This window comes from Sphingobium cupriresistens, assembly GCF_004152865.1.
Taxonomy (GTDB): domain Bacteria; phylum Pseudomonadota; class Alphaproteobacteria; order Sphingomonadales; family Sphingomonadaceae; genus Sphingobium; species Sphingobium cupriresistens.
In genome coordinates, this window is sequence record NZ_SEOO01000004.1 from 1 (window position 1) to 57,671 (window position 57,671).

At 65.0% G+C, this 57,671-nt stretch carries 46 protein-coding genes and 1 pseudogene (1 of these 47 running past the window's edge); 28 read left to right on the forward strand and 19 right to left on the reverse strand.

Features of this window, described 5'->3' with window-relative positions; all coding sequences use genetic code 11:
• A partial coding sequence (tnpC, locus tag EWH12_RS03545; protein WP_129925734.1) for an IS66 family transposase occupies positions 1 to 1,102 on the forward strand: 1,102 nt, incomplete at its 5' end.
• Positions 1,102 to 1,398, forward strand: a complete 297-nt coding sequence (locus tag EWH12_RS03550; RefSeq protein ID WP_129925735.1) for a hypothetical protein — start codon at positions 1,102 to 1,104, stop codon at positions 1,396 to 1,398. The genes tnpC and EWH12_RS03550, both read left to right, overlap by 1 nt.
• On the opposite strand, the gene EWH12_RS03555 is transcribed toward EWH12_RS03550, so the two are convergent.
• Positions 1,376 to 2,812 carry a TonB-dependent receptor gene (locus tag EWH12_RS03555; protein ID WP_242495940.1) on the reverse strand — a complete coding sequence of 479 codons (1,437 nt, stop codon included), beginning with the start codon at positions 2,810 to 2,812 and terminating at the stop codon, positions 1,376 to 1,378. The genes EWH12_RS03550 and EWH12_RS03555 overlap by 23 nt on opposite strands.
• Before the next feature lie 127 nt (positions 2,813 to 2,939).
• Here EWH12_RS03555 and EWH12_RS03560 point away from each other — a divergent pair, with 127 nt between their 5' ends.
• Both EWH12_RS03560 and EWH12_RS03565 read left to right on the forward strand, forming a co-directional pair.
• A complete protein-coding gene (locus tag EWH12_RS03560; RefSeq protein ID WP_129925737.1) occupies positions 2,940 to 4,169 on the forward strand; it encodes a TetR/AcrR family transcriptional regulator in 1,230 nt (409 codons plus the stop codon).
• Between the two features lie 52 nt (positions 4,170 to 4,221).
• On the forward strand, positions 4,222 to 5,541 hold the full coding sequence (locus tag EWH12_RS03565) for an MFS transporter (protein ID WP_129925738.1): 1,320 nt from the start codon (positions 4,222 to 4,224) through the stop codon (positions 5,539 to 5,541).
• Between the two features lie 49 nt (positions 5,542 to 5,590).
• Here EWH12_RS03565 and EWH12_RS03570 read toward each other — a convergent pair whose 3' ends face one another.
• Positions 5,591 to 5,764 carry a hypothetical protein gene (locus EWH12_RS03570; protein ID WP_242495941.1) on the reverse strand — a complete coding sequence of 58 codons (174 nt, stop codon included), beginning with the start codon at positions 5,762 to 5,764 and terminating at the stop codon, positions 5,591 to 5,593.
• Positions 5,765 to 5,792: 28 nt separating this feature from the next.
• Here EWH12_RS03570 and EWH12_RS22145 point away from each other — a divergent pair, with 28 nt between their 5' ends.
• The 11 genes from EWH12_RS22145 to EWH12_RS03620 all read left to right on the forward strand — a co-directional run bounded on the left by EWH12_RS22145 (position 5,793) and on the right by EWH12_RS03620 (position 19,778).
• Positions 5,793 to 5,966, forward strand: coding sequence for a hypothetical protein (locus EWH12_RS22145; protein WP_165363562.1), 174 nt, complete (start codon positions 5,793 to 5,795; stop codon positions 5,964 to 5,966).
• A 291-nt stretch (positions 5,967 to 6,257) separates the two neighbouring features.
• Complete coding sequence (locus EWH12_RS03575) at positions 6,258 to 7,139, forward strand: Rossmann-like and DUF2520 domain-containing protein (protein ID WP_129925739.1); 882 nt, start codon at positions 6,258 to 6,260, stop codon at positions 7,137 to 7,139.
• A gap of 79 nt (positions 7,140 to 7,218) precedes the next feature.
• Positions 7,219 to 7,875, forward strand: a complete 657-nt coding sequence (locus EWH12_RS03580; RefSeq protein ID WP_242495942.1) for a TetR/AcrR family transcriptional regulator — start codon at positions 7,219 to 7,221, stop codon at positions 7,873 to 7,875.
• Positions 7,876 to 8,178: 303 nt separating this feature from the next.
• Entirely contained in the window at positions 8,179 to 9,171 is a 993-nt protein-coding gene (locus EWH12_RS03585; RefSeq protein WP_129925740.1) for an alpha/beta hydrolase, read from the forward strand.
• Positions 9,171 to 10,763, forward strand: a complete 1,593-nt coding sequence (locus EWH12_RS03590; protein WP_129925741.1) for a carboxylesterase/lipase family protein — start codon at positions 9,171 to 9,173, stop codon at positions 10,761 to 10,763. Before EWH12_RS03585 ends, EWH12_RS03590 begins: the two co-directional genes overlap by 1 nt.
• The gene (locus tag EWH12_RS03595; RefSeq protein ID WP_242495943.1) at positions 10,763 to 11,290 is read left to right on the forward strand and encodes a DUF3237 domain-containing protein; all 528 of its coding nucleotides are present in this window, start codon (positions 10,763 to 10,765) and stop codon (positions 11,288 to 11,290) included. Before EWH12_RS03590 ends, EWH12_RS03595 begins: the two co-directional genes overlap by 1 nt.
• A complete protein-coding gene (locus EWH12_RS03600) occupies positions 11,287 to 12,381 on the forward strand; it encodes a hypothetical protein (RefSeq protein WP_129925742.1) in 1,095 nt (364 codons plus the stop codon). Before EWH12_RS03595 ends, EWH12_RS03600 begins: the two co-directional genes overlap by 4 nt.
• A 212-nt stretch (positions 12,382 to 12,593) precedes the next feature.
• Positions 12,594 to 13,895: an MFS transporter gene (locus EWH12_RS03605; RefSeq protein ID WP_129925743.1), complete on the forward strand. Its 1,302-nt coding sequence runs from the start codon at positions 12,594 to 12,596 to the stop codon at positions 13,893 to 13,895.
• A gap of 113 nt (positions 13,896 to 14,008) precedes the next feature.
• A complete protein-coding gene (locus EWH12_RS03610; RefSeq protein ID WP_129925744.1) occupies positions 14,009 to 16,945 on the forward strand; it encodes a TonB-dependent receptor domain-containing protein in 2,937 nt (978 codons plus the stop codon).
• Between the two features lie 75 nt (positions 16,946 to 17,020).
• Positions 17,021 to 17,890, forward strand: coding sequence for a shikimate dehydrogenase (locus tag EWH12_RS03615; RefSeq protein WP_129925745.1), 870 nt, complete (start codon positions 17,021 to 17,023; stop codon positions 17,888 to 17,890).
• Positions 17,891 to 17,912: 22 nt separating this feature from the next.
• Positions 17,913 to 19,778, forward strand: a complete 1,866-nt coding sequence (locus EWH12_RS03620; protein ID WP_242495944.1) for a bifunctional sugar phosphate isomerase/epimerase/4-hydroxyphenylpyruvate dioxygenase family protein — start codon at positions 17,913 to 17,915, stop codon at positions 19,776 to 19,778.
• A gap of 257 nt (positions 19,779 to 20,035) precedes the next feature.
• On the opposite strand, the gene EWH12_RS22870 is transcribed toward EWH12_RS03620, so the two are convergent.
• From EWH12_RS22870 to EWH12_RS03640, 4 genes are all read right to left on the reverse strand, one after another.
• Positions 20,036 to 20,794 (reverse strand): Ros/MucR family transcriptional regulator, encoded by a 759-nt coding sequence (locus tag EWH12_RS22870; RefSeq protein WP_129925746.1) that lies wholly within the window; start codon positions 20,792 to 20,794, stop codon positions 20,036 to 20,038.
• Positions 20,795 to 21,013: 219 nt separating this feature from the next.
• A complete protein-coding gene (locus EWH12_RS03630; protein ID WP_129925747.1) occupies positions 21,014 to 22,426 on the reverse strand; it encodes an efflux transporter outer membrane subunit in 1,413 nt (470 codons plus the stop codon).
• A complete protein-coding gene (locus EWH12_RS03635; protein ID WP_066607945.1) occupies positions 22,416 to 23,609 on the reverse strand; it encodes an efflux RND transporter periplasmic adaptor subunit in 1,194 nt (397 codons plus the stop codon). Before EWH12_RS03635 ends, EWH12_RS03630 begins: the two co-directional genes overlap by 11 nt.
• Positions 23,599 to 26,799 carry an efflux RND transporter permease subunit gene (locus EWH12_RS03640; protein WP_129925748.1) on the reverse strand — a complete coding sequence of 1,067 codons (3,201 nt, stop codon included), beginning with the start codon at positions 26,797 to 26,799 and terminating at the stop codon, positions 23,599 to 23,601. Before EWH12_RS03640 ends, EWH12_RS03635 begins: the two co-directional genes overlap by 11 nt.
• Positions 26,800 to 27,047: 248 nt before the next feature.
• Here EWH12_RS03640 and EWH12_RS03645 point away from each other — a divergent pair, with 248 nt between their 5' ends.
• Complete coding sequence (locus tag EWH12_RS03645; protein ID WP_129925749.1) at positions 27,048 to 27,992, forward strand: LysR substrate-binding domain-containing protein; 945 nt, start codon at positions 27,048 to 27,050, stop codon at positions 27,990 to 27,992.
• A gap of 114 nt (positions 27,993 to 28,106) precedes the next feature.
• Here EWH12_RS03645 and EWH12_RS03650 read toward each other — a convergent pair whose 3' ends face one another.
• Together EWH12_RS03650 and EWH12_RS03655 are read right to left on the reverse strand one after the other, a co-directional pair.
• The gene (locus tag EWH12_RS03650) at positions 28,107 to 29,042 is read right to left on the reverse strand and encodes an ROK family protein (protein WP_129925750.1); all 936 of its coding nucleotides are present in this window, start codon (positions 29,040 to 29,042) and stop codon (positions 28,107 to 28,109) included.
• A 145-nt stretch (positions 29,043 to 29,187) separates the two neighbouring features.
• The gene (locus EWH12_RS03655) at positions 29,188 to 30,048 is read right to left on the reverse strand and encodes a LysR family transcriptional regulator (RefSeq protein ID WP_129925824.1); all 861 of its coding nucleotides are present in this window, start codon (positions 30,046 to 30,048) and stop codon (positions 29,188 to 29,190) included.
• Between the two features lie 88 nt (positions 30,049 to 30,136).
• Between EWH12_RS03655 and EWH12_RS03660 the strand changes: the two genes are divergently transcribed.
• Genes EWH12_RS03660 through EWH12_RS03680 form a run of 5 tightly spaced genes read left to right on the forward strand, consistent with a single transcriptional unit; the run spans position 30,137 to position 36,036 of the window.
• Positions 30,137 to 31,282 (forward strand): isovaleryl-CoA dehydrogenase, encoded by a 1,146-nt coding sequence (locus EWH12_RS03660; RefSeq protein WP_129925751.1) that lies wholly within the window; start codon positions 30,137 to 30,139, stop codon positions 31,280 to 31,282.
• A complete protein-coding gene (locus EWH12_RS03665; RefSeq protein ID WP_129925752.1) occupies positions 31,279 to 32,880 on the forward strand; it encodes a carboxyl transferase domain-containing protein in 1,602 nt (533 codons plus the stop codon). The genes EWH12_RS03660 and EWH12_RS03665 overlap by 4 nt, the downstream gene beginning before the upstream one ends.
• A 6-nt stretch (positions 32,881 to 32,886) precedes the next feature.
• Entirely contained in the window at positions 32,887 to 34,749 is a 1,863-nt protein-coding gene (locus EWH12_RS03670) for an acetyl/propionyl/methylcrotonyl-CoA carboxylase subunit alpha (RefSeq protein ID WP_129925753.1), read from the forward strand.
• Position 34,750: 1 nt separating this feature from the next.
• Positions 34,751 to 35,203, forward strand: coding sequence for a MaoC family dehydratase (locus EWH12_RS03675; RefSeq protein WP_066607961.1), 453 nt, complete (start codon positions 34,751 to 34,753; stop codon positions 35,201 to 35,203).
• Positions 35,200 to 36,036, forward strand: coding sequence for an HpcH/HpaI aldolase/citrate lyase family protein (locus EWH12_RS03680; protein ID WP_129925754.1), 837 nt, complete (start codon positions 35,200 to 35,202; stop codon positions 36,034 to 36,036). The genes EWH12_RS03675 and EWH12_RS03680 overlap by 4 nt, the downstream gene beginning before the upstream one ends.
• On the opposite strand, the gene EWH12_RS03685 is transcribed toward EWH12_RS03680, so the two are convergent.
• From EWH12_RS03685 to EWH12_RS03700, 4 genes are read right to left on the reverse strand one after another with little or no spacing between them, the layout of a single operon-like run.
• Positions 36,017 to 36,367 (reverse strand): dihydroneopterin aldolase, encoded by a 351-nt coding sequence (locus EWH12_RS03685; RefSeq protein ID WP_066607966.1) that lies wholly within the window; start codon positions 36,365 to 36,367, stop codon positions 36,017 to 36,019. The genes EWH12_RS03680 and EWH12_RS03685 overlap by 20 nt on opposite strands.
• A 1-nt stretch (position 36,368) precedes the next feature.
• Complete coding sequence (locus tag EWH12_RS03690; protein WP_082679190.1) at positions 36,369 to 37,226, reverse strand: bifunctional 5,10-methylenetetrahydrofolate dehydrogenase/5,10-methenyltetrahydrofolate cyclohydrolase; 858 nt, start codon at positions 37,224 to 37,226, stop codon at positions 36,369 to 36,371.
• Positions 37,227 to 37,229: 3 nt separating this feature from the next.
• Complete coding sequence (gene purU, locus EWH12_RS03695) at positions 37,230 to 38,087, reverse strand: formyltetrahydrofolate deformylase (RefSeq protein WP_129925755.1); 858 nt, start codon at positions 38,085 to 38,087, stop codon at positions 37,230 to 37,232.
• A gap of 27 nt (positions 38,088 to 38,114) precedes the next feature.
• A complete protein-coding gene (locus EWH12_RS03700) occupies positions 38,115 to 38,978 on the reverse strand; it encodes a methylenetetrahydrofolate reductase (RefSeq protein ID WP_129925756.1) in 864 nt (287 codons plus the stop codon).
• A gap of 369 nt (positions 38,979 to 39,347) precedes the next feature.
• Here EWH12_RS03700 and EWH12_RS03705 point away from each other — a divergent pair, with 369 nt between their 5' ends.
• The 5 genes from EWH12_RS03705 to galB all read left to right on the forward strand — a co-directional run bounded on the left by EWH12_RS03705 (position 39,348) and on the right by galB (position 45,225).
• On the forward strand, positions 39,348 to 40,307 hold the full coding sequence (locus tag EWH12_RS03705) for a 2-hydroxyacid dehydrogenase (RefSeq protein ID WP_129925757.1): 960 nt from the start codon (positions 39,348 to 39,350) through the stop codon (positions 40,305 to 40,307).
• Positions 40,291 to 41,076 carry a kinase gene (locus EWH12_RS03710; RefSeq protein ID WP_066607981.1) on the forward strand — a complete coding sequence of 262 codons (786 nt, stop codon included), beginning with the start codon at positions 40,291 to 40,293 and terminating at the stop codon, positions 41,074 to 41,076. The genes EWH12_RS03705 and EWH12_RS03710 overlap by 17 nt, the downstream gene beginning before the upstream one ends.
• A gap of 126 nt (positions 41,077 to 41,202) precedes the next feature.
• The gene (locus tag EWH12_RS03715; RefSeq protein WP_129925758.1) at positions 41,203 to 42,042 is read left to right on the forward strand and encodes an amidohydrolase family protein; all 840 of its coding nucleotides are present in this window, start codon (positions 41,203 to 41,205) and stop codon (positions 42,040 to 42,042) included.
• A gap of 120 nt (positions 42,043 to 42,162) precedes the next feature.
• Positions 42,163 to 42,360 (forward strand): hypothetical protein, encoded by a 198-nt coding sequence (locus EWH12_RS03720; protein WP_066607988.1) that lies wholly within the window; start codon positions 42,163 to 42,165, stop codon positions 42,358 to 42,360.
• Positions 42,361 to 42,510: 150 nt separating this feature from the next.
• Entirely contained in the window at positions 42,511 to 45,225 is a 2,715-nt protein-coding gene (gene galB, locus EWH12_RS03725) for a beta-galactosidase GalB (RefSeq protein WP_242495945.1), read from the forward strand.
• Between the two features lie 34 nt (positions 45,226 to 45,259).
• Here the strand turns inward: galB and EWH12_RS03730 are convergent, their stop codons facing one another.
• The 6 genes from EWH12_RS03730 to EWH12_RS03755 are packed head-to-tail and all read right to left on the reverse strand — an operon-like array spanning position 45,260 to position 53,279.
• Positions 45,260 to 46,705 (reverse strand): GH1 family beta-glucosidase, encoded by a 1,446-nt coding sequence (locus EWH12_RS03730; RefSeq protein WP_129925759.1) that lies wholly within the window; start codon positions 46,703 to 46,705, stop codon positions 45,260 to 45,262.
• Positions 46,706 to 46,718: 13 nt separating this feature from the next.
• On the reverse strand, positions 46,719 to 49,037 hold the full coding sequence (locus EWH12_RS03735) for a glycoside hydrolase family 31 protein (protein WP_129925760.1): 2,319 nt from the start codon (positions 49,035 to 49,037) through the stop codon (positions 46,719 to 46,721).
• Between the two features lie 19 nt (positions 49,038 to 49,056).
• Entirely contained in the window at positions 49,057 to 50,682 is a 1,626-nt protein-coding gene (locus EWH12_RS03740) for an alpha-L-fucosidase (RefSeq protein WP_129925761.1), read from the reverse strand.
• Positions 50,679 to 51,476 carry an SGNH/GDSL hydrolase family protein gene (locus EWH12_RS03745; protein ID WP_165363563.1) on the reverse strand — a complete coding sequence of 266 codons (798 nt, stop codon included), beginning with the start codon at positions 51,474 to 51,476 and terminating at the stop codon, positions 50,679 to 50,681. The genes EWH12_RS03740 and EWH12_RS03745 overlap by 4 nt, the downstream gene beginning before the upstream one ends.
• 52 nt (positions 51,477 to 51,528) lie before the next feature.
• Positions 51,529 to 52,497, reverse strand: coding sequence for an alpha/beta hydrolase (locus EWH12_RS03750; protein WP_129925763.1), 969 nt, complete (start codon positions 52,495 to 52,497; stop codon positions 51,529 to 51,531).
• The gene (locus EWH12_RS03755; protein ID WP_066608004.1) at positions 52,494 to 53,279 is read right to left on the reverse strand and encodes an IclR family transcriptional regulator; all 786 of its coding nucleotides are present in this window, start codon (positions 53,277 to 53,279) and stop codon (positions 52,494 to 52,496) included. Before EWH12_RS03755 ends, EWH12_RS03750 begins: the two co-directional genes overlap by 4 nt.
• A gap of 252 nt (positions 53,280 to 53,531) precedes the next feature.
• Between EWH12_RS03755 and EWH12_RS03760 the strand changes: the two are divergent.
• A pseudogene (locus tag EWH12_RS03760) lies at positions 53,532 to 54,038 on the forward strand (TonB-dependent receptor plug domain-containing protein); the annotation flags it as partial.
• Positions 54,039 to 54,099: 61 nt separating this feature from the next.
• Here EWH12_RS03760 and EWH12_RS03765 read toward each other — a convergent pair.
• Positions 54,100 to 54,660 carry a recombinase family protein gene (locus EWH12_RS03765; protein WP_129925764.1) on the reverse strand — a complete coding sequence of 187 codons (561 nt, stop codon included), beginning with the start codon at positions 54,658 to 54,660 and terminating at the stop codon, positions 54,100 to 54,102.
• A gap of 173 nt (positions 54,661 to 54,833) precedes the next feature.
• On the opposite strand from EWH12_RS03765, the gene EWH12_RS03770 reads away from it, so the two are divergent.
• Positions 54,834 to 57,671: the 5' portion of a Tn3 family transposase gene (locus tag EWH12_RS03770; protein ID WP_129925765.1), read on the forward strand. It continues 132 nt past the right edge of the window; only the first 2,838 of its 2,970 coding nucleotides appear in the window; the start codon lies at positions 54,834 to 54,836; its stop codon lies beyond the right edge, outside the window.

The following is a 57,671-nucleotide window of genomic DNA, read 5'->3' on the forward strand; positions in this document are numbered from 1 at the left end:
GGTCCAGGTGCCAGCCCCGAGCCGACCGATCCCCGGCAGCATGGCTGGAGGAAGTCTCCTGGCTTACGTGCTGATCTCGAAGTTTGACGACCATTTGCCGCTGTACAGGCAGAACGAGATCATCGCGCGCATGGGTGCCGACATCCCACGCAGCACGCTGGCCGATTGGTGTGGTCGCTCGATGCGGATACTGCAGCCGGTGATCGACCGGATCGAGGCCTCGGTCCTGGGCAGCGACATCCTGCACGCCGACGACACACCGATCCGCGTGCTGGCTCCGGAACGACGCGCCAAGGGTATCGGCAAGGGTGTGATGCAAGGCCGGATCTGGGGCTATGTCTGTGATCAGCGGCCTTGGGCCGGCACCGCGCCGCCTGGGGTCGTCTACCGCTATGCGCCCAACTGGAAAGCCGAGCACGTGCTGGCTCACTTGGGCAGCGCAAGCGGTATCCTACAAGCCGATGCCTACAAAGGCTATGCAAAGCTCTACGAACCCGTCGCGGATGGTGAGCCTCGCTTCCGGGAAGCGGCCTGCTTTGCGCATTGGCGACGCGATTTTCATGACATCTGGACATCGCAAAAATCTGAGATCGCGCACGAGGCGCTCGAGCGTATCGGACAACTCTACGACATCGAGCGCAAGATCGCGGGCCAGCCTGCCGATATCCGCCGGGCAGTACGCCAGGAGCTGAGCCGACCCAAGCTCGACGCTCTGCATAGCTGGGCCGAGAAGCAACTCACCCGTATCTCGACCAAGGGAGACCTAGCGAAGGCCTTTCGCTACGCCCTGGGGCGCTGGCACGCCTTCAGCCTCTTTATCGACGATGGACGCGTCGCCATCGATAACAACGCTGCCGAGCGGGCCGTCAGGCCCATATGCCTGGGCAAGAAGAACTGGTTATTCGCCGGCTCCGAAACAGGCGCCGAAACCCTCGCCCGCGCCATGACGCTGATCGAAAGCGCCAAAATGAACGGTCTCGATCCACAAGCATACATCACCGACTTGCTCAATCGCATCCACGATCACAAGATCAACAGGATCGACGAGCTGTTACCCTGGAACTGGGTGCCGCTCACCATCCCGCTAGCACTGGCCGCCTGATGGCCGCCGTCACTTCCTTGCTCACCCTCGACTATGTCGCCAAGATACTCGACGAGAACGTGGAGTTGCTGGAAGCCATCGTTTCAAACGACGACAACCTCACCTACGGCGCCATCGTCAGCGTCCACACCGGTCTGGACGAGTCCATCACCGCGCTGACGGATCACGGCGTGGAAGAACTGACGGACATGCTTAGCCAAGCACGTCTCACGACCAAGGCCTGGCACCAATTCCTCGATGACTTTATCAACGATCCCGAGCTCGCCGCGCGCTTCAAGGCCCATAAGCCGCGGTAACAATCGGACGGTTACCGCCCATCGTCAGGTGGAAACGATTGTCCAGCGCGGCCGGGGACCAGGTGAACTGTCCGAAAGCGGACAGATTGTCGGTGGTCGCGGTGCTGGCGCGATCGGGGAAGATGGTCGAGGCGGTCGGCGACGGCAGCACGGTGTAGGCTGTGCCGTCGGCATTGAACTTCAGCGTATTGGGCGACCAGGCGTCGTCGCTGACATGTTCATGATAATAGAATAGGCCAGCGACATAAGTGATGTCGGCCAATTCGCCGATCGCCTGGAACTCCTGGCTATATTGATATTGATCGAAATTGGCCAGGCTGTAGCGGCTGAAATTGGCGTTGGGCGAGAAGACCGACAGCACGGTGGCGCCATTGTCATATTGGCTCTGCGTCAGGTCGCGATAGGAACTGATCGATCGCAGCGTCAGATTGTCGGCGACCTCCCAGTCCAGGTTGAGCTGATGGCCCCAGGTCTTGCCGACGCTTTCCTGCAACGGCACGCCGACATTGGCGGTCTTGGCGCGATCGGGCTGCAATTTTAGGATCGGCGCCAGCGCCAGCGATCCTTTGGACAGCAATTGCAGATAATAGGGCGTGGTCGCGTCATAGCTTGTGTCGAAACTGTAGAGCGCCGTGAAGGTGGACGTCGGCTCCCATTTGACCGCGACATGCAGGCCGCGCCGGTCATAGCTGTTGAAATCGGCCTCGCCCGACATGGGATTGTCCACCGTCCCGCCGCGGCGCTGCACCAGTCCGTCCAGTTTGACGCTGATATTGTGGAAACTGGGCAGATCGAGATGGACGACGCCTTCATAGCCGCCATAATTGCTGACGCCGGCGGTGGCGTTCATATGGAACGCGCCGCTCGGCTTGCGAGTGACGATGCTGACGGCGCCGCCTTCGGTATTGCGGCCGAACAACGTGCCTTGCGGTCCCTTCAGCACTTCGATCTGCTCGACGTCGAACAGCGCGGCGCCAAGGCCCTGGGCGCGGCCCATATAGACGCCGTCGACATAGACGCCCACGCCCTGGTCGCGCGCCGGTTGATTGGCGTCGCCCAGCGCGCCGACGCCGCGTATGCCCAGCGTCAACGCCGACTTGCGCGAAAAGAAGGGAGCGATGCGGAGCGAGGGGATCGACCCGTCGCCCAGATCCTCCAGCGACAGGATGTGGCGGTTGCGCAGATCGTCGGCGTTCATCACCGCAATGGCGATCGGCGTGTCCTGCAGATCGGTCTGCCGCTTTTCCGCCGTGACCACGATCGCGGCCAATCCTGCGTCCCCCATGGCGTCGGCCGCCGGGGCCGCCGCTATAGCGGATGTATCGGCCAAGGCCATGCCGGGAACCAGCGCTGCGGACAGCGCGCTTCCGGCCAATGCCGAGGCGTAAAATAGTTTTCCAACCGACTTTTTCATATGCTGTCCCCTCATAAGTCGGCGGCCAATTAGAACGGCTGTATGTCTTTCATGTTACATCTGTATCGGATATTTTTTACCTCCTCTCTTGGTCGGGGTCTTGCTATGCTGCGCCAGGGAGATCCTGATGCACGACCGGTTGGCGCCCTCCATGGAGGCGCAATATTCCTCGAAAGATCGAATTATAGACGCAGTTCTGGGACTGTGGGAGGATGTGGGAGGGACCGGCCTTTCGGTGCGCACCATCGCCCGCGCGGCGGATGTGCCGGTGTCGTCGCTCTACCACCACTTCGGCTCTCTGGAACAGTTGTTCGTCATCGCGCAGGATCATGCCCGCCTGTCCGCCGCCGCCTGGCGCGATCGCCATTTGCACGGTTTGCAGGGCGCGCGGCTGGACGCGATGGCCTTCGCCCCGGTTTTTGCGGCGCTGGTCGACGATTGGGCCTGCGCGCAGCGACGGCTGGCCTTTGCCTGGCGTGAAGGACAGCAACTGGCGGTGCGCGATCCCGGTTTTCAGGAGGGCGCCATGCGCTGGACCCATATGTGGGTCGATATGTGGCGCGAAATCGGCGCGCATTTCGAACTGGAGGACAGCGGCGCCCTGACGGCGCGGCTGTTCGACAGCGAAAGCTTTCTCCATATGATCAACTGGCGCCGGATGGTGGACCGCGCCGGGCTGGACGAGTTCGCCCGCGGCTGGACGGCCTGGCTGTGCGGGCGGGCGATCCCCGATGCGCCGTTCCGCGATTTCGCGCGGGCGCAGGCGCAGCGCGAATTCCCCGCCTTGCCGGAACGGGACGAAACCGCCGGCCGGATCGCCGCGGCCGCGGCCGCGATCGTGTCGCGCAAAGGGGCCGGCAGCATGACCCATCGCGCCGTCGCAGCCGAAGCGGGTCTGACCCTGGGCGTCGTATCGCATAAATTCCGCACCAGCGCCGACCTGATGCGGGCGGCGTTCGATTCGCTCTATCTGGGCAATGTGCCTGCAACCGGATCGGCCGTCGCGCCAGTCGTCGACGATCATTGGTCACTGGGCGATCTTGTCCAGCTGCTCCAGCGCAGCGCCGCCAGCGCCGGGCCTGAGGAACTGACGATCGTCGTGGCGCGCGATCCGTCCTATCGCCATTTCGCCGCGCAACTCCGCTATCTGCGCGGCCGCACGTCGGGCCGCTATCTCCAGGCTTTTCTGGGGCCGGATCACCCGATCGGCGAACTGGAAGCGGCGCTCTTCTCAGGATTTCTGGCAGGCCAGATTCGGGCGCAGCTCGCCGCGCCGGGATATCAATCCCCCGATCGCGTGCATCAGGAACTGGAACAGCTGCTGGCGCTGATCGCGCGCCGCGCCGTGTCACCATAACGTCATCAACGCGCACTAGCGGCAATGCCACCTCTTCAGGACGGCAGCTGCCATGGACCAATCCGATCGAATGGGCGCCGGACGCATCGCCCTTTTCTCGCTGCCGGTGGTGCTGTTCCAGGCCATCGAACTGGCCTGGCGCGCCTATCTGCCGCAACATCTGATCGCGACCGTGGGGCTTTCACTGGGCGTGACCGGGCTTTTGATGGTGGCCATGCGCGGCATGGACGCGATCGCCGACCCGATCATGGGGTGGATGAGCGACCATGTCGATACGCGCTATGGACGGCGGAAACCCTGGATCATGCTGGGTGTGCCGCTCGTCGCCATCGGCGCGCTCGGCCTGTTCCTGTCCGGTGCGGGTACGACCCTCATGACCATCATGCTGGCCAGCGTCCTGCTGCATCTTGGCTATTCGCTGATGGTTACGCCCCATGGCGGCTGGGGGCTGGAGATTGGACGGGACGCCGACGAGCGCACGCGGCTGATGAGCGCGAAAATCTGGTACGCCTCTGCTGGCGCCATCGCGCTGCTGCTGGTGATCGCCGGACTGGAGCGGGGGCTGGGCGTCGGCAAGGCGGGTGTCGCAGCGACGCTCGGCATGATGATTGCGCTGCTCGCGCCGCTGACGGTTTTTCCTGTCATCCGTTTCTTCAAGGAACGGCCGCAACCCTGCCCGCAACCCCAGCACGGCCATCAACCGATCACAGGGTCCGTCCGCGCCGTCTTCGCCAATCCGCTGCTGCGCAAGCCGTTGGCGCTCTATCTTTTGCTCGGCCTGGCCGATGCCGCCAGCGCCACCTGCTTCCTGTTTCTGAGCGACAATGTGCTGCAATTGCACGGTTGGGGCGCGACGCTGTTACTGATCCAGCCCGCGCTGGCGCTGGTCACGCTGCCACTATGGAGCAGGATGAGCCGACGGCATGGGCGCGAGCGGGTGCTCATCCTCGCTTATGGCTGGCAGCTGATCGTCACCCCGTTCGCGCTCCTGCTGCCTGTCGGCAATCTGCCGACCATGATCGGCTATATGATCGCCCGCAACCTGATCTGGGGCGTCGATTACGCCCTGTTGCGCGCCATGGTCGCCGATGCGGCGGATCGCGACATCGTGCAGGGCGCGAATCGGTCTGGCCTCTATTACGGCCTGTCCAGCATCGTCCTGAAACTGGCCATGGGATTGGGGGCGGGCGGCGCGATCTGGCTGATGTCGCTCGCCCGTTTCGACGCAAAGGCGACCCTGTTGTCGCAAGGCGCGGAACAGGCGGTCCGCCTCGCTTACGCCATGCCCGGTCTGCTGGGCGCGCTGGCGGCCCTCATCATCCTGACGCCACGTCCCACGCCCGGCCTGGGAACCCGCGCCGCATCGACCTGAAGCGAAAGGCGCGCCGTCATGGGGATTGCGACGGGCGTGGTCGCGCCGCTCAACTGCCGTCGGACATCAGCGTGCCGCCGTCCACCACCAGATTGTGGTCGGTGACAAAGGCGCCGGCGGGCGCGGCGAGGAACAGCGCCGCGTCCGCGATCAGCGGCGCCGACAATGCGGTGCGGATGAAGCCGGGGAGACGGCGTTGACCCGGACTTGGCGCGGCCCTCATTCGACCGCCAGCTTACGGGCGAAAATTCATGCTCGGCGCCAACATCAAGGACGCCAGGGGCTGGAAGAACCAGACGATGAACAGCAGCGGCGGCATTTCCCGCCATCGCATCTCATCGGCCATCTATCATTATTGCGACATGCCGGGGCAGGCTGGGGAGGCGGAATATCAAGCCGACACCGATTATTTGGCCGATCATTGAGTGCCGCGCATGGGATTTCCGTTTCGGCGCCTTGCTCTGGTCGAACAGCACCCCGCCGATCGTTCGCGGCGACAATATACCTTGGGACATGGCCTTCGACGCGGACCGCGCCAGTTTCGAACCTTTTCGCAAGACCAGCCCTGGTCGGTTGCCGGTCAGCGGCAAGCTCGCCGAATCAGCGCGGCGGGCGGACATGCGCTGTGAGGCTGGCGCGCGCGGCCCGATCTTGCTGTCGCATTCTGCCAGCCGTCGGCTGTTCCGGTCGACGGCGGAATGGTCTAGGCATCCGCCATGCGCAACGACCCACCCTATCGCCGGATCGGCATCATCGGCACGGGCCGCGTCGCTCAGGCCATGGCCCTCGCCCTGCACGCCCAGGCGGCCGATCCGCTGCTGGTGTGGGGCCGCGACCCGGCCCGGCGCGACGCCATGGTCGCTAGGATCGGCCACGCCCAGGCAGCGCATGACCTGACGGCGATCGCCTCCACCTGCGACCTGATCCTGATCGCCGTGTCGGACGACGCCATCCCCGATCTGGTCGCCGCACTGGCGCAGCAACTGCCCGCAAGCGCCACGCCCTTCATCCTCCATCTCAGCGGCCGCAGCGGCGCGGCGGTCCTCGCCCCATTGGCGCAGCACGGGGCCCTGACCGCGGCCGTGCATCCGGCCATGACCTTCACCGGCGATCCCTTGCAGGAGGTCGCCCGCATGGTCGGGGCCCGCTTCGTCGTCACCGCCGACACACAAGCGGCGATCGCGGCCGCGCAAGCGCTTGTCGCCCTGCTCGGTGGCGGCATGGAGCAGGTGGCGGAGGCGCAGCGCGCGCTCTATCACGCCGCCCTTTGCCACGCCGCCAATCATCTGGTGACATTGATCGCCGGCGCGCGCGATGCGTTGGCGGCCGCCGGCGTCGCCGAACCGGGCGCACTGCTGCGCCCACTCGTCCGCGCCGCGCTCGACAACAGCCTCGACCGGGGCATGGCGGCCCTGTCGGGACCGCTGCTGCGGGGCGATGGAGACACCATCGCCGACCATTTGGCTGCGCTCTCCACGACAAGCCCGCACCTGCTCCCCGCCTATCGCGCCATGGCGATCGCGACGCTCGACGCCCTGGAACGCTCCGGCCCACAACCGGCCGCGGGATTGCGGGAGGCGCTGGCGTCCATCGCATAACTATCCAGTTCCTTCATCCTCTCTTGTCGGACGCGCCGCTGCCAAGCTATGCCTGTCGCAGGCAGAAAAGGATGGATGCGTGGCCAAATCGCCGATGAATATGCAGGGCAAGGCGACCGGACGGGCTGGCGAAGCGGAAGAGACGCGGCTCAACATATTGGATGTCGCCACGCTGGAGTTCGCCGACAAGGGGCTGAGCGGCGCGCGCATCGACGAGATCGCCGATCGGACCGACGCATCCAAGCGGATGATCTATTATTATTTTGGCAGCAAGGAAGGCCTGTATCGCGCCGTGCTGGAACGCGCCTATACTGCGGTGCGAGAGATTGACGCGGACAATACGCGCAGCGACCTGGCGCCCGACGCCGCTCTGCGCGACGTGGTCGGCGCCACCTTCGATTATCATCACCAGCATCCCGAATTCGTCCGGCTGGTGATGAACGAGAATATCCTGCGTGGCGCGCATATCGGCGAAATTCCCGGCATCCGCGAACGCAATCGCAAAGTGGTGGAGCAACTGCGCGCCATCTTGGCGCGTGGCGTGGAAAGCGGCCATTTCCGCGAAGGCATCGACCCGCTGGAATTGCATATGACGATCAGCGCGCTCTGCTTCTACAATGTCTCGAACCGCTATACCGTCTCCTACGGTTTCGAACGCGACGTCACCGCGCCCAAAGTGCTGGCGCGCCGGCGCACCAATGTCATCGACATCGTCGAAAGCTGGTGCCGGGCCTGAACCTCGGCGTCTGATCTTCATCTAGCATCATCATGCTGAACATGGTTCGTGGCGCTGGCCTATGCCTCAGCATCCCTCGCGCCTGCATGTCCATTGGCCCGCGAGAAGAGACGGATGCTGAGCCGCAGCAGCGCCGTTGCGCAGTTCGGCGTCCTGTCTGATCAGCAGGCGATGTCCGGTCCTGGCGCTCCTTCGAAGAGAACAGCCTGGCTTCATCGTGCATTATCATCAGGCTTGCCTTCGCACCAGCCGATGATATTGATGTACGAAATAGTTAGCACAAGAATCGGAATGGAGAGGATCATGCAAAGGCGTATCGCGCTGTCATTGGGCTTGGCATCGGGTCTGGCGCTGCTGGCGGCGCACGGGCAGGTTCACGCACAGTCGCCATCTCCCGCTACCGCGCCCGAACCGGCGCTGGGCGATCCGATGCCCGACCGCATCCTGACCCTGGCCAATGGCGTCACCGTCAACGCGGACATCGCCTATTCCGTCATTCCCGGCTACCGCCCGATCATTCTGGATTTGTACCGCCCCGCGGCTCAGGCCGGTCCGCTGCCGCTCATCCTCTACATCCATGGCGGCGGCTGGGCGAACGGCCATACGCGCCAGTCCGGCGCGTTCAGCGATTTCCCCGCAGTCCTGGCCGACCTGTCGGCGCGCGGCTATGTCGTCGCCTCGCTCGAATATCGCCTGTCGAAGGAAGCGCCGTTCCCCGCCGCGATCGACGATGTCCGCACCGCCATTCGCTTTCTGCGCGCCAATGCCGCGCGCTTCGGGCTGGATGGGGGCAAGGTGGCCGTCTGGGGCGGATCGGCCGGCGGCCAGCTCGCGGCGCTTGCTGCGCTCCAGTGCGGCGGCGCGCCGACCGGCGAGGACAAGAGCAACCCCGGCCAGAGCGACTGCGTGCAAGCCGGGGCAGGCTGGTACGGCGTCTATGATTTCGCCACTATGCCGCAGGCGATCGCCGGCGCGGAAAACGCCTATCTCGACTGCGTGAAGCCCGATTGCCCGGCCGATCGCGTCAAGGCCGCCAGTCCCGCGGCCCATGTCGACGCCAAAGACCCGCCAATGCTGCTGATCCACGGCACCGACGACAAGGTCGTGCCCGTCGTCCAGTCGCAGCAGCTCGCCGCCACGCTCAAGGCGGCCCATGTCCCCGTCACGCTGGAGATCATCCCCGGCGTCGGCCATAGCTGGATCGGCGCGGATGCGGCGGCGACCCGCGCCGCCTCGCTGCGCGCGCTCGACCTCACCTTCCGCTTCTTCGACACGCAACTGAAGGGCAGGAAATAATGCGCCGCTTGCTGCTGGCCCTGGGGCTCCTGCTTTCCGCGCCCGCTTCGGCCCAGATCGTCGATCGGCCCGCCGGCGATCCCGTCCGCACGACCGACGGTCTGGTCGCGGGCAAGACGTTGGCGTCGGGCGTGCGCGCCTGGCTTGGCGTGCCGTTCGCCGCGCCGCCGGTGCGCGACCTGCGCTGGCGTGCGCCGCAACCCCATGCCCGCTGGAGCGGCGTCTGGAACGCCGATCGCTTCGCGCCGGAATGCATCCAGCCGCTGCGCGCCCGCAACATCAACCATTATTTCGGGGAGGAAGCGACCAGCGAGGATTGCCTCTACCTCAACATCTGGGCGCCGCCCGGTCCCGCGCCCGCTGGCGGCTATCCGGTCGTCGCCTGGATCTATGGCGGCGGTTTCAACATCGGTTCGGCCTCCATGGCCAATTATGCGGGCGATGCGCTCGCCGCCGAGGGCGTGGTCTATGTCGCCATTGCCTATCGCGTCGGGCCATTGGGCTTTCTCGCACACCCGGAACTCAGCGCCGAAAATGGCGGCAAGTCGGGCAATTACGGCCTGAAGGATCAGGTCGCCGCGCTCCAGTGGATCAAGGCCAATATCGCCGGTTTCGGCGGCGATCCGGGCAATGTGACGATCGCGGGCCAGTCCGCCGGATCGATGTCGGTCTCGTTGTTGCAGGCCAGCCCGGCGACCAAAGGCCTGTTCCAGCGCGCCGTCGGCATGAGTGGCGGCGCATTTGGTGGCATCGGCACGCCCGTCCCGCTCAAGGACGCCGAAGCCGAAGGCCTGGCGCTGCAACAGGCGCTGGGCGCGCAGTCGATCGAACAGATGCGCGACCTGCCCGCCGACCAGTTGATCGCCCGCGCCGCGCCGGTGCGCCGCCGTCCGATCGTGATCGACGGTGATGTGGTGGCGGAAACCCCCGCCAGCGCCTTCGCCGCCGGGCGTCAGAATGACGTGCCGCTGCTGCTTGGCTTCACCCGCGACGAAAGCTTCCGCTCGCTGGGGCCGGTCGCCACCGTAGCAGACTATGAATCCGCCGTCCGCCGCGCCTTCCCCGCCAACGCCGCGACGATCCTGCAACGCTATCCCGCGCGCACGCCGGACGAAGCGCGAAGGCAGGCCCGCGACATCGAACGCGACTCCACCCTCAACGCGCAAATGGCGCAATGGGCGCTGGCGCAGTCGGCCACCGGCAAGGCCCCGGTCCACGCCTATGTCTTCACGCGCGTCCAACCCTATCGCCCCGGCGTTCCCTTCGCCGACCATGATCCTGCGACCGTGGGCGCCTATCATTCGGCCGACATTCCCTATTGGCTGGGCACGCTGGACAGCCTCAACCGCTTTCGCATCACCCGCGACTGGACCGCGGTGGACCAGAGCCTGTCCACCGAGATGATGGATCGCCTGATCACCTTCGCCCGCACGGGCGACCCCGGCCCCAACTGGCCCGCCTTCACGCGCGCCAGGCCCAAGGCGCTGGAACTGGGCGACACGCGCGCCGTCATCCCCTGGCCGCATTTCGCCGACTGGCCGTTGTTCGGCGACGCCCCGCCGCCGGCCGATCGTCCGCGGATCAGGGACTGATGGCGATGATCGACCGACGGCATGTGCTCACCGGCCTAGGCGGGGTGATCGCCGCATCCGCTCTGCCGGCGAGGGCATGGGCGGCGACCGACGCGCCGGGCCTGGATTTCGTCTATGAAGCCATCGTCACGCTGGAACCCACGCAGGAGTTCGGCCCGACTCCGCTCGGCACCCGCAGGCGCATCCCCATCACCGGCGGCAGCTTCGCCGGTCCGCGCATCCGCGGCGCCGTGCTGGCGGGCGGCGCGGACTGGCAATTGCAGCGCGCCGACAACTGGATGGTCATAGAAGCCGATTACATGATGCGCACGGATGACGGCACGCCGATCCATGTCCGCAATGTCGGCCTGACCAACAGCCGCGTTTCCGGCGCCCCCAGCTGTTATCTGCGCACCGTCCCCAGTTTCGAAGCGCCCACCGGCCCGCACGACTGGCTCAATCAGGCGATCTTCATCGGCACGCTCGGCCCGCCGCCCGAAGACGCGCCCAAGCCGTCGGTGCGCATCCGCGTCTATCGCGTCACATGAGGCGGGGTTCGATCCTCGCCGGCGCGGCGCTGCTGGCGCTGGCGGGCTGCGCGAAGACATCGCCCGCGCCATCATCCGCCACCGCCTGCGCCCCAACCGCGCAGTTCGCCTTCGTCTGCGGCGCAAACAAGCCCGAAGACCTTGCCCATATCCCGGCAACCCCCTGGGTGATCGCCAGCGGCTTTGCGACCGGATCGGGGCTGAAACTGATCGACAGCCGCACCCGCCGCGCCAGCCTCTGGTTCACCGCCTCTGCCGATCAGGTCACGCCCGACCCCCGCTATCCCGATTGCGCCACGCCGCCCGATCCGGCGCTGTTCACCGCCCGCGGCCTCAGTCTGCGCATGACTGAAGCGGGGCAGGGGCGGCTGCTGGTCGTCAATCATGGCGGCCGCGAAGCGATCGAGCTTTTCGCGATCGACGCGCGCGGGCTGGCTGCGCCGACCCTGCGCTGGCAGGGTTGCCTCGCCATGCCGCCGGGCCATGTCGCCAATGCCGTCGCCTCCTATGCCGACGGCACGGTCATCGCCACGGTGCTGACGCGCCCCGGCGCCAGTATCACCGATTTCGTGCTCGGCCGCATCACCGGCGGCGTCTACGAACGCGGCCCGCAGGACAGCGCCTTCCGCCTGCTGCCCGGCACGCAGCTGCCCGGCAATAACGGGCTGGAAACGGCGCGTGACGATAGCGGCTTCTACGTCATCGCCTTCGGCCTGCGCGATGTGGTCGCCTATGCGCGCCATGACACGCGCCAGCCGCTCTGGCGCGCGCAGGCGCCCGAATTCATGCCCGACAATATCCATTGGGATGGCGATCGCCTGTTGCTCGCCGGCATGGTGCGCGACGAACCGGCCTGCGGCGGCCTGCGTAAAATCGTCAATGGCGTCGCCGATGGCATGTTGTGCCATCGCGGCTATGCCGTGGCGCAGCTCGACCCGGAAACCCGCCGCTTTTCTCTGGTCGCCTATGGTCCGCCCGACCCGGTCTTCAACGGCGTATCGGCGGCGGTGATCGTGGATGACGATCTGTGGCTCGGCTCCTATCAGGCGGACCGGATCGGGGTCCGGCCGCTACCCCACATGCTACCGTAAATTTGTATGAACTAGTTCGTACATTTTTCTTGCCGAAATAGACGATCTGGCATAGAAGCGAATCTGCAAGATCGGGAAACATATCTCGACTGATGGGAGGATCGGCCATTGACGGCCCAGTGCAGCATCTATCGTCCGAACGCCCCCCGCCCAGACCTTTCGGGCATGGGTCGCCCTGCGACACGCACGCCCCGTTTGCGGCGGACCGCGGCATGAACGCGCCCATCGCGCCGTCCGGGCTGCTCCGTCCCACCCGCGCGCGCATCGGCGTGCTGGCGCTCATCAGCGTCGCCACCCTGCTCAATTATATGGACCGCGCCGTCATGGGCGTCGCCGCCCCCTCGCTGACCGCGGAACTCCATATCTCGCCGGAAATGATGGGCTTCATTTTCTCGGCCTTCTCCTGGACCTATGCCGCGTCGCAAATCCCCGGCGGGCTGCTGCTCGATCGCCTGGGCACGCGCATCACCTATGCCGGATCGCTGATCCTCTGGTCCTTCTTCACTTTGCTCCACGGCCTGGCCGGTAATGTGGCGATGTTGTTCGGCTTCCGTCTTGCGCTGGGCATGGCGGAGGCGCCTTGCTACCCGTGCAACAGCCGCATTCTCAGCAGTTGGTTCCCGCAGGATGAACGGGCGCGGGCCAATTCCGTCTATGCCGTGGGGCAATATGCAGGGCTCGCCTTTTTCAGCCCCGTCCTCTTCTGGGTGGTGGGCAGCTTGGGCTGGCGCGCGCTCTTCGTCATCGCCGGCGTGCTCGGCATGGCCTTTGGCCTGCTCATGTATGCCCGTTATCGCGATCCGGGCGAGAGCCGCCGCGTCAACGCCGCCGAACTCGCCTATATCGAGGCGGGCGGGGGCGTGGCCATCGCCGGCAAGGACGAAAAAATCCCCTTCTCCTGGGCGAATGTCCGCAAACTGATGGGCAAGCGCCAGATATTGGGCGCGTCGATCGGCCAGTTTTGCGGCAACTCCACTCTGGTCTTTTTCCTGACCTGGTTCCCGACCTATCTGGCGACCGAGCGCGGCATGGACTGGCTCAAATCCGGCACCTTCGCCGTCCTGCCCTATATCGCCGCCTCGGCCGGCGTCCTGCTGGGCGGGCAGGTGTCCGACATGCTGATCCGCCGCACCGGCTCCGCCAATATCGGGCGCAAGCTGCCGATCGTCGCGGGTCTGCTGCTGGCCTCCACCATCGTCGCGGCCAATTTCGTTCAGAGCAACACGCTGGTCATCGCCATCATGTCGATCGCCTTTTTCGGGCAGGGCATGGTCAATCTGGGCTGGACCCTGATTTCCGACGTAGCCCCGCGTCAATATATCGGCCTGACCGGCGGCGTCTTCAATCTTTGCGCCAATCTGGCCGGCATCATCACGCCGATCGTGGTCGGGCTGATCGTGGGGCAGACCGGCTCCTTCTACTTCGCGCTCGCCTTCATCGGCATACTCGCGCTGGTCGGGGCCGCCGCTTATGTCTTCATCGTGGGGGATATGCGCCGGGTGGAAATGGACTGAGCGCCAGACAGCCATAACAGATGACCGCCAAGCATATAACCCAAAAGGCCAGTAGAGCCTCGGATCGCCATCGTTGATGTACGAACTAGTTAGTAATAAAAAGGGAGGATAGCATGACATCAGGTTTCCATAAGCAGCTTCGCCTCGGCGGATCGCTGGCCGCCATGGCGCTGTGCGCCTGCGTGTCGCCGCTCTGGGCGCAGGATCAGGCCGCACCGGCCGAGCAGGCGAGTGACGCCGCAGCCGAGCCGGCCACCGCCGACATCGTCGTCACCGGATCGCTGATCGCCCGCCCGAATAATGTCGCGGTCAGCCCGATCGTCACCGTCTCGGATGAACTGGTGCAGCAAAGCGGCCAGATCACGCTCGAAGATTCGCTCAACCAGCTCCCCGGCTTCACCCCATCGGGCAATGCCGGCACCGGCGGCCAGGGATCGGGCGGCCGCGCTACGCTCAACCTGCGCGCACTCGGTTCCAACCGTAACCTCATCCTGCTCGACGGCCGCCGCCTGCCGCTGTCGGACATCAACGGCAATGTCGACATCAACATCCTGCCGGAATCGATCATCGGGTCGGTGGACGTCATCACCGGCGGCGCGTCGGCCATCTATGGCTCTGACGCCATGTCCGGCGTCGTCAATTTCAAGACCGACAAATATTTTGACGGCATCCGCGGCGATATCCAGAACGGCAACAGCTTCCGCGGCGACTATGGCAAATTCAACGCCTCGCTCGCGCTGGGCACCAAATTCGCCGACGATCGTGGCCGCCTGATGCTGGCCTTGAGCTATGGCCAGCGCGATCCGCTCTCCGGTTCGCAGCGCAGCTTCTTCAACGACAAGGTGCCATCGTCCTTCATTGGCACCGGCACCTTCGTCCCCAATGCGCTGAACCTGCCGAATGCGGCCGTGCTCAACGGCCTGTTCGCCGGCTATGGCGCGGCCACGCCGATCAACCCGACGCTCAATCTCGGCTTCAACAATGACGGCTCGCTGTTCGTCCAGACCGGCGCGGTCAATTATAAGGGGCCGACGACCGGCGCCTATGCCGTGGTCGGCGGCAATGTCCGTATGCCCGTCGGGCCGCAGTTGCAGATCCTCAACGCCTTCGAACGCAAGTCCGCCTTCGCCAAGGGGGAGTTCGACCTCACGGAATCGCTGACCGCCTATGGCCAGTTCCTCTATGTCGACTCCACCGTCACCACCGAAAGCGGCGGCAGCCTGACGCAGTTCGCGCCCTTCACCACCATTCCGGTCACCAATCCCTTCATCCCGACCGACCTGTCCACCCTGCTGGCGTCGCGCCCCAATCCGGCCGCACCCTTCCGCTGGAGCGCCCGCTATGTCGGCATCGGCGACAAGGGCTGGGACGAAAATTACCGGGTTCAGCAATATCTGGGCGGGCTGAAGGGCACGCTGGCCGGGTCGTGGAAGTTCGACGCTTTCGCCTCCTATGACGAGACTGTCCACAACCAGTCGATGTTCAACGCGGTGCTGAAATCGCGGGTGCAGACGTTGCTCAACGCTGCCGATGGCGGCGCTTCGCTGTGCGCGGGCGGCTTCAACCCCTTCGGCATCACCAATGCGACCAGCCTGTCGCGCGAATGCCAGCAATATATGACCGCCACGATCAACAGCCGCGAACGGCTGACCCAGACCCAGGTCCAGGGTCAGGTCAACGGCCCGCTGTTCGACCTGCCGGCCGGCCCGGTCCAGTTGGCGCTGCTCGGCGGCTATCGCAAGAACACCTATAAATATGATCCCAGTTCCGATCTGGTGACCAACAATGTTGAGGGCGTCGTCGGCTCCAATCCGGCGCGCGGCGAAATCAGCGTCAAGGAATTTGCGGCGCAGATCGACATACCCTTGCTGTCCGAAACGCCCTTCTTCCACGAACTGGGCGTCGGCGCGGCCTTCCGCTATTCGGACTATAAGCCCAGCGGCAGCGTCAAAAGCTATGAATTCGACGCCCGCTGGCAGCCGGTTCAGTCGCTGCTGATCCGCGGCAGCTACCAACGTGCCGTCCGCGCGCCCAATATCGGCGAACTCTTCTCGCCCGTCACCGGCTCGCAACTCGCCATCGGCACCCCGCCGCTCGCGGTCGGCGATCCTTGCGACGTCCGTTCGGCGGCGCGCACCGGCGCCAATGGCGCGCAGGTCCGCGACCTCTGCCTGGCGCAGGGCATCCCCGCCGCGGCGATCGACGCCTATCAATTCGCCACCACCGCGACCGGCGGCAATATCCAGGGCAACAGCGCCCTGACCCCGGAAAAGGCGAACACCTTCAACGTCGGCTTTGTCTATAATCCCAAATTCCCGTCGCCCTGGCTGTCGGGCTTCTCCTTCTCGGTCGACTATTACAACATCAAGATCCGCAACGTCATCTCCACCATCAATGGTCTGACGGTTCTCGCCAAATGCTATAATCTCGACGGATCGAACAGCAGCTATTCGAACAGCAACGAATTCTGCCAACTGGTTCAGCGTGACCCGACCGGCCAGCTCGTCGCCATCGCTCAGCCCTATCTCAACCTGGGTGCGCTCGACACCGACGGCGTCGATATGCAGGTCAACTGGTCGCTGCGTCTGTCGGAAGCCGGCATCGGCGATGGATCGGGCAAGATCTACGCCTCATCCGCCATCGGCTGGCTGAACCATTATAAGGTCCAGACCCTGCCGGGTTCGGCGTCGCAGGATTTCGTCGGCACCAGCACGCCAGGCCGTCCGCTGCCCAAATGGAAGGCGCTGACGACGCTCGGCTACAGCTCCGACATGTTCGGCTTCGGCGTCCGCTGGCGCTATCAGGGCAAGTTGCGCGACATCAGCGCGATCACCTCGCCCGCGTCGGAACAGGTGGGGGTAAAGCCCTATAATCTGTTCGATATCTTCTCGACCGTCGATATCAACGATAATTTCCAGCTGCGCGGCGGCGTGACCAACCTGTTCGACAAGGCCATCCCCTTCGTCGCCAGTTCGCAGAACGGCACCGATGCGGGCACCTACGACATGGTCGGCCGGTCCTTCTACGTCGGCGCGAAGTTCAAATTCTGATCTCTCCCCCTGTCGTTCCCGCTTGCGCTCGTTTCGGCGCGGCGGGAACGGCTCCTTCTAATCGGATCGCCACTCTTGACCCAATCCCGCTCCGTTCCGCGCTATCTCACCGGCCTGATCGGCCGGGACATTCAGGCGTCGCTGACGCCGCGCCTGCAGGAAAGCGAAGCGGATGCGCAGGGCATCCGCCTCATCTACCGCCTGTTCGATTTCGCGGCCGACGGCATGGACGGGTCGGACCTGCCGCGCCTGCTGGACGCGCTGCACCTCGCCGGCTTCGCGGGCGTCAACGTCACCCATCCCTATAAGCAAGCGGTCATCGCCCATCTCGACGAGCTATCGCCCCAGGCGGCGCAGATCGGTTCCGTCAACACCGTCGTCTTCCGCGATGGCCGTCGCATCGGCTACAACACCGACGTCACGGGCTTCGCGCAAAATCTCCGCTCCGGCCTGCCGCAGGGCGCCGCCATGACCCGCGTCGTCCAGATGGGCGCCGGCGGGGCAGGGGCGGCGACTGCCCATGCGCTGATGGACCTGGGCGTGGCGCAACTCACCCTGTTCGATTCCGACGCCACCCGCGCCACCGCGCTCTGTGATGCGCTCTGCGCCGTGCATGGCGCGGACCGCGCGATCGTCGGCCACGATCTGCCCGCCGCCATCGCCCAGGCCGACGGCATCGTCAACGCCACCCCCATGGGCATGGCCGTGCATCCCGGCTCGGCGATCCCGCGCGCCCTGCTCGAACCCCGGCTGTGGGTCACCGACATCGTCTATTTCCCGCTGGAAACCCAGTTGCTGCGCGAAGCCCGCGCGGCGGGCTGCACCACCCTCGACGGCAGCGGCATGACCATCTTCCAGGCGGTCGGCGCCTTCCATCATTTCACCGGGCGCACCGCCGATCCCATTCGCATGGGCGCCAATTTCCGCGCCGCGCTACAGGGCTGACCGACAGGGAGGAACGCACGTCATGAGCCTGCAATTCGGCATCGCCACCGTCTCACTCAGCGGCACGCTGGAGGAAAAGCTGCGCGCCGCATCCGCCGCGGGCTTTGACGGCGTCGAAATCTTCGAAAACGACCTGATCGCCTCGCCGCTGCGCCCGCGCGACGTCCGCGCGATGCTCGATGATCTTGGCCTGACCTGTATGCTCTACCAGCCCTTCCGCGATTTCGAAGGGATGCCCGGCGCCATGCGCCAGCGCGCCTTCGACCGCGCAAAGGCCAAATTCGACCTGATGGGCGAATTGGGCACACGCCACATCCTCCTTTGCTCCAATTGCTCGCCCCACGCGCTGGGCGAACGCAACCGCATCGTCGCCGACTTCCAGCAACTGGGCGATCTGGCCGCCAGTCACGACATCATCGTGGGCTATGAAGCACTCGCCTGGGGCCGCCATGTCTTCGACCATCGCGACGCCTGGGCGATCGTGGAGGCGGTCGATCACCCCCATGTCGGCATCATCCTCGACAGTTTCCATTCCTTGTCGCGCGGCATCCCCAGCGACAGCATCCGCGCCATCCCCGGCGACAAAATCGCCTTCGTCCAACTCGCCGACGCGCCTAAACTGGACATGGACCTGCTCTATTGGAGCCGCCATTTCCGCAACTTCCCCGGCCAAGGGGGCTTGCCGGTCGAAGCCTATGTCGCCGAAATATTGGCGACCGGCTATACTGGTCCCTTGTCGCTCGAAATCTTCAACGACCGTTTCCGCGGCTGGTCCGCAGACCTGATCGCCGCCGACGGCCTGCGATCGCTATGCCATGTCGAAGATGCCGCGCTGCGCCTGCTTGATCGCCCCACCGCTGCGCCGCCGCCACCCCATGTCCGCCCCGAATTTGTCGAGTTCGCCGTCAGCGACGCGGACGTCCCGGCGCTCGAAGCGATGTTCGGCTCGCTCGGCTTCACCCGCACCGGCATCCACCCGGCCAAGGCGGTCAGCCGCTGGCAGGCCGGATCGGTCAACCTCGTCATCAACGCCGAACGTCATGGTTTCGGCCATGATTTCCGCCTGGCCCATGGTCCCTCCATTTGCGCCGTCGGCCTCGTCGTGCCGGATCGCGACGCCGTCGCCGCGCGCGCCGCGCATCTGGGCATCCGCACGGTGGACGATAGCGACGCGCCGGGCAATCTCGCCTTCCCGGCGCTGCGCGGCATCGGCGGCAGCCTCGTCTATCTGATCGGGGAAGGGGAGGCCGCCGCCATGTGGGACGGCGAATTTACGCCCACCGGCGCGCCCTATGACGCATCCCCGCTCGCTATCGATCATCTCGCCGCGGTCGTCCGCATCGAGGAATATCTCTCCTGGCAACTCTATTGGCGCTCGCTCTTTGGCCTCCAGCAAAGCTTCCAGGCCGATGTCATCGACCCCTCCGGCCTGGTCCTCAGCCAGCCGCTCCAGTCGCCGGACGGCGCGCTGCGTGTGACGCTCAATGCCTCCGAGGCGCTCGGCACCTTGTCGTCGCGCTTCGTCGAACATAATCTGGGCGGTGGCTATCAGCATATTGCGCTGTCCACGCCGGACCTGCTGGCGACCGCCGGTCACATGGCAGGCAAAGACGCCGACATCCTGCCGATACCGCCCAATTATCATGAGGACATCGCCGCCCGTTTTGGTCTCGACGACCAGCGCATTGCGGCCCTGGCGCAAGCGAACATTCTTTACGATGCCGACGGCGTTGGCGAATATTTGCAACTCTACAGTCGCGCCTTCCGCAAGCGCTTCTTCTTCGAATTTGTCGAACGCGACCATTATCAGGGCTATGGCGCACCCAACGCCAGCATCCGCCTCGCCTCGCAGGAACGCTATAAAAACGCCGCTAACGACCCGGAATGATTGCGCGAATTAGAAGATGATGACTTTAACGCGAAGCGTTCGTCCTGAGTAGCCATTGAGCGAAGCCGGAGTCGGAGGCGACCGAAGGGCAAATGGCGTATCGAAGGATGCGCATGGGCGCGATGCTTCGATACGAGCCTTCGGCAAGCTCAGTCTCTACTCAGCACGAACGGATGGTGCGCAACCTAAAGTTATCACGCTCTAGCCGCACCCTGATCGCAACGCGCCGCCGGTCAGGACGGCGCGTGGCGCATTTTTCAGGACGCTGCGTCGGCGGTCTCGGCCTTGCCCGCCTTGATGCCCAGCTTCTTGCGCGGGCTTTTCGCCTTCACCGGCGTCGCCGCCGCGGGCGTTTCGACCGCAGGAGTCGGTGCCGCCGCCGTCGCCGCCTTGGGCTTGCGACCGGGCTTCTTGGCCGCGGGCTTCGGCGCTGCCTCTGCCTTCACCGCCTCTACGGCCGGAACGTCGGCGGGCTTCGCCGCCGCCTTGCTCTTGGCCGCCGCCACGACGCTCGGCTGCTTGCGGCTCGCCTTGGGCTTGGGCGCTGCTGCCTCGACCTTCGGCGCTGGCGCAACCGGCGGCGCTTCCGCAGCGGCGGCCGAAGCCGCGCGCGCCTGCGTGCCACGCTGGCCCAGCCCCAGCTTCTGCGCGACGGCGCGGCGCTGTTCGGAATAGGCCTGCGCCACCATCGGATAGGTCGCGGGCAAGCCATAGCGTTCGCGATACTCAGCCGGGGTCAGGCCGTGCGTGGCCAGATGCCGCTTCAGCGTCTTGTACGGACGCCCGTCGATCAGGCTCAAAATATGCTCGCGCGAAGCAATGCTTTTGCGCACGCTCACCGCCGGCACATGCTCGACCGTCTCCACTGGTTCAGGCGCAGTCTCCGCGATCAACGCGGCCCGCGTCGACTGGATCAGCGCCGCCAGATCCTCGCTGGCGACTATATTATTGGCGACATAAGCGCTCAACAACTGGACGGTCAGGCTCGTATAATCGGGCTGTTCGGTGTCGGCCATGGAAACATCCTATCCAGATAAGGTCGGGTCGCAGGCTTGACGGTCGGCTGGCCCGATGGACCTTGTGCCCTCGTCCGGCGCTTTTGTCAAAAATGCAGGGGCTGGCATAGTGTATCGGGCATCAAGTCACGGATGAAGACTGATCCACATCATCCTTGGCACAGTCCCCAACCCGACTTTGTCGATCCGATCAGACTTGGTTGCCGACATAATCGATCATCAGGCCGCGCCCGGCGATCCACCCAGCGCCTTGACCAATGCGATACTCGCCCGCATCCGCTCGATCTCTGCGCTCAGCAACGCGCTCTGCGCATCCAGCGCGTCGGTCTGGGCGGTGACCACCTCCAGATAGTCGGATGCGCCATCGCGATAGCGGGTGAAGGCCAGGTCGCTGGTGCGCTGCGCCGCCTGCGCCGCATCGCGCTGGTCGACCAGTTGCACCGACAGATGGCGCAGCGCGGCGATGCCGTCCTCTACTTGCCGGAACGCGCCCAGCACCGTGTCGCGATACAGCGCCGCCTGCTCTTCATATTCCGCGCGCGACAATCTGACCTGCGCCCGCCGCTTGCCGCCGTCGAACAATGTCAGCGCCGCGGCCAGCGGTCCTAGGCCCCACACGCTGTTGGACGCATTCAGCAACGACCCGTGCGTGGCCTGCCAACCACCGCTCAGCCCCAGCGTGACCGAAGGGAAGAACGCCGCCCGCGCCACACCGATCCGGGCATTATTGGCGAACATCCGCCGCTCGGCCGCCGCGACATCGGGCCGCCGCTGCAACAGGGTGGACGGCGCGCCGGTCGGAATGGCGGGCGCGCTCAGCGTCTGCACCCGCGTAGGAATCGAAAAGTCGGAAGCGACCGCCCCGGTCAGCGCCGCCAGTTCATGCTCGGTCGCGGCGCGATCATTCGCCACCGCCGAAATCCGCGCCTTGGCGTTGCTCAACGTCGTGCGCGCGCGATTGACGTCGATGCCCGACGCGATCCCGCCCTCATGCCGCGTATCGGTCAATTGATAGGCGCGCTCGAAAGCCGCCACCGATCGGTGGAGCAGGTCCGCCTGCGCATCCAGACCGCGCAGCCGCGCATAGGCGTCCGCCACCGCCGCCTGCAAACTCAGCCGCGCCGCCGCCAGGTCGGCCTCGCTCGCCTGCGCGTCCGCGCGCGCGGCCTTCACGCTGTTGCGGATGCGGCCCCACAGGTCCAGCTCATAGTCGATCGCCGCGCCGACCGAAAAATCATTATAAGTCCGCGCATCGCCATTGCCCTGGAATCGGTTGCCCGACACGCGCTGGCGCGCGGCATCGCCGCCCACGCTGACGGTCGGGATCAGGTCCGACCCCTCGACCCGCGCCACCGCGCGCGCCTGGTCGTACCGCGCCAGCGCCGCCGCCAGCGTCGGGCTGGCCGCCTCCGCCCGCACCTCCAGGTCGTTCAGCACCGGGTCGCCGAACGCTTCCCACCACGCCCCGCGCGGAGCCGTGTCCATCGGCGTGGCCTGGGTCCACCCCGCCATCTCCTTATAGGCTTGCGGCGCGGCGATCTGCGGCGGCTGATAGGCCGGCGCCATCGAACAGCCGCCCAGCAGCGCCAGCCCCACACTGGCCCCCGCGCGCCATATGGCCCTAACTGGCATGGGCCGCACCCTTGCCGCCGCTCTGCACGCTCACCTTGTCGCCCGACTGGATCGAATCCGGCGGGGAATCGATCACCCGCTCGCCGGGCCTGATCCCGCTCGCCACCAGCACCGTCGCGCCTTCGTCGCGGGCGATGCTGATCGGCCGCACGGTCACGCGGCTGTCGCGGCCGACCACGGCGACGGTCGGACCGTCATTGCCGTAGAGGATAGCACTACCTGGCAAACTCAATCCATTGCCGCTCCCTTGCCCGACATCGAAGCGGACCTGGGCGAACGCGCCCGGCTTCAACGCCCGGTCGGGATTGGCCGCCTGCAATTCGACCAGCACCGCGCCCGACTGCGCATCGACTGCGCCGGCGCTGCGCGTCATCGTCGCGGTAAAGCTGCGGCCGGGAAATTCCGGCAGGGTCAGCGCGGCCGGCATCCCGACCTTCACCTGCGACGAATAGCCCTGCGGCACGCGCACATAGATGCGCATCCGGTGGATGTCGGACACGGTGAACAAAGGCTGCGACGCGGCATTGCCCGCCACCACCAGCGCGCCGATCTGCGCCGACCGGCTCGTCACCACCCCGTCGAAGGGCGCGGCGAGGCGGGTGAAGCCCTGCAGCGCGCGCAGCCGCTTCACATTGGCCAGCGCCGCATTGGTCACCGCCGATCGCGCGGCCAGATCGCCATTTTTCTCGTCCGATTCCTGCTTCGACACCGCATCCTTGGCCAGCATCACGGCCCAGCGCTTGGCGGTCGTGTCGGCCAGGCGCTGCTGCGCAAGCGCCGTCTGGTAATCGGCCTGCGCGGCGGCGAGTTGCTGATCGATCTCCGGCGCATCGAGCACCGCGAGCGACTGGCCCGCCCGCACATTGTCGCCGATATCGGCCAGCCAGCGGCTGACATAACCGTTGGTCCGCGCATAGATGGCGGCGCTGTTATAGGCCTGGACATTGCCCGGCAGCACCAGCGCCCCGCCCTTGGCGTCGCTTTGCGGCGACACGATCGCGACCGACGGGATCGCCGCCTTTTGCGCCGTATCGCGCAAATCATTGGTCGCGCCAATCCGGGTCGTCGCGCCGATCGCCACGACCGCCAGGGCGATCACGCCCGCGCCGATCCCTACGCGCTTCAGCGTCCGGCTGTCGGGACCGCTGGCGGTCAAATCTTGGGGGGGCTGGCTATCCTGCATGGCTGGGCTGCATTTCCATCTGGGGATCGGTGGCTTTTTGGCGGCGGTGGACGAAGGCGAAGATGACGGGCACGAAGAAGAGGGTGGCGATGGTGGCGCAGACCAGCCCGCCGATCACGGCGCGGCCCAGCGGCGCATTCTGCTCGCCGCCTTCGCCCAGGCCCAGCGCCATCGGCCCCATGCCGATGATCATGGCCAGCGCGGTCATCAACACCGGGCGGAATCGCACCAGCCCCGCCTCCATCGCCGCCTTGGTCGCGTCGCCCAGTTCGGCCAGCTTCTCCCGCGCGAAACTCACGACCAGGATCGAATTGGCGGTGGCGACACCCATGCACATGATCGCGCCGGTCAGCGCCGGGACCGACAGGGTGGTGCCGGTCACGAATAGCATCCACACGATTCCGGCCAATGCGGCGGGCAGGGCGGTGATGATGACGAAGGGATCGACCCAGCTCTGGAAATTGACGACGATCAGCAGGTAGATCAGCACGATCGCCCCCGCCAGGCCCCAACCCAGCCCCGAAAAGGCGGTGTTCATCGTCGCATATTGGCCGCGCATGGTGACGGTCGCGCCCTTGGGCACTTCGTTCTCCAGCGACTTGATCGCGGCGTTGATGTCGCCCGCCACCGCGCCCAGGTCGCGACCCTGCACCGTCGCATAAATGTCCAGCACCGGCGCGATATTATAGTGCGACACCACCGGCACGGTGCTCGACCGCGCGATCGTGGCGAGGCCACCCAGAGGCTGCACCGCGCCATTGCTCCCCGCGGCGGCCGACACGGGCACATTGGACAGGTCGCTGATCGATCCCACCAGATATTCGGGCGTCTGCGCGACGACGGGATAGGACACCCCGCTTTTGGGATCGACGAAGAAGACGGGCGCGGTCTGCGCCGTGCCTGCCAGCGAACTGGCCAGGCTGGTCGTCACGTCCCGCTCGGTCAGCCCATATTGGCTCGCGCGCGACCGGTCCACATCGACGTTCAACTGCGGCGACCGGCCCGGCTGCTGGATGCGCGCATCGGCCAGGCCGGGGATGGTCGCGATCTTGGCCAACAGCTTCCGCGCATAGGCGCGGTTGGCCGCCGCATTCTTGCCCGCGATCTGGATATCGATCGGCGCAGGCGCGCCGAAATTCAGGATCTGGCTGGTGATGTCGGCGGGCAGGAAGGAAAAGCTGGTGCCGGGGAAACGGCGCGGCAATTGCTCGCGCAGCAGGCCGACGATCGCGTCGGTCGGGCGATGGCCGTGCTTGAGCGCGATCATCATGTCGCCATCCTGCGGGCCGATCGTGCCGCTATTATTATAGACGGTGTTGATGGAGCTGACCGGCAGGCCGATATTGTCGGTGATGGCGTCCAGTTCGCGCGCGGGCACCATCTCCTTCACCGCGGCGGCGATCCGCTCGAACCGCGCGGCCGTATCCTCGATCCGGCTGCCCACCGGCACGCGGACATGCATGGCGATCTGGCCCGAATCCACCGCCGGGAAGAAATTGCTGCCCAGCATGGGAAGCAACCCGAAGGACAGGAGGACCAGCCCCATGAACCCCAGCAGGAAGGGCTTGCGCGCATTCAGCGCCCGGCGCAGCAAACCCATATAGCTATGGCGGATCGCCTCGAACCGCCTCTCGAACGCGCGCTGGAACCGCACGAAGATGTTCCGCGATGTCGCATCGCCCGCCATATGGGCGTCGCCATGGTCGACATGGGGTTTGAGCAGATACATCGCCATTGTCGGCACCAATGTCCGCGACAGGATGAAGGACGCGATCATCGCGAACACCACCGCCAGCGCCATCGGCACGAACAGGAATCCCGCAACGCCGGGCAGGAAGAACATCGGCACGAACACGATACAGATGCACAGCAGGGATACGAAAGCCGGCGTCACGATCTGCGCCGCGCCGTCCAATATGGACTCCACGACCCCCTTGCCCTGTTCCAGATGCCAGTTGATATTCTCGATCGTCACCGTGGCGTCGTCGACCAGGATGCCGACCGCCAGCGCCAGCCCGCCCAGCGTCATGACGTTCAGCGTCTGGCCGAACATCGCCAGCGCCGCGACCGCCGCCAGGATGGCGAGCGGAATAGACAAAGCGATAATGACCGTCGATCGCCACGATCCCAGGAACAGCAGGATCATCAGCGACGTCAGCGCCGCGGCCAGCGCGCCTTCATGGATCACGCCCTCGACCGCCGCCTTGACGAAGATCGACTGGTCGCCGATCATCAATATCTTCAGGCTTTCGGGCAGCGTCGCGCTGATCTTGGGCAGCGCTTCCTTCACCCCGTCTACGATCGCCAAAGTCGACGTCGCGCCATTCTTCAGCGCGGTCAGCAGCACCGACCGCCGCCCTTCGACATGCACCACATTGGTCTGCGGCCCGTTGCCGTCGCGGACATAGGCGATGTCGCGCATATAGATGGTCGCGCCGTTCACCACCTTGACCGGCAGGTCGTTCAGCGCCTCGATCGTGCCGGGCGCATTGTTCAGCCGCACGCTATATTGGGTCGCGCCGATCTTGACGAAACCAGCCGGGTTGATCTGGTTCTGCGCGGCGATCGCGGCGCCGACATCCTGCGCGGTCAACCCCTTGGACTGCAGCGCCACGGGATTGAGGTCGATCTGGATCTGCCGCTGCTTGCCGCCCGACGGATAGGGCATGGCCAGGCCGGGAATGGTGACCAGGGGCGGACGGATCTGGTTCTGGCCCAGGTCGAACAATTGCTGTTCGGACAATCCCTTGCCCGACAGCGCCAGTTGCAGGATCGGCACGGTCGATGCGCTATAGTTCAGGATCAGCGGCGGCGTGATCCCCGGCGGCATCTGGCGCAACACCGTCTGCGACACCGACGTCACCTGCGCTGTGGCGGTGCGAATGTCGGCGCCGGGCTGGAAATAGATTTTTACGATGCCGATGCCCTGCATCGACTGGCTCTCGATATGCTCGATATCGTTGACGGTCGTGGTCAACACCCGCTCATAAGGGCCGATGATCCGGTTGCTCATATCTTCGGGCGGCAAGCCGGAATATTGCCAGGCCACCGCGATCACCGGAATGCGGATATTGGGGAAGATGTCGACCGGGGTGCGGATCGCCGCCATGATCCCGACGATCGCGATCAATATCGCCATGACGATGAAGGTCAGCGGTCGATGCAGCGCAACCTTGACGATACCGATCAAACCAGAACTCCCGCCTTCATCGCGCCGACGCCTGTCGCCGGATGCTTGATGCCGCGCCTCTCCGCCCGAAATCGCCTGCAAGGCACAACGGGAACCGGCGGCCAAACCGCCATGCCGTCCCTGTCCTGTTCTGCGGAGCGGCCGGATTTAGTTTCGAAACGCCACCCTTGGTCCGGCCTATGCGCAGTTGTTTCTTTCCTGTCCAATATCTAAACAGGCTTGATTGATATCTACAAAGACTTGATCCAATGGACCTGAGACATTTACGCTATTTTCTCTGCGTTGCCGAAGAGATGCATTTTGGCCGCGCCGCCCAGCGCTTGCGCATGTCGCAACCGCCGCTCAGCCAGCAAATCCGCGCGCTGGAGCAGGAACTGGGCGTCCGCCTGTTCGACCGCACCAGCCGCCGCGTCGCCCTGACCGAAGCGGGCCAACTTTTCATGCCCGAAGCGCGCAAGACGCTGGTGCAGGCGGATCATGCCGCGCAGGTCGCCCGGCGCGCCCAAAGCGGCCATCTGGGCCGGCTTGCTCTGGGCTTCACCGCCTCGGCGCCCTTCGTTCCGCAGATCGCCGATGCGCTCTATGATTTCCGGCGGCGTTTCCCGCAGGTCGATCTGCGCGTGCAGGAACAGGGGCGGGACCATCAGGTCGCGCTGATCGAACGCGGGGATCTCGACATCGGCATTATCCGCGGCGTCGCGCCGCCCTCCCTGCCGGCCGGCCTCAGCGCCACCTGCTTGCTGGAGGAGGATATGCTGCTCGCGCTGCGGCAGGATCATGCGCTGGCCCGGCGCGACGCCGATCCGTCCATCGCCGACCTCGCCGGCGTCCCCTTCGTTCTCTACGCCAACACCAGCAGCGCCGATTTCAACGATCATTTCTTCGCGCTGTGCGACCAGGCGGGGTTCAAGCCCAGCATCGCCCTGGAAGTCGGCAGTTTCGCCACCCTGCTCGGACTGATCGCCGCCGGTTTCGGCGCGACCATCTTATCCCGCTCGCTTTCGCGCCTGCATGTCGACAAGGTGATCCTGCGCCCGCTCTTTCCCCCTGTCCGCACGCGCCTGTGGATGATCCATCGCGACGACCCGCCACCCACCGCCCGCGCCTTTCACGACGCCATTCTTCGCGCAGCAAATGGACAAAATGGGGACAATGATGACATCATGCAAGTTATTGAAAATAAAGAGAAATAGGAGATTTCCCGATCGACGCGCTTTGAGCGTTCGAAAATATATCATTTATATTCAATGGCTTATACCGAAAATCCGATGTGAAATCGCGCTGCAGCTGTCGCACTCGCTGTCGCATCAGCGCCAACTGGCATCCGCCAAAGCATCCATCGCCAGCGCCACCGCGCCCAGCGGCCCGGCCTGATCGCCCAGCGCCGGCGGTCGCACGATCGCGCCGATCGTGTCCTCCGTGACGAAGGGCAAATAACCCGCCAATTGCGCCACCACCTTGGCCCGCACCCGGTCCAGCAAGTCGGCCCGACCCACGCCCACGCCCCCGCCGATCAGCACCTGCCGCGCCGCCATGGTCAATAATATCGTGCCGACCATCTGCGCCATATCATGGGCGACATCGTCCCAGCGCGGATCGTCGGCGGCGATCAGATCGCCTGGCACGCCGAACCGCTCCGCCAGCGCCGGCCCGGACACCAGCCCCTCAATACAGTCGCCATGAAAGGGGCAGACGCCCGCAAAAGCATCGCCCGGCGCCCGGCGGGTCAAGATATGTCCCAGTTCCGGGTGCATCGCGCCATGCAACGGCTTGCCATGCAACGCGAAACCCGCGCCCAGCCCGGTGCCGATGGTGATATAGCACAGGCAATCGGATGGCCCCCCGCCTTCCGCTTCCTCGCCTTCCGCTCCAGCCCCCCAGCGCATTTCGGCCAGCGCCGCGCCGTTCACGTCGGTATCGATCGTCGCGGGGCAGGGCAGCACCCCCGCCAGCGCCCCATAAATATCCGCGCCCGTCCAGCCCGGTTTGGGCGTCGGCAGCATATGCCCGAAATCCGCCGCCGCCCGGTCCAGCCGCAGCGGCCCGAACGACGCGATGCCGAGCGCCTCGAAAGGCGCCGCCTCATGCCAACGCCGCAGCAACGCCGCGCCGGCGCCCAGCGTCTCGGCGGGCGTCGTGGTGGGGATCATCACCCGCTCGACAATCTCCCGCCCCCGCGCCCGCAGCACGAACATCTTGGTCCCGCCCAGTTCGACACCGGCCAGATCGGGCGCGGCGCTCATGCGGTGACGCTTTGGAGGGTGGGAAAGGAAAACATGATGCGCCACGCCCCGAAAAGAAAAATCCCGCCCCTCATAGGCAAGCGCGTCTGGTCCTTCCAGTTCCCGCTCGAAGATGACTCATCAAACTGCCGATCGGCAAAGCCCTTCACCCCCGTTCCCCGAACGCCGCCGCCAGAGCGCGCAGCAGCCCATGGTCCGCCACGCCCTCGTCCGCCAGGATGAAGCCCAGTGTCCGCCGATGGTCGAACCCTGCCAGCGGCACATGCGCCACATCGGCGCTGCGATAGGAGTCGGGCATCACCGTCACCCCCATGCCCGCGCCCACCATCTGCAACGCCCGCTCGTCATTGGTCGTGCGCAGCGAAAAATGCGGCCGCACCCCGCGCTCCAGAAAATGGCGGCTGGTCTGCGACAGCAATTCGCAATGCCGCCGCACGATCATCGCCTCGTCGCGCAGATCTTCGGCATCGACCTGCGCCCGGCCGGCCAGGGGATGGTCGGTCGCCATGACCATCGCATAGCCTTCCTCTCCCACCACAAGCTGCGCCAGCGCCTGCGCGCCCGGTCGCAGGATGGTGAGCGCCGCGTCCAGTCGATCGCGCGCCAGCATTGCCGACAATTCCCGCTCGCTGGCAAAGGCGATCTCCACCGGCCCGCCGCCGCCCGCCCGATAGGCGCGCGCCGCCCGCGCCACCAGGGCGCCAGATATGCTGCTCAGCACGCCGACCCGCACCGGCCGCGCCTGCGCGGTATCGGCCATCGCCCCCAGCGCGGCATTGAACTCCCGTTCGATCCGCCGGGCATGGGTCAGGAAGCGGGTGCCGGACTCGGTCAATTGCACCCGCTGGTTCGTCCGGCTGAACAGTTGTCGCTGCAGCGCGTTCTCCAGCTTGGCGATCCCGGCCGACAGCGTGGGCTGCGACACGTTGCAATGGATCGCCGCGCGGGAGAAATTGCCCTGGTCCACCACCGCCAGGAAATAGCGGAGAAGATAGCGTTCGATCATAGCTTCCATCTATACACTGATATGCAACTGTCAATTTTCCAGCCGCACCGGCCCGCGCTATGATCGAACCAACAGGAGAGAGACGCCGATGACCGATTTCGATTTTGCGCTGGGCGACAATGCCGACATGATCCGCGACAGCGCCGCCCGCTTCTCGGCCGACCGCATCGCCCCGCTCGCCGCCGAAATCGACGCGAAGGACTGGTTTCCGCGCGAATTATGGCCGGCTATGGGCGAACTCGGCCTGCACGGCATCACCGTGTCGGAAGAAGATGGCGGCCTGGGCCTGGGTTATCTGGAGCATGTCGTCGCGCAGGAGGAGGTCGCCCGCGCCTCCGCCTCCATAGGTCTCAGCTATGGTGCCCACTCCAATCTCTGCGTCAACCAGATCCGCCGCTGGGGCAATGCCGAACAAAAGGCGAAATATCTCCCCAAGCTCATCTCCGGCGATCATGTCGGCTCGCTCGCCATGTCGGAGGCGGGCGCCGGCTCCGACGTCGTCTCGATGAAGCTGAAGGCGGAAAAGAAGGGCGACCGCTACATCCTCAACGGCACGAAGTTCTGGATCACCAACGCGCCTTACGCCGACACGCTCGTCGTCTACGCCAAGACTGGTGAAGGCTCGAAGGGCATCACCACCTTCCTGATCGAAAAGGACATGAAGGGCTTTTCCATCGGCCAGAAGATCGACAAGATGGGGATGCGCGGCTCCCCCACCGCCGAATTGGTGTTCGACGATTGCGAGGTGCCGGAGGAGAATATCATGGGGCCGCTCAACGGCGGCGTCGGCATATTGATGTCGGGCCTCGACTATGAACGCACCGTGCTGGCGGGCATCCAGCTCGGCATCATGCAGGCCTGCCTCGACACCGTCTTGCCCTATATCCGCGAGCGCAAGCAGTTCGGCAAACCGATCGGCGCCTTCCAACTCATGCAGGCCAAGGTTGCCGACATGTATGTCGCGCTCAACTCGGCCCGCGCCTATGTCTATGCCGTCGCCCGCGCCTGCGATTCCGGCAAGACGACCCGCTTCGACGCCGCCGGCGCGATCCTGCTGGCGTCCGAAAATGCGATGAAGGTGGCGCTGGAAGCCGTGCAGGCGCTGGGCGGGGCGGGCTATACGAAGGACTGGCCGGTCGAACGCTATATGCGCGACGCCAAGCTGCTCGACATCGGCGCCGGCACCAACGAAATCCGCCGGATGCTCATCGGTCGCGAGTTGATCGGCGCATGACCGCCCCCGTCCTCGACACGAGGCTCGCCGCCGATAGCGAGGCCTTCCGCGCCAACGCCGCGCACAACCGCGCGCTCGCCGAAGAGCTGCGCGCCAAGGTCGCCGCCGTCGCCCAGGGCGGCTCCGCCACCGCCCGCGACAAACATGTCGCGCGCGGTAAACTCCTCCCCCGCGATCGCGTCGAACGTCTGCTCGATCCCGGCTCGCCCTTGCTCGAAATCGGCCAGCTCGCCGCCAATGGTCTTTATGGCGACGAAGTCCCCGGCGCGGGCCTCATCGCCGGCATCGGCCGGGTGTCGGGCCGTCAGGTGATGATCGGCTGCAACGACGCCACGGTGAAGGGCGGCACCTACTACCCCCTCACCGTCAAGAAGCATCTGCGCGCGCAGGAAATCGCGCTCGAAAACAACCTCCCCTGCATCTATCTGGTCGACAGCGGCGGCGCGAACCTGCCCAACCAGGCGGAGGTCTTCCCCGATCGCGATCATTTCGGCCGCATCTTTTACAATCAGGCGAACCTGTCCGCGCGCGGCATCCCGCAAATCGCCTGCGTCATGGGCAGTTGCACCGCGGGCGGCGCCTATGTCCCCGCCATGTCCGACGAAACCGTCATCGTCCGCAACCAGGGCACCATCTTCCTCGCCGGCCCGCCGCTGGTGCAGGCCGCGACGGGCGAAGTCATCAGCGCCGAAGATCTGGGCGGCGGCGACCTGCACGGCCGCAAGTCGGGCGTGGTCGATCATGTCGCGCAAAGCGACGATCATGCGCTGACCATCGTCCGCGACATCGTCTCGACGCTCCAGCCCGATCGCCAGCCCGACCTCAACCTGCGCGACCCCCGCCCGCCGAAATATGACGCCGCCGACCTTTACGGCATCATCCCCAACGACGTCCGCGCGCCTTATGACGTGCGCGAAATCATCGCGCGCCTCGTCGACGGCAGCGAGTTCCACGAGTTCAAGGCGCTCTACGGCACGACGCTCGTCTGCGGCTTCGCCCATATCTGGGGGATGCCGGTCGCGATCCTGGCGAATAACGGCGTCCTCTTCAGCGAAAGCGCCCTGAAGGGCGCGCATTTCATCGAACTCGCCTGCCAGCGCCGTATTCCCTTGCTGTTCCTTCAGAATATCTCCGGCTTCATGGTCGGCGGCAAATATGAGGCGGAGGGGATCGCCAAGAACGGCGCGAAACTCGTCACCGCCGTCGCCACCGCGCAGGTGCCCAAGATCACCGTCCTGATCGGCGGCAGTTTCGGCGCAGGCAATTACGGCATGTGCGGCCGCGCCTATGGCCCGCGCTTCCTCTTCACCTGGCCCAATGCGCGGATTTCCGTGATGGGCGGCGAACAGGCCGCCAGCGTCCTCGCCACCGTCCACCGCGACGCGGGTCAATGGAACGCAGAGCAGGCAGAAGCCTTCAAAGCCCCGATCCGCCAGCGTTTCGAGGATGAAGGCAACCCCTATTACGCTACCGCCCGCCTGTGGGACGACGGCGTCATCGACCCCGCCCAGACCCGCGACGTCCTCGGCCTCGCCTTCGCCGCCACGCTGAACGCGCCAGTCCCCGACCGCGCGCAGTTCGGCATTTTCAGGATGTAATGCGGAATGATCCAGTCCCTCCTCATCGCCAATCGCGGCGAAATCGCCTGCCGCATCATCCGCACCGCACGGGCGATGGGCATCCGCACGGTCGCGGTCTATTCGGACGCCGACGCCAACGCACTCCACCTCCGCGACGCCGACGAAGCCGTCCATATCGGCCCATCCCCGGCGCGCGACTCCTATCTGGTCGGTGAAAAGATCATCGCCGCCGCCAAAGCCACCGGCGCGCAGGCGATCCATCCGGGCTATGGCTTCCTGTCCGAAAACGCCGCCTTCGCCCAGTCGGTGATCGACGCGGGCCTCATCTGGGTCGGCCCCAACCCGTCCAGCATCACCGCCATGGGCCTGAAAGACGCCGCCAAGAAGCTGATGCAGGATGCCGGCGTCCCGACCACGCCGGGCTATCTGGGCGACGACCAGAGCCTCGAACGCCTCACCGCCGAAGCCGACGCCATCGGCTATCCCGTCCTGATCAAGGCGGTCGCCGGCGGCGGCGGCAAGGGGATGCGCAAGGTCGACAGCCCCGCCGACTTCGCCGACGCGCTCACCTCCTGCCGGCGGGAGGCCGCGTCCAGCTTCGGCAACGACTCCGTCCTCCTCGAAAATTGGATCACCAACCCGCGCCATATCGAGGTGCAGGTCTTCGGCGACAGCCACGGCAATGTCGTGCATCTGTTCGAACGCGACTGCTCGCTCCAGCGCCGCCACCAGAAGGTGATCGAGGAAGCCCCCGCGCCGGGCATGACCGACTTCACCCGCGCCGCCATCTGCGATGCCGCCGTGCGCGCGGCCAAGGCGGTCGACTATGTCGGCGCCGGCACGATCGAGTTCATCGCCGACGGATCGGCGGGCTATATCAAGCCCGACCGCGTGTGGTTTATGGAAATGAACACGAGGCTTCAGGTCGAACATCCGGTGACGGAGGAAATTACCGGCCAGGATCTGGTCGAATGGCAACTCCGCGTCGCATCGGGCGAACCGCTGCCGAAGAAGCAGCATGAACTCTCCATCAACGGCCACGCCATAGAAGCGCGCCTCTATGCCGAGGACCCGGCCAAGGGCTTCCTGCCCTCCACCGGGACATTGGAGCAATTTGAACTCGACGCCAATGTGCGTATCGACAAAGGCGTCTATCAGGGCGCGCATATTTCGCCCTATTATGATCCGATGATCGCCAAGATGATTGCGCATGGACGGGATCGTGAAGAGGCACGGGAAACGCTGGCCTATGCGCTGGGCCGCAGCGTCATATGGCCGCTTCGCACGAATGCCGCTTTTCTCATCAATGCGCTGGATCATCCGGACTTCATCGCTGGAACGATGGACACCGGCGTCATCGAGCGGGCAGGCGACATGCTGATCTCGCCCATCATGCCTTCGGACGAAGCGCTCTCGCATGTCGCGGAGCGCTACGGGCGTCAGGCTCTGGCCGGGTTCCGACTAAATGCGCGGCCGCAGCAGGACGTCATGCTCGCGGCCAACGGCCAGCTATTGCCAGCGCATATGCCGATCCTTGATTATGTAGATCAGCAGCCGCTTGCTGGTCCAATGGAATCGCCCACTGTCTCCTTCATGACTGACGAAGGCCAAACCTGGCAGATCGGGCCGATGCGCGTATCGGGCAACGCCGCCGCCGCGGCTTCCGACGGCGCGATCCTCTCCCCCATGCCTGGCCGCATCATTGCGGTCGCGGTGGCGGCGGGCGACAGCGTGACCAAGGGGCAGAAGCTGCTGACATTGGAAGCCATGAAGATGGAACACAGCCTCGTCGCTCCATTCGACGGCGTCGTCGCGGAACTCAACGCGGCCGAAGGCGGGCAGGTCAGCGAAGGCGCGCTGCTCGCGAAAATCGACAAGGAACAATAGGGTGGCAGGCAGATATTTCGACCAGTGGCGCATCGGCGATAGGATCGTCCACGACATCCGCCGCACCGTGACGGAGACGGACAATCTCCTCTTCACGACGATGACCCATAACCCGCAGCCCCTGCATCTCGACGCCGAAGCCGCCAAAGCCAGCGAATTCGGCCAGATTCTCGTCAACGGCACCTTCACCTTCGCGCTGATGGTCGGCCTGTCGGTGGGGGACACGACGCTCGGCACGCTGGTCGCCAATCTGGGCTATGACAAGCTCGTCATGCCCCATCCGGTCTTCATCGGCGACACGATGCGCTGCGAAACGGAAGTGACCGATCTCAAGCCCAGCCGTTCCCGCCCCGGCGCAGGCATCGTCACCTTCACCCACCGCCTGCGCAACCAGCGCGACGAAATCGTCTGCCAATGCCTGCGCATGGCCCTGCTCAAACGATCCGACGCATGACGCTGCGCTCGCTGCTTTTCGTGCCGGGGGACCGCCCCGATCGCTTCGCCAAGGCCGCCGCCAGCGGCGCCGACGCGCTGATCCTCGACCTGGAGGATTCGGTCGCACCGGAACGCAAGGCGCAGGCGCGCGCCGCCGTCGCCGACTGGCTGGCGGGCGATCGGACGATCCCCGGCTTCGTGCGCGTCAATCCGCTCGACGGCGACCAGACCGTTGCCGATCTCGCGGCGGTCCTGCCGGGTCGTCCCGACGGCTTGGTCCTGCCTAAGGCGGAGGGCGCGGCCAGCGTCAGGGCCTTGCTGGCGCTGATCGGCGATAACCCGCCGCCGATCCTGCCGATCGCGACCGAAACGCCCGCCGCGATCTTCCAACTGGGCAGCTACGCCGCGACGACCACGCATCTCGCCGGCCTGACATGGGGCGCCGAAGACCTGCCCGCCGCGATCGGGGCAGCGACCTCGCGCGAAGCTGACGGCCGCTACACGCCGCCTTATGAAATGGTCCGCGCGCTCACCCTGTTCGCCGCCCATGCCGCCCATGTGCCCGCGATCGAAACCGTCTTCCCGCGCATCGATGCGCCCGATGCCCTGGCCGATTATGTCGCCCGCGCACGACGCGACGGCTTCACCGGCATGATGGCGATCCACCCGGCCCAGGTCGCGACGATCAACACGGGCTTCACCCCGACAGCCGACGAACTGGCCCATGCGCGCGCAATCGTCGCCGCCTTCGCCGCCAATCCCGGCGCGGGCGCGTTGCAATTGGGGGGAAAGATGATCGACCGGCCGCACCTCAAACAGGCGCAGCAAATAATCAGTCGCGGCGGACGATAACCTCGACCCCCGCCAAACCCCGCGTCAGGGCGAAGGGCTTGTCGACATTGACGCAGGCCTCCACCACGCCCGGCCAGCCCAGGCATTCCTCACCCAGTCGGTGGGCGAATGTCTCGATCAGCGGGATATGCACTTCTGACAGCGCCTCGGCCGCGCGCACGATCCGCCGATAATCGATCGTCTCGCTTATCCCCTCGACTGCGCCGCCCGACAGCAGCAACTGGACGGTGATGACCAGTGGCTGGCGACGGCCGATCTCGTCGGGATTGATGCCGATGTCCGCCAGCAGCGGCAGGTCCTTGACCCGGACCTTGGTGGCGACGGATGTCATATCAGGCTATGCTCCTCTGTGCGGCCAGCACCGTATTGCTCAACAGGCAGGCGATGGTCATCGGCCCGACCCCGCCCGGCACCGGCGTCACCGCCCTGGCATGGTCCAGTTCATGGGTGGCGCAATCGCCCACGATCCGGCTGGCGCCATCATGGTCCACCACCCGCGTAATGCCGACGTCGATGACGACAGCGCCGGGCTTGACCCAATATCCGCGCACCAGATGCGGCGCGCCCGCCGCCGCCACGATCACATCGGCGGCGCGCGCGATATCGGGCAGGTTGCGCGTTTCGATATGCGTGACCGTCACCGTCGCCTCCCGCTCCAGCAACAGCATCGCCACCGGCTTGCCGACGATGTTGGACTTGCCGATCACCACCACGTTCAATCCGCGATAATCGTCGATCACGCTGTCGAGCAGCATCATGATGCCGAGCGGCGTGCAGGGCACCAGACCCTGCGACCCGGTCGACAGCCGACCGACATTAACGGGGTGGAAGCCATCGACATCCTTCGCCGGTGCGATGCGATCCAGCACCCGCCCGGCATCGATGCCCGAAGGCAACGGCAACTGCACCAATATGCCATGTACCGCCGGATCGCCGTTCAGCGCGTCGATCATGTCAAGCAGCGCCTGTTCGCCGCAATCGGCGGCCATGCGCTGCTCGATCGATCCCATGCCGACCTTGCGGCATTCGCTGATCTTGCGCCGGACATAGATGTCGCTGGCCGGATCGCCGCCGACCAGCACGACCGCTAGCGTCGGGTCGATCCCGTCCGCCTTCAACTGCGCGACCTCTTGGGATGTCCGTTCCGATAGCACGCGCGCCATCGCCCGCCCGTCGATGATGTCGCGCACGGATCAGCCCCGGAAGACGACGGTGCGCGCCTTGTTCATGAACACCCGGTCCTGCAAATGCAGCCGCACCGCTTCGGCCAGCACCCGCCGTTCGATGTCGCGGCCGCGGCGCACCAGTTCGTCGGGCACGTCGGCATGGCCGATCATCTCGACATCCTGATGAATGATCGGGCCTTCGTCGAGGTCGGCGGTCACATAATGGGCGGTCGCGCCGATCATCTTGACGCCGCGCTCATAGGCCTGGTGATAGGGCTTGGCGCCCTTGAAGCCGGGCAGGAAGCTGTGATGGATGTTGATGCAACGCCCCGACAGGAAACAGGCCAAATCGTCGCTCAGTATCTGCATATAGCGGGCCAGCACCACCAGGTCCGCGCCGGTGTCGGTCACGACCTGCTTGATCTGCGCTTCCTGGGCGGATTTGGTGTCCTTGGTCACCGGGAAGTGGAAAAAGGGCATGTCGCCGATCAGCGAGGTGTGCAGCACTTCGCGCGGATGGTTGGAGATGATCCCCACCACGTCCATCGGCAGTTCGCCGATCCGCTGGCGATAGAGCAGGTCGCCCAGGCAATGGTCCCATTTCGACACCATCAGCACGACTTTCTTGGGCGTGGCCTGGTCCGCCATCGACCAGTCCATGCCCGCTTCGGCGGCGATCGGGGTGAAACCCTCGCGCAGCGCGTCGAGCGTCTCGCCCGCGCCGGGCTTGAACGCGACCCGCATGAAGAAAGTGTTGTTCATCGCGTCGTCAAACTGCTGCGCGTCCACGATATTGCAGCCATGGGCGGCCAGATAGCCAGCGACCTTCGCCACCAGGCCGGGCTTGTCGTCACATTGCAATCGCAGCGTATAGATAGTCGTCACGTCAATCCTCCCACTTGTCCGTCTGCGTCAATGCGCGCGGGCATAGTCGTTGATCCAGGCGACCGTCTTTTCCAGGCCGCCAAAGGGGTAAAAATGCAGTCTTATGCGCCCATGCTCCTCGCCCAGCGACCGTTCGAACGTCTCGACCAATTTGTCGGGACCAGCGGTGCCGAGCAGCTTCGTAATGGAAATACCATATTTTGCGAGCACGGAAGCGGACGCGCCGACGCCGCAGCGCGCGGCGAAGCGCATCAGCGTCTTGATGCCCGCCGGCCCCGGCACGCCGATACGCACCGGCGCTTCGATCCCACGCGCGCGCAACTCCGTCAGCCAGACCAGAACCGCGTCGGCATCGAAGACAAATTGCGTCACGATCAGCGGCGCCATGCCGCGGCGCTCGATCTCGGTGCATTTGTCGAGCAGGACCGACCAGCATTGGTCCGGCGTCATGTTGGGATGGCCTTCAGGATGGCCGCCGATGCCGATGGCGCGGATGCCCGCCCGTTCGAACGCGCCGCTGCCGATCAAGGCGCTGCTGTCGGCATAGGGGCCTTCGGGTTGCGAAGGGTCGCCCGCGATCACGAAACAGCGCCGCACATCCGCTTCGGCCACGGCCGCCGCCAGATAATTCTCGAACTCGTCGGTCGATGTGATCCGTCGCGCCGAAAAATGCGGCATGGGTTCAAAGCCCAGACTGCGGACCAGCTTCGTCGCGGCGATCCGGGCGGCGAAATCCTCGCCCGGCAGGAAAGTGACTGCAACGGGCGTTTCCGCCGCGATGGACGGCGCTGCTTCGCGCAGCGATTCCACGTCCTTCGCCGTCATTTCCAGCGAATAGCCATCGACCATGTTGACGGGTGGCCGTTCCCAGTTCGGATGAATGACCGGCATATCCTATCCCCTTCAACCTTGCCTCTCGCGACTCTTTCTAGAGCATCGGTTTAAATTCGCATAGATGAAATTTTCATAAATACGAAATTGCATGAACATCTGTCTTAATGGCGTTTTCGCGGTTGTCCTCGCAGAGCTTGCTCCGCCGGCGGCGAACGTCCATCATCCTGGCCCCCATGGCGTCATCGTTATCCTTCCTTGCGGCACGCTCTTTGCGCCGCCGCGGGGGAGGAGCGAGCCGGCGCGGCGCGCCCATGTGGAAGGAGACGAGGTGCGGTTTGACTACGATGAACTGGGAACTTTGGTGGATCAAGTAATAGCGACCGATCGAGGCGAGCCGATGCTCTACCCTGCGCTGCGAGGCATGTTATGAGCGCAGGCCCCCGCATCCTTCTCACCCGCCGCTGGCCGGCCATGGTCGAACAGCGACTGGCCGCATCTTATCATGTGACTTTCAATGAAGACGATCGGCCGATGGACGCGACGGCGCTGGCTCAGGCGATGCGTGATCATGATGCGCTATGCCCGACCGTCACCGACCGAGTGACGCGAGACGTGCTGCTGACGCAGGGACGACGGGCGCGGATCGTCGCCAATTATGGTGCGGGTTACGACCATATCGACCTCGACGCCGCGCGCGGAGCAGGGCTGGCCGTCACCAATACGCCCGACGTGCTGACGGACGCGACCGCCGACATCGCCATGACCCTGATGCTGATGGCGATGCGCCGGGCCGGCGAGGGCGAACGGGAATTGCGCGCAGGCGACTGGAGCGGCTGGCGGCCGACCCATATGATTGGCCAGTCGCTGGATGGAAAGCTGTTGGCGCTGGTCGGTTTCGGCCGGATCGCCCGCGCGGTGGCGAAGCGGGCGCAGGCCTTTGGGATGCGCGTCGCCTATCACAGCCGGCGTCCGGCGGCGGATATGCCCATCAACGCCTATTTCGCCGATCTGGGCGCGCTGGCGCAGCAGGCGGACGTTCTGTCGCTTCACGCGCCGGGCGGCGTGGAAACGCGACATATGGTCGACGCCGCGCTGCTGGCGCGGATGCCGGCCCATGGCGTGCTGGTGAATACCGGGCGCGGGTCGTTGGTCGATGAAGCCGCGCTGGCGCAGGCCTTGGCGGCGCGGCGGATCGCGGCGGCGGGGCTGGATGTGTATGAAGGCGAACCGCAGGTGCATCCCAGCCTGATCGCGCTACCCAATGTCGTGTTGTTGCCCCATCTGGGCAGCGCGACGATCGAGGCGCGCACCGCCATGGGGATGAAGGTCGCCGACAATCTCGACCGTTTCTTCGCCGGCGAGCCGCTGCTTGACCCCGTCGCTTGACCGGATCGCGGCGGCGACGCGGGCGTGGATTGCGGCGAGCGACGGGCCGCTGATATTGGGCCTGTGCGGCGCGCAGGGGTCAGGCAAGTCGACGCTTGCCGCCGGCCTGCAGGCGGCGATGGAGGCAGAGGGGTGGCGCACCGCGATCCTCTCGCTCGACGATCTTTATCTGAGCGGCGCGGCGCGGGCGCAATTGGCCGCGGCGGTGCATCCGCTGCTGCGCACCCGCGGGGCGCCCGGCACCCATGATGCGGTGCGCGGCATCGCAATATTGGATGAGGCTAGGGCCGGTGAAACGCTGCTGCTGCCCCGTTTCGACAAGGGGCGGGACGAACCGTTCGCGCAGGATGAAGCGGCCGGGCCGGTCGATCTGCTGATCTTCGAAGGCTGGTGCGTCGGCGCGCGGCCGCAGGCGAAATCGGCGCTCGTCGCACCGATCAATGCGCTGGAGCGAAACGAAGACTCCGACGCGGTCTGGCGGCGTCATGTCAACCGCCAGCTTTGGGGCATCTATGCCGAACTCTTCGCCCGCATCGACAGGCTGGCCTTGCTCGCCGCGCCGGACTTCGGCGTGGTGCGCGACTGGCGCGACCAGCAGGAAGAGGCATTAAGGGCCAGCAAGGCGATCGGCGCGATGGACGCCGCGCAACTCGACCGTTTCGTGCAGCATTATGAGCGGCTGACCCGGCATATATTGGCGGAGATGCCGGGCCGCGCTGATCTCACCCTGTTCCTAGACCATAACCGCCAGCCAAAGGCGGCATCATGATCAAACCCGTCCCCGCTCGACTGTCGCGACGCGGCCGATCATGCTGTGTGAATTGTTATGCCTATAGGAAAAACAAGGTTCGGATATGATGGGAATGACGAGAACCGGCCTGCATGAGGTCAAGGCGTGAGGCGACCGCGCATAGTGGATTCGCACCAGCATTTCTGGCGGATCGGCGGTCCGGGGCAGGTTTGGCCGGATGCCGATTTGCCCTTGCTCCACCGCGATTTTCTGCCCGATGATCTGCGTGCGGCGACGGTGGGGATCGATCTTGCGGGCACCATATTGATCCAGTCGCAGCCCGACGATCGCGATACCGACTGGATGTTCGAACTCGCGGAGAACGATCCGCTGGTGCTGGGCGTGGTCGGTTGGGTCGCGCTGGAGGCGGACACCGCGCCGGCGCGGATCGCCCAACTGGCCGCCTGGCCCAAATGCGTCGGGCTACGCCCCATGCTCCAGAGCATCGAAGACAGCGACTGGATATTGCGGGCCGATCTTGCCCCGGCGATCAAGGCGATGCTGGCGCAAGGCCTGCGTTTCGACGCGCTGGTTCAACCGCGTCACCTGCCCGTTCTCGCCCGCTTCGCCGAGCGCTGGCCCGATCTGTCGATCGTGATCGACCATGGCGCCAAGCCGCCCGCGTCGGACCATATACTCGACCCCTGGCGGGGCGAACTGGCCGTTCTCGCCCGCTATCCCAATATCTGGTGCAAGCTGTCGGGCCTGCGCACCGAACAGGCGTCGGGTCAGGCGGCGGACGCACTCGCCCCCTTTGTCGCGCATATCCTCGCCTGTTTCGGCGATCGGACGATGTGGGGCAGCGACTGGCCGGTGCTACTGCATAGCGGCGATGCGTACCAGGACTGGATCGATCTTACGGCGCGGCTGGTAGGCGATCTGGACGCGATGCAAAACACAAGGCTGTTCGAAGGCGCTGCGCGCGCCTTTTACGGCCTTGCATGAAGAATGTGGGGCTGGATTTCGGCGAACCGGGTTTCGGGGCCGTGGCGATCGACAATGCTATTGCGCGATTCTGGACGGCGCTGCGTGCGCTTATGCCGACCTTTATTGGAGCCTGACGCCATGACCCAGTCGAACGTCCGCAAACTTGTGCGCGATCGCCTGGCGGCGGGGACCGCCAGCAGCGGCCTGGCGAATCCCGATACAGTCGTAGATCCCGGCGCCATCGCATCGATGCTCGCGCAGATCGAAGGCGACGACCGCATCGGCATCCTCGACTCCCGGCCGCGCCGCGCCACTGTCACCCGACTGGGCGCCTGACCGGCCCGATAGGTTTTCCAACATCGCCACATAGGGGATCGGCATATATATCGGCCCGATCGCCGATCGCGACTTCCACTCTTGCCAAGTTGGGCGCTATCGCTCAGAGTAATGATAACGCTACCAGATTGCGGAGGGCCGGGAGAGGAAATGATGGTGCAACTGTCCATGTCGTTGTCGCGATCGCGATTTATGCGGGGACTGTCGCTCGCCGTGACTGGCCTGGCCGCGCTGGCGACGGCGGGCTTCACCCCTCTCGCTATCGCCGCCGACAGCGTGTCGATCAGCCGCGACTGGCGCTTTGCCAAGGGCGACCCGGCCGGCCTCACCACCGACCTGCGCTATGACGTCCGACCGCCGATCGACGATGCAGGCGACGGCAAGCTGGCCGACACGCCCGCCGACGCAGCCGTGAAGGTGGACGACGGCGGCGCGCAGGTGTTGAAACCCTGGATACTCCCCAGCGCCAACCCCTTCATCAAGGATGCGGCCAAACATCATGTCCGCCCGGCGGGCAATCCCGGCGGCGATGTCCCTTATGTGCAGGCGTATTTCGACGACAGCACCTGGACCAAGGTGGACCTGCCGCATGACTGGGCGATCGCCGGGCCGTTCATCAAGGATGGCCCCTATGGCGGCATGGGTCGCCTGCCCAGCTGGGGCATCGGCTGGTATCGCAGGACGCTGGACATCCCCGCGCGCGACAAGGGCAAGTCGATCTTCCTCGATGTCGAAGGGGCGATGTCCTACGCGACCGTCTGGCTGAACGGGAAGCTCGTCGGCGGCTGGCCCTTTGGCTATAACAGCTTCCGCCTCGACCTGACCCCCTATGCGGTGCCGGGGAGCAGGAACCAGCTCGCCATCCGGCTCGACAACCCGCAGGCTTCGGCCCGCTGGTATCCGGGCGGCGGCCTCTATCGCGACATTTACCTCACCACCGCGAACAAGGTCCATGTCGGCCAGTGGGGCGGCACGGTCCGCACCCCGCAGGTGAGCAAGGCACAGGCGACCATCGACCTCAGCCTGACCCTCGACAATGACGGCGACAAGGTAGCGCAGGTCGAAGTCGCGACCGCGCTCTACGCGCTCGACACCAACGGCAAGCGCACCGGCCGCCCGGTCGCCACCATTGCGCGCCAGTCCGCCAGCATCGCACCGGGCGCCAAGGCGGTGCTGAACGGCAGCACGATCCTGACCAACCCCCGCCTCTGGGGACCGCCGCCGACACAACAGCCAAACCGCTATATCGCCCTGTCCACCGTGACCCAGGGCGGCAGGACGATCGACACCTATGAAACCCGCTTCGGCGTGCGCGACATTCAATTCGATCCCGACAAAGGCGTGATCGTCAATGGCGAACATATCCCGCTGCGCGGCGTCAACAACCATCATGATCTCGGCGCGATCGGCGCGGCCTTCAACCGCCGGGCTGCCCAGCGCCAGCTTGAAATCCTGCGCGACATGGGCGCCAACGCCGTGCGCATGAGTCACAATCCGCCCGCGCCGGAATTGCTCGAACTCACCGACCAGATGGGCTTCCTCGTCATGGACGAGATATTCGACAGCTGGGAAAAGAAGAAGACGCCCCACGACTTTCACCTGATTTTCCCCGACTGGCATGAGGCCGACCTGCGGTCGATGCTGCGGCGCGACCGCAACCACCCCTCCATCATAATGTGGAGCGTCGGCAACGAAGTCGGCGAACAATATGATGGCGAAGCCGGCGCGAAGATCGGCCGCGAACTCATCGCCATCGCGCATGAGGAAGACCCGACGCGCCTCGCGACCGGCGCGATGAACTTCGCCAAGGCGGACATGCTGCTGCCCACAACCGTTGATGTCATCAGCCTGAACTATCAGGGCGCGGGCATCCGCGGCATCATCGGCCAATATCCCGCCTTCCGCGCCAAATTCCCCGACAAGGTCATCCTGTCCACCGAAAGCGCATCGGCGCTGTCCAGCCGGGGCGAATATATGTTCCCGGTCGCCGGCGCGATCAGCGGTCCGGTGCGGCCCTGGTCTGGCGGCAATCCCGACACGCATCAGGTGTCGGCCTATGAACTGCACGCGGCCGATTTCGGCTCTTCGCCTGACCGGGTATGGGCGGCCGACGACCAGAATCCCTATGTCGCGGGTGAATTCGTCTGGACGGGCTTTGACTATCTGGGCGAACCGACGCCCTATTACACATCGCGCAGCAGCTATTCGGGCATCGTCGACCTCGCCGGTTTCCCCAAGGACCGCTTCTGGCTCTATCAGGCGCGCTGGAGGCCGGACCTGAAATTCGCCCATATCCTGCCGCACTGGAGCTGGCCGGATCGCGTCGGCCAGATCACGCCGGTCCATGTCTTCTCTTCCGCGGACGCGGCGGAACTGTTCGTCAACGGCCAGTCGCAGGGCAAGATCAAGAAGCGCGACTATGAATATCGCTTCCGCTGGGACTATGTCGTCTATGCACCGGGCGAGGTGAAGGTCGTCACCTGGAAGGACGACAAGCCCTGGGCGACCGAAACGGTCCGCACCGTGGGCGAAGCGGCGAAACTGTCCTTGACCGCCGACCGGTCGACTATCGCCGATGATGGCCGCGACCTCAGCTTCGTGACGCTCAAAGTCCTGGACAGGGACGGCCATGTCGTCCCCGCCGCCAAGCAGACTATCAGCTTCACGATCGAGGGGCCGGGCCAGATCGTCGCCACCGACAATGGCGACCCCACCGACCTCAACGCCTTCCCCTCGCACAGCCGCGCCGCCTTCAACGGCCTGGCGCTGGCGATCGTGAAGGCCAACCGACCCGGCAAAATCATCCTGCGCGCCCACGCCGAAGGATTGGGCGAAACGCAGGTAGCGATCAGCGCGAAGCGCTAAAGCAAAGGGGGCGGATCATGCCGCCCCCTGTCCGTCACACCAGCCTGTTGGTCCGCACCAGTTCGCGATACCAGTCAGCGCTCAGCTTGGGCGTGCGCTTCTGGGTCTTGAAATCGACATGATGGATGCCGAACAGCTTGCTATAGCCGTCCTCCCACTCGAAATTGTCCATCAGGCTCCACACGAAATAGCCCTTCACCGGAATCCCCTCGCGCGTGGCGCGTTGCAGGTGGGTCAGATAGTTGCGCAGATACATGACGCGGTCGGTGTCATAGACCTTGCCGTCTTCGGCCACCTTGTCGTCGGCCGAGCAGCCATTTTCCGAGATGTAGAGGCCCTTGGGCTTCCAGTTTTCGCTGATGGCGCGCATTCCCCAATAGATGACCTCCGGCGTGACATAGAGCCAGGGGGAGGGCATACGCGGCGCCTGGCCGGGATGCGGCAATATCCTGTAGCCCGACGGCGCAGTCTCGTCGGCGCGGACGGTGTTGCCGGTATAGACATTGACCGACAGGAAATCGAGCGGCGCGCCGATCAGCTTCATGTCGCTATCCTTGACCACCGGGGCATCCTTGCCCTGCGCGGTCAGATAGCTGTCGATATAGCGGCCTTCCATGATGGCGGTGAGGAACATGGCGTTCTCCTCGCGCACGGCCTTCTTCACCGCCTCGATATGCTCCGGCGTCTCGATCGCGGGCACGAAGACGCTGGGATTGTCGGCGATGCCGACCTGCGTCCCCGCCCTGGTCGCCGCGCGGATGGCCTGCACGCCCAGGCCGTGGGCCAGCACGCCATGATGGCGGATCTGGTTCACCTCCTTCATCGGCAGCTTCAGGCCCGGCGCCTTGCCGCCGGTCATGTAGCTGAGGTCCGTGAAGCATCGCAGTTCGTTGACCGTCATGAAATGCCCCACCCGGTCGCCCAGCTTGCTGGCGGTGTAACCGGCATAGTCGGCGAAGGCATAGCTGGTGTCCCGGTTCTGCCAACCGCCCGGCAGCGCATGGGGCAAGTCCCAGTGGAACATGGTGACATGCGGCGTGATGCCGGCGGCCAGCAGGCCATCGACCAACCGATTATAATAATCCAGCCCCTTGGTATTGGGCTTGCCTTTCCCATCGGGGAAGATGCGCGACCAGGCGATGGAGAAGCGATAGGCTTTGACGCCCAATGCCTTGAGCAGCACGATATCGTCGCCATAACGATGATAGCTGTCACAGGCGACATCACCCGTATCGCCATTGGCGACCTTGCCGGGCGTGTGCGAAAACACGTCCCAATTGGTCTGCCCGCGGCCATCCTCCTTCGCCGCGCCCTCGATCTGATAGGCAGCGGTAGCGCAGCCCCACAGGAAGTCGGCGGGGAAAGCGCTGTCGCCCTGCGGCCGAGCGGTCTGCGCACCGGCGTTGCTGCCTGCCAGGCCCGCGCCCAATGCGGCCGCGCCCAATCCCATGCCCAGTTCGCGGCGATTGATACCCGTCATAGCTCGAAACTCCTTATTGACCAACGACCTGCACCAGCCCGGCGATCGCCTGGCCGGAGGGTAGCTTCGTCTTGCTCGTCAGCGATTTGGCGGCGTCGTTCCAGACCAGTTCGGCCTTGATGCCCCCGTTGCGATAGGCGTTGGTCGTGCCATCATCGTCATAAAGGGTGAAGCGCGCGTCCGCGCCGGGATAAACGCGGATGCTCTCCAGCGCCTGTTTTTCCGCCGTGCTTTGCACCTGAACGCCCATCGGCACGATCGATCCGGCCTTCACGAACAGCGGTATGCGGTTGATCGGCGTTTCGACTTCGACGCTCTGGCCGCCCTCGAACCGCTGGTTGGTCCAATAATCATACCAGGCGGTGCCGGCGGGCAGGTAGACCGGGCGCCTGGTCTGGCCCTGCGCCGTCACGGGGGCGACCAGGAAGGCGGGACCGAACATATATTGGTCGCCGATGTCGGACACTTTGGGATCGTTCGGGAAGTCCATGAACAGCCCGCGCATGAACGGCGCGCCGGTGTCGTAAGTGTGCCGGCCCAACGCATAGATATAGGGCATCAATGTATAGCGCAGCCGCAGCCAGTCGCCCAGGATCGGCTCGGCCGCCTTGCCATATTCCCACAGCGCCGTGCCCGGCCGCTGGCCGTGGATGCGCAGCGTGGGCGTGAAGACGCTATATTGGAACCAGCGGACGAACAGTTCGGGATAGTCGGGATAGCTGGCGTCCATGGCCGTTGCGCCGGCCGGATCGACCAGAATCGGGTTTTCCGCCTTCGGTCCTTGGGGATATTGCCAGCCGCCAATATCGCTGCCCCAATAGGCCAGGCCCGACGCGGTGAAGTTAAGGCCGGCGGGCACCTGCCGCTCTAGCGCTTCCCAGGTCGATTTAACGTCCGACGACCAGAACAGGCCGCCATTGCGCTGCGACCCCAGATAAGCGGCGCGGGCGAGGATCATGTTGCGGAAACCGGGCCGGTCGCGCTCGGAACCTTCCGCGACGCCCATCGTATGCGCCAACGGGAAGAGGTTGCGATAGCGGTCGCCCGATCCGATCGAAAATTGATAGCCGTCGGGGATCAGGTCCGGTTCCGTCTCGTCCAGCCAGAACCAGTCGAACCCCTGTGATGCGATATTGTCGCGGATCTTGCCCCAAAACCATTCGCGCGCCTGCGGGTTGGTGCTGTCGATCAGCGCGCCGGCCCGGTCGGACCGCATCGGCAGGCCGTCGATGGGATGGCCGTCCTTGTCATGCAGGAACCAGCCCTTGGCCTTGAGAAACTCGAAATAGCGCCCCTCGCGCTCGAAACGCGGCCAGACGCTGATGATCGATCGCATCCCCATGGCGTTCAACTGGTCGTTCATTCCCTTGGGATCGGGGAAATAGCTGCGGTCGATGTCGAGCTGGCCCATGCGGGTCCAGTAGAACCAGTCCAGCACCATCACGTCGAGCGGCAGGTTCCGCTGGCGATAGCCATGGGCGATGTCGAGCAGTTCCTGCTGGCTCTCATAGCGCGCCTTGCTCTGGATCAGGCCGAAACCGGCCTTGGGCGGCAAAGGCGTCTCACCGGTGAGCTTCGCGTAACCGGCGTAAAGTTCGTCGGTCGTCTTGCCGGTGATGACGAAGAAGGAGACGCGCTCGCCCACCTGGCTCTGGAAGCGGGTTGTGCTGTGCAGGCCCGGCCATACCAGCGTGCGGGCCGGATTGTCCCAGACGATGCCATAGCCCTTGTTGGTGACGAGAAAGGGGACGCAGACGGTCTCGCCGGCCGGGGCGTCATAGCTGTGCGAACAGTCGATCTGCTTGCCGCGCAGATCCATATAGCCTTCCTGGTTCTGGCCCAGGCCGTAATAATGCTCGTCCAGCGGCGCGTCGAAGCTGGCGGCGACCTTGAAGGTCTTTTCGCCATTGACCGTCACCGGCGCCATTTCCCAGCCGGTCATCTTGGTGAGGACATTACCAGCAGCATCCTTCACCGACAGGCTGACCGGGGGCAGGGCGGGCGCGAAATAGCGCTCCATCTGCGTGGGCGCCTTGGGCCATGGCTTGGCGTCGATCGTCAACGTCAGGGCGGTAGAGGCGAACACATCCCCGCTCGCATCGCTGCGATGGGTCCATCCGGTCGCGTCCGCCTTCGCATTCGGCCCTTCGCCCGGCGCGGCCGAAGCGAGGTCGGGGTCCATCGCGATCGTCACCCGCACGATATTGGGCGCATAGGGCTCGACCGCCACGCGGCTGCCATGGCGATCGAGCAGCGCCATCGGTTCGGCCAGCGCCGGGGCGGTGAGGCAGGACGCGCCCAGTGCGATCCATTTGAAGCTCTTTGCGATCATCCCTGTAAATCCCTGTATTTCAAACGAGGCCATGGCCGTCGATGCGGACGACCGGCACGAAATGGACGCCATGCGGCATGGTGAGATGGAGGCCCGCGCCATCCTGACGGAAGGCGACCGGACCACCGCCGAGCAGTGTCACTTGGCTGATTGTGCCGCCCACGCGACCCCGCGCCAGTGAGCGGATGGTCGTAGATCCCTGCGCCCGGCCCAGGAACAGCGCATAGAGCGCCCCCTTGTTGGTGGTGAAGCGGATGTCCTGCGCGGTGAAGGGCTTGGCCTTCTCCTCATTCTGCATCCCTGCGATCAGTTGCGTCGGCCCTTCGCCATAGACGCGCCAGGGCCGCGACCCGAAGATCGCCTCGCCGCCATGCGTCACCCATCCGGCCATGCCGTCCAGCACCTTCTCCGTCTCGCTGTCGATCGATCCGTCGCCCGGTTGCGGGATGGACAGCAGCAGGTTGCCGTTCTTCGACACGACATCGGCCAGCCGCTGGATGACTTCCTCCGCGCTCTTGTAGCTTTTGTCCTGCTGCCGCGCTGTATTGTAGAACCAGTCGCCGATGCAGGTGTCGGTCTGCCATGGCTCGTCCCATAGCCTGTCGGTAAAGCCGCGCTCGACATCCTGCACCATGCCGAAGCGCGCATAGGGCTTGAGCTGCTTGCCGGTCAGCACGACGTCGATCTGGCCGTGCCAGCCGATCGACCGGTTATAATAATCCGCCGCCGCCTCCAGCCCGACCGGGCCGAAGGGCAGTTCATGATCGTCCATATACACCATGTCGGGCTTATATTTGGCCACCAGATCGGTCTGGCGCAGCAGCCAGCGGGTGACATAGGCCGGGTCGTCCTTCGGCCCGGTCTCGATCCACTGGCCGTTATTGGCGTCGTGCCACTTGTCCATCGCCTCGATCGTGTCGATGCCGTCGGGCAGCACGGCATGGCCGCCGGTATAGAGTTCCTGCGGGTCCAGCCCCTCCCACCATTGCCCCTTGCCGTCCGCCTTGCGCAGGCGGAACGCATCGTAACGCTCGCCCTTCTTCGGCCCTGTCGGATCATAGCCATAGGCCGGCTGATACCAGTGCCAGGCATGGGCGGCATGGTTGGACACGCCGAACTTCATGCCGGCCTTGCGCGCCGCCTGTTCCCAGATGCCGACGATGTCCTTCTTAGGCCCGACGCGCAGGCTGTTCCAGGCATGATAGCGGCTGTCGTAGCAGTCCAGATTGTCGTGATGGCAGGCGAGCGCCATGAAATATTTGGCGCCCGCCTTCTGATAGCGGGCCATCAGTGCGTCGGGTTCCCATTTGTCGGCGGTCCAGAGATTCTGGATATCCTTCATCCCCGCGACCGACGGATGGCCGTAGGTTTTCAGGTGATGCTCGTACATCGGGTGGCCCTGCATATATAGGAAACGGCCATACCAGTCGCCCTGCGCCGGCACCGATTGCGGCCCCCAATGCGACCACATGCCCAGCTTCGCGTCGCGGAACCAGTCGGGATAGCGGTAATTGGCGACCAGCGAGGACCAGCTTGGCTGCACCGGGCCGTGCATCGTACCCATCGGGCTGGCCGCGCGCGCGGCGCGGGCCAGGCCCAGTGCGGCGGCGCCCGCCAGGAACGATCGGCGTCCCAGCATCGTCATTGGATTTCCCTCAAAGCCTTTTCGATCGCCTGCCGCGCCAGCGGGCGCATGATCGCATAGCCTTCCGCCGTCGGATGGACGCCGTCGGTGGACAGTCCCGGCTTCATCGCTCCGTCCGCCTGCGCCATGGCGGCATGATAATCGACATAGGTGAAGCCCCGGCTGCGGGCATAATCGGACAACCACCTATTAATCGCCGCGATCTGCGGCGCGGGTCGCAACCCCGGACTCCAGGGGAAGGCGCCCGCCGGGGGAACGGACGCGAGAACGACCTTGATCCGATGGGCATCGGCCAGTTCGGCCATGGTCTGGATATTGCCCAGCACCGTGTCCATCGTCGCCGCGCCGGTGTTGCCGGCGATATCGTTGGTCATCGCCATGATATGGACCACCTGCGGCTTCAGCGCGATCACGTCCTGCCGGAAACGCACCAGCATCTGGGCCGTGGTCTGCCCGCTGATGCCGCGATCGACCTGCCCGTCGGTGAACATCGACGGATCGGCATTGATCCAGTTGTCGGTGATGGAATCGCCCATGAACACCGCCCGCACCGGCTTGCCCTCCAGCGCCTTGTTGTCGGCGGCATAGCGGCATAGCTGCCCGAAATCGCGGGTCAGCATGTGCAGGTTCCACAGCGTCCACCCGGCCTGATCGGTCGGCTTGGAATGCATGGGGCAGGGGTCTGCGACGATGCCGACCGGATCGTCGACATGGGGATCGCCCGGCACCTTGCTGACGGCGAAAGCCGGGCCGGTCAGCGCCAATGCGCCACATAAAGCGATAAGATGCCGCATCCTCTTCCTCATTTCTGATCGGTCGTCATCATCATTGTCGTGGCGCGTATCGTCATGCCGGGATCAGCCCATGGCGCGCGGCGAAGGTCGCGAACAGATCGGGCCAGGCGGCGGCCTGCATCGTCCGGGGCAGGCGCACGCCGAAGCCATGTCCGCCATCCTCGAAGATATGGAGCGCGACCGGGCGCTGCGCCGCTTCCATCGCCTGGAACAGGGCGATGCTGTTGGCGGGCGGGACCAACCCGTCATCGCCGGCATGGACCAGGAACAGTGGGGGCGTCCCCGCATCGACCCGCAACTCGACCGATCGCGCCCGGCGCATGTCGGTCGATGCGTCCGGCCCCAGCAGCATGTCGCGCGATCCGTCATGGGTGAAGGGGGCGTCAAGACTGACGACAGGATAGACCAGCCCGGCTATAGCGGGCCGGGCATCCTGCCGGTCGGCGGCATCGACGGGATCATAGACTCGCTCACTATGGCGCGTCGCCAGCGACCCGGCCAGATGCCCGCCGGCGGAAAAGCCGAGCACGCCGATCCGGTCCTGTGCGACACCGAGTTGGACAGCATTCGCGCGAATCATTCGCATCGCCCGCTGCGCATCCTGCAACGGCACATCTTCCCGCTGCGCCCAACCTTCGCCGGGCAGGCGGTAGAGCAGGATGAAGACGGTAATGCCACGCGCATTCAGCCAGTCGGCCTGGCTGGTCCCTTCATTGTCGTAGGACAGGAAGCCATAGCCCCCGCCCGGAACCACCAGCATCGCCGCGCCATTGGGGCGGGCAGGGCGGCGCACGACCAGCACCGGGCGGTCAATGCCTGTGACCCAGCGATCGGGCGTGGTCGGGTCTTTCGACTGGTCGGCGATCTTGCGGACGATCCGCGCGCCCTTCCCGCCCGGCGGCGTGCCCGGCCACAGGTCGATCAGTTCGTCGGCGGCGTTTGTCTGCGCAGCGGCCAGGCCCGGCAGCGCAGCGAGTCCCGTTGCCGCCAGCAAGGCCGCACGTCGGTCCATGTCGCTCATTGTCCGCCCTCCACTTCGCGGGGGGGCGCCAGCATGATCGGCGACATCGCGCTTCCGATCATGGCGGCCGCGTCGCGCACCAACTGGCTGCACGCCTCCACCGTCGCCCGGTTCGCCGCGCCATCGACGAAGGGCATGGTCAGCGCCGCGCGCGCGACCCCGCCGGCCAGGATCGGCGCGGACAGGTCGGTTATGCCGGTCAGCATCGGGCTGGGCGCGATCGCGCCGCCATTGGCCACCGCCGCGTCCAGCCGTTCGGCCAGTTCGGCCTCATTCAGCGTTTCGCCGGTGGCGCGGATATCGTCCAGCATCGCCGCCCGCGCTTCGGGCGGCTGGAAGGCGAGCAGGATGCGCCCGGAATTGGAGCGATGCAGCGGCCGGCGATAACCCACGCGCACGGCAAAGCCCGACAGGCCCGGCGCTTCGATCGCGATGATGACGACCATCTCCGCACCCGACGCGACCGCGAGATGACAGCTCTGCCCGGCCCGGCGCGCCAGATCCTGCATCACCGGCAGGGCGGTGGAGGCCAGGTCGCGGATCGGCGGCTGGCTCATGCCCAGCGCGAACAGCCGGTTGGTCAGGCGATAGCCTTCCTCGGCGCGGGCGATATAGCCATGCTCTTCCAACACCTGCAACATACGGAAAATCTCGCTCACCGACCGGCCAAGCGCGATGGATATGTCAGACATTATGAGCGGGTCGCTGGCGGCGGCCAGAAGCTCCAATATTTCCAGGCCTTTTGTGAGCGCGGGCGCCTGATAGCGCGTCTTGCCTGTCATGCGGCTCCATTTCCCCTCTCCAAATCGATGATGTTTCACCTATAGGACCATCCTCGCCGGTTCGAACCTCCTACACATTATCCACATATAAAATCAATTTTTATATTTCATAATTTAAAATGTGGGAGTAATGGAAGCTCGTCTTGTTACCGCTCCCAAAGTGGGCGAGGCGCATAAGGGAAGGTTTTCGGCGGCCGAAGTGGTCGCGAATCGAACGCTCCGATCGGGGCGTCAGGGAGAGGAAGGGGTTTCATGACCAAGATCACGCCTATGCCGCGTCGCGCCGCGTTGCTGGCCGGCATTTCGATCGCCAGCATCGCGCTGGGGACCAACGTCCATGCGCAGGAAGCCACGCCGCCGCAGCCCGCCGCGACCGATGGCGACATCGTCGTCACCGGCGTCCGCGCCAGCCTGTCGAGCGCCCAGGCGATCAAGCGCAACAGCGACGTCATCGTCGATTCGATCGTCGCCGAAGACATCGGCAAGCTGCCCGACCGCAACGTCGCCGAAGCGTTGCAGCGCATTCCCGGCATTCAGGTCCAGCGCCGCTTTGGCGAAGGCAGCTCGGTCGCAATCCGCGGCCTGACCCAGGTCCGCACCGAACTGAACGGTCGCGACATCTTCACCGCCAGCGGCGCCAACCAGCTTAATCTGGAGGATATTCCGTCAGAACTGCTGGCTGGCATCGACGTCTACAAGAATCCGTCGGCCGACCTGATCGAAGATCAGTTGTCAGGCACGATCAATTTCCGCACCCGGGCGTCACCTCAAGGTTTGTGCGCCAGACAACGATTTGGTGGACATGATGAGAACATTAACGTCATGCGGCCGCGCGGAGATACTGATATAGGGTTTCGCGGCTGATCCCCAGGTCGCGGGCGATGACGGCCTTGCGCTCGCCGGCAGCGACACGGCGATGCAACTCGGCCAGCTTTTCATCGGACAGGGACCGTTTCCGCCCACGATAAGCGCCGCGTTGCCTGGCGATCGCAATGCCTTCACGCTGCCGCTCCCGGATCAAGGCGCGCTCGAACTCGGCGAAAGCACCCATGACGGAGAGCATCAGATTGGCCATGGGGGAATCCTCGCCCGAGAAGGTCAGGCTTTCCTTCACGAACTCGATCCGGATGCCCCTTTTGGTGAGAGACTGAACGAGCTTGCGCAGATCGTCGAGATTGCGGGCCAGTCGATCCATGCTGTGGACCACGACGGTATCGCCCTCGCGGGCGAATGCGAGCATGGCGTCGAGCTGGGGCCGGTTGACGTCCTTGCCCGAAGCCTTGTCGGTGAAAATCCGGTCGAGCGACTGCCCTTCCAACTGGCGATCGACATTCTGATCGAATGTGCTCACCCGGACGTAACCGATCCTCTGGCCTTTCATCGTCGCCTCCGGCCAATTTGTCAGGTTGAAATCTATGACACGGTGCGACAGGCGTCAACAAATGTGTTCATCAACTCTATTCTGACAGAATAGCAACCACCGCCCTGACGTCCGGTTAGGCTATACTCCAGATTGACGCTAGCCTGTCGCTCTCGACTCGGGATGGGGGCAGGATGGCGCGGCGGCGATTATTGACCGGAGAAGAAAGGCGTCGCCTGTTCGATATCCCCCATGATGAAACCGCGATCATCGGCCACTATACCCTTGCCGCCGAGGATCTCGAACTGGTCGGCCGCCGCTATCGCCCTGCGAACCGCCTCGGCCTGGCAACGCAGATCGCGCTTATGCGGCATCCCGGCTTCGGTTTGCAGCCCGACATCGACGTCCCCGATGCGGTCCTTCACTATCTCGCTGCCCAGATCGTCGTCGATGCGGCTGCGTTCGTCGACTATGGCCAGCGCGCGCAAACGCGCAACGATCATGCCGACATTGCGGCACGGCATCTGGGGATACGTCCTTTTCGGCGAGGGGATATACCGCTCGCGCTCGATCTCGCAGCAAAAGCTGCGGAGCGGACCGATCGGGGCGAACCTATTGTTCGCGCGCTGATGGAGGGGCTGAAGCAGGAACGCTTCATTCTTCCATCGGCGGACACGCTCGAACGTGCGGGCCTTGCCGGGAGGGCACGCGCCCGCAAGGCCGCGGCGGCGCTCATCGTCGAAAGCCTGAGCCATGCCGAACTGGCACGGATCGACGACCTGATCGTCAACAACAGCGACTTTGGCATGACGCCGCTGGCCTGGCTGCGCAATTACGAGGAAGCGCCCACCACGGCGAACATCAACGGGCTGCTGGAACGGTTGCGCTATGTGCGCGGGATCGGCATCGACCCGGCGATCGGCGCGAAAATCCCCGACTTTCGGTTCGCTCAGTTCATGCGCGAAGGTGGCGCGGCGCCGGCGTTCCTGCTCTCCGACTATAGCCTTAAAAGGCGACGCGCGACGCTGGTCGCGGCAGTCATCGACCTTGATGCCAGGCTCGCCGATAGCGCGATCCAGATGTTCGACAGGCTTGTCGGGGGCCTGTTCACACGGGCGCGGCGGGGCCGCGAAAGGCGCTATCAGGACAGCATCCGCTCGGTCGGCGAACTCATGCGGTTGTTCGGCGCGACGATCGCCGCGCTGGGAGAGGCGGTCGAGCATGGCGGCAATCCGCTCGAACTGATCGACGAAGCGGTAGGCTGGCACAGACTGGTCGCAGCCAAGACGCAGGTCGATGCGCTGGCCGAGCTGGCGGGGGAAGATGCCCTTGTCGCGGCAACGGGCCGCTATGCTACGTTGCGGCGCTTCAGCCCCGCTTTCCTCGACGCATTCACGTTCAAGGCATCGGGAAGCGGATCGCACCTGGTCAAGGCCATCGATATCATTCGCGATGCCAATGCGCGCAAGTTGCGCAGTCTGCCCGAGGGCGTTCCGCTCCCATTCGCCAACCGGCAGTGGAAGCGCCTCATCACCGAAGGTGGTCAGATCGATCGCCGGCGATACGAGACGGCGGTCATGGCCACGCTGCGCGATCGGTTGCGTGCCGGCGACATATGGGTCGAAGGAACCCGCAATTATCGCCGCTTCGACACCTATCTCCTGAGCCGGCGCGAGGCCGGCAAGGTGGCCGACAGCCTGCCATTCCAGACCGATGCGGCCGCCTATCTGGAGGAGCGGGCAAGGACGCTCGACTGGCGGCTGCGCCGTTTCGCCAAGCAGCTCAAGGCGAACAGGCTCGCGGGCGTGGCGCTCGAACGCGACCGGCTCAAGCTGCAACCCATGCCGGCGATCACGCCGCCCGAGGCGGAGGCCCTCGATCGCAGGCTCGATGCCTTGCTGCCGCGCGTGCGGATCACCGAACTTCTGGTCGAGGTGGCCGAGCGCACCGGATTCCTGAGGGCGTTCCGCGATCTTCGTTCCGGCAAGGAGCATGACAACCCGCATGCGATCCTTGCCGCCATTCTGGCGGATGGATCGAATCTCGGCCTGGAGCGGATGGCCAACGCCAGCGACGGGGTGAGCTATGCCCAGCTTGCCTGGACGCACAACTGGTATCTGTCGCCCGAAAATTATCAGGCTGCGCTGGGCATGATCGTAGCCGCGCACCATGATCTTCCCTTCACCCGCCATTGGGGTGCCGGCACCAGTTCATCCTCCGACGGGCAGTTTTTCCGCTCAGGTCGCAGCCGATCGGCGGCGGCCGACATCAATGCGAAATATGGCAGCGAGCCGGGCCTGAAGATCTACTCCCACCTGTCCGATCATTTTGCCTCGTTCGGATCGCGGATCATGTCGGCCACCGCCGGCGAGGCCCCTTATGTGCTGGACGGTCTGATGCTCGGCGCCGGCTCGCTGCCGCTGCATGAGCATTATACCGATACCGGCGGCGCGACGGACCATGTCTTTGCCCTTTGCCATCTTCTCGGCTTCCGGTTCGTGCCCCGTCTGCGCGACATCGCCGACCGGAAACTCGGCTCGATCGCCGCACGATCCACTTACAAGGGCATCGAAAGCCTTATGGGCCGCACGATCAAGATCTCCGCGATCGAAGCCGATTGGGATGACATCGTCAGGATCGTCGCCTCCATCAAGGAGGGAACCGTCGCGCCCTCCGCGATCCTGCGCAAGCTGGCCGCCTACAAGCGCCAGAACAGGCTGGATTTCGCGCTGGCCGAACTCGGCCGCATCGAACGGACGCTGTTCACGCTCGACTGGCTTGAGCAGCCCGACTTGCGCCGCGCCTGCCAAGCCGGCCTCAATAAAGGCGAAGCACGTCATACCCTCGCCGCCGCGATCTACACTAACCGGCAGGGGCGGTTCACCGACCGTTCGATCGAAAATCAGGAATATCGGGCATCGGGCCTCAATCTGCTGATCGCGGCGATTTCCTACTGGAACACCATCTATATGGACAGGGCCGCCCAGCATCTCAAATCATCCGGCGGCACCATCGACGATACGCTTCTTGCC

Coding starts and splice junctions, on each gene's coding strand:
- EWH12_RS03550 (WP_129925735.1), top strand. CDS start 1,102: ATGGCCGCCGTCACTTCCTTGCTCACCCTCGACTATGTCGCCAAGATA.
- EWH12_RS03555 (WP_242495940.1), bottom strand. CDS start 2,812: ATGAAAAAGTCGGTTGGAAAACTATTTTACGCCTCGGCATTGGCCGGA.
- EWH12_RS03560 (WP_129925737.1), top strand. CDS start 2,940: ATGCACGACCGGTTGGCGCCCTCCATGGAGGCGCAATATTCCTCGAAA.
- EWH12_RS03565 (WP_129925738.1), top strand. CDS start 4,222: ATGGACCAATCCGATCGAATGGGCGCCGGACGCATCGCCCTTTTCTCG.
- EWH12_RS03570 (WP_242495941.1), bottom strand. CDS start 5,764: ATGAGGGCCGCGCCAAGTCCGGGTCAACGCCGTCTCCCCGGCTTCATC.
- EWH12_RS22145 (WP_165363562.1), top strand. CDS start 5,793: ATGCTCGGCGCCAACATCAAGGACGCCAGGGGCTGGAAGAACCAGACG.
- EWH12_RS03575 (WP_129925739.1), top strand. CDS start 6,258: ATGCGCAACGACCCACCCTATCGCCGGATCGGCATCATCGGCACGGGC.
- EWH12_RS03585 (WP_129925740.1), top strand. CDS start 8,179: ATGCAAAGGCGTATCGCGCTGTCATTGGGCTTGGCATCGGGTCTGGCG.
- EWH12_RS03590 (WP_129925741.1), top strand. CDS start 9,171: ATGCGCCGCTTGCTGCTGGCCCTGGGGCTCCTGCTTTCCGCGCCCGCT.
- EWH12_RS03595 (WP_242495943.1), top strand. CDS start 10,763: ATGGCGATGATCGACCGACGGCATGTGCTCACCGGCCTAGGCGGGGTG.
- EWH12_RS03600 (WP_129925742.1), top strand. CDS start 11,287: ATGAGGCGGGGTTCGATCCTCGCCGGCGCGGCGCTGCTGGCGCTGGCG.
- EWH12_RS03605 (WP_129925743.1), top strand. CDS start 12,594: ATGAACGCGCCCATCGCGCCGTCCGGGCTGCTCCGTCCCACCCGCGCG.
- EWH12_RS03610 (WP_129925744.1), top strand. CDS start 14,009: ATGACATCAGGTTTCCATAAGCAGCTTCGCCTCGGCGGATCGCTGGCC.
- EWH12_RS03620 (WP_242495944.1), top strand. CDS start 17,913: ATGAGCCTGCAATTCGGCATCGCCACCGTCTCACTCAGCGGCACGCTG.
- EWH12_RS22870 (WP_129925746.1), bottom strand. CDS start 20,794: ATGGCCGACACCGAACAGCCCGATTATACGAGCCTGACCGTCCAGTTG.
- EWH12_RS03630 (WP_129925747.1), bottom strand. CDS start 22,426: ATGCCAGTTAGGGCCATATGGCGCGCGGGGGCCAGTGTGGGGCTGGCG.
- EWH12_RS03635 (WP_066607945.1), bottom strand. CDS start 23,609: ATGCAGGATAGCCAGCCCCCCCAAGATTTGACCGCCAGCGGTCCCGAC.
- EWH12_RS03645 (WP_129925749.1), top strand. CDS start 27,048: ATGGACCTGAGACATTTACGCTATTTTCTCTGCGTTGCCGAAGAGATG.
- EWH12_RS03650 (WP_129925750.1), bottom strand. CDS start 29,042: ATGAGCGCCGCGCCCGATCTGGCCGGTGTCGAACTGGGCGGGACCAAG.
- EWH12_RS03655 (WP_129925824.1), bottom strand. CDS start 30,048: ATGATCGAACGCTATCTTCTCCGCTATTTCCTGGCGGTGGTGGACCAG.
- EWH12_RS03660 (WP_129925751.1), top strand. CDS start 30,137: ATGACCGATTTCGATTTTGCGCTGGGCGACAATGCCGACATGATCCGC.
- EWH12_RS03665 (WP_129925752.1), top strand. CDS start 31,279: ATGACCGCCCCCGTCCTCGACACGAGGCTCGCCGCCGATAGCGAGGCC.
- EWH12_RS03670 (WP_129925753.1), top strand. CDS start 32,887: ATGATCCAGTCCCTCCTCATCGCCAATCGCGGCGAAATCGCCTGCCGC.
- EWH12_RS03680 (WP_129925754.1), top strand. CDS start 35,200: ATGACGCTGCGCTCGCTGCTTTTCGTGCCGGGGGACCGCCCCGATCGC.
- EWH12_RS03685 (WP_066607966.1), bottom strand. CDS start 36,367: ATGACATCCGTCGCCACCAAGGTCCGGGTCAAGGACCTGCCGCTGCTG.
- EWH12_RS03700 (WP_129925756.1), bottom strand. CDS start 38,978: ATGCCGGTCATTCATCCGAACTGGGAACGGCCACCCGTCAACATGGTC.
- EWH12_RS03705 (WP_129925757.1), top strand. CDS start 39,348: ATGAGCGCAGGCCCCCGCATCCTTCTCACCCGCCGCTGGCCGGCCATG.
- EWH12_RS03720 (WP_066607988.1), top strand. CDS start 42,163: ATGACCCAGTCGAACGTCCGCAAACTTGTGCGCGATCGCCTGGCGGCG.
- galB (WP_242495945.1), top strand. CDS start 42,511: ATGATGGTGCAACTGTCCATGTCGTTGTCGCGATCGCGATTTATGCGG.
- EWH12_RS03730 (WP_129925759.1), bottom strand. CDS start 46,705: ATGACGGGTATCAATCGCCGCGAACTGGGCATGGGATTGGGCGCGGCC.
- EWH12_RS03735 (WP_129925760.1), bottom strand. CDS start 49,037: ATGATCGCAAAGAGCTTCAAATGGATCGCACTGGGCGCGTCCTGCCTC.
- EWH12_RS03740 (WP_129925761.1), bottom strand. CDS start 50,682: ATGACGATGCTGGGACGCCGATCGTTCCTGGCGGGCGCCGCCGCACTG.
- EWH12_RS03745 (WP_165363563.1), bottom strand. CDS start 51,476: ATGCGGCATCTTATCGCTTTATGTGGCGCATTGGCGCTGACCGGCCCG.
- EWH12_RS03750 (WP_129925763.1), bottom strand. CDS start 52,497: ATGAGCGACATGGACCGACGTGCGGCCTTGCTGGCGGCAACGGGACTC.
- EWH12_RS03755 (WP_066608004.1), bottom strand. CDS start 53,279: ATGACAGGCAAGACGCGCTATCAGGCGCCCGCGCTCACAAAAGGCCTG.
- EWH12_RS03765 (WP_129925764.1), bottom strand. CDS start 54,660: ATGAAAGGCCAGAGGATCGGTTACGTCCGGGTGAGCACATTCGATCAG.